Annotated in this window: 58 protein-coding genes, 2 tRNA genes, 1 other RNA gene and 1 pseudogene (2 of these 62 only partly in view); 41 read left to right on the top strand and 21 right to left on the bottom strand. The window is 63.9% G+C overall.

Features of this window, described 5'->3' with window-relative positions:
• Positions 1-144: the end of a PDZ domain-containing protein gene (locus CH294_RS24955; protein ID WP_094739289.1), read on the top strand. The gene continues 882 nt to the left of window position 1, outside the view; only the last 144 of its 1,026 coding nucleotides appear in the window; its start codon lies beyond the left edge, outside the window; its stop codon occupies positions 142-144.
• Between the two features lie 6 nt (positions 145-150).
• Here the strand turns inward: CH294_RS24955 and CH294_RS24950 are convergent, their stop codons facing one another.
• Positions 151-729 (bottom strand): PPA1309 family protein, encoded by a 579-nt coding sequence (locus CH294_RS24950; RefSeq protein ID WP_094610664.1) that lies wholly within the window; start codon positions 727-729, stop codon positions 151-153.
• Positions 730-1,005: 276 nt separating this feature from the next.
• On the opposite strand from CH294_RS24950, the gene CH294_RS24945 reads away from it, so the two are divergent.
• Positions 1,006-3,966: a UPF0182 family protein gene (locus CH294_RS24945; RefSeq protein WP_170944846.1), complete on the top strand. Its 2,961-nt coding sequence runs from the start codon at positions 1,006-1,008 to the stop codon at positions 3,964-3,966.
• Between the two features lie 104 nt (positions 3,967-4,070).
• Here the strand turns inward: CH294_RS24945 and CH294_RS24940 are convergent, their stop codons facing one another.
• On the bottom strand, positions 4,071-4,628 hold the full coding sequence (locus CH294_RS24940; RefSeq protein ID WP_032376935.1) for a transglycosylase family protein: 558 nt from the start codon (positions 4,626-4,628) through the stop codon (positions 4,071-4,073).
• A 502-nt stretch (positions 4,629-5,130) separates the two neighbouring features.
• Here CH294_RS24940 and CH294_RS24935 point away from each other — a divergent pair.
• Together CH294_RS24935 and CH294_RS24930 are read left to right on the top strand one after the other, a co-directional pair.
• Positions 5,131-5,207 (top strand) — tRNA-Met (locus CH294_RS24935).
• Positions 5,208-5,263: 56 nt separating this feature from the next.
• On the top strand, positions 5,264-5,779 hold the full coding sequence (locus CH294_RS24930; RefSeq protein WP_094610593.1) for a putative immunity protein: 516 nt from the start codon (positions 5,264-5,266) through the stop codon (positions 5,777-5,779).
• 8 nt (positions 5,780-5,787) lie between these two features.
• Here CH294_RS24930 and CH294_RS24925 read toward each other — a convergent pair whose 3' ends face one another.
• Positions 5,788-6,393 carry a hypothetical protein gene (locus CH294_RS24925; RefSeq protein ID WP_212709830.1) on the bottom strand — a complete coding sequence of 202 codons (606 nt, stop codon included), beginning with the start codon at positions 6,391-6,393 and terminating at the stop codon, positions 5,788-5,790.
• Between the two features lie 7 nt (positions 6,394-6,400).
• Positions 6,401-6,571: a hypothetical protein gene (locus CH294_RS27600; protein ID WP_165430209.1), complete on the bottom strand. Its 171-nt coding sequence runs from the start codon at positions 6,569-6,571 to the stop codon at positions 6,401-6,403.
• 69 nt (positions 6,572-6,640) lie between these two features.
• On the opposite strand from CH294_RS27600, the gene CH294_RS24915 reads away from it, so the two are divergent.
• Positions 6,641-7,186 carry a GNAT family N-acetyltransferase gene (locus CH294_RS24915; protein WP_037155710.1) on the top strand — a complete coding sequence of 182 codons (546 nt, stop codon included), beginning with the start codon at positions 6,641-6,643 and terminating at the stop codon, positions 7,184-7,186.
• Here the strand turns inward: CH294_RS24915 and CH294_RS24910 are convergent.
• From CH294_RS24910 to CH294_RS24895, 4 genes are all read right to left on the bottom strand, one after another.
• Positions 7,159-8,436 (bottom strand): DUF6596 domain-containing protein, encoded by a 1,278-nt coding sequence (locus CH294_RS24910; protein ID WP_283164522.1) that lies wholly within the window; start codon positions 8,434-8,436, stop codon positions 7,159-7,161. The genes CH294_RS24915 and CH294_RS24910 overlap by 28 nt on opposite strands.
• Positions 8,437-8,452: 16 nt before the next feature.
• Positions 8,453-8,797: a YciI family protein gene (locus CH294_RS24905; protein ID WP_032376940.1), complete on the bottom strand. Its 345-nt coding sequence runs from the start codon at positions 8,795-8,797 to the stop codon at positions 8,453-8,455.
• Positions 8,798-8,982: 185 nt separating this feature from the next.
• The gene (locus CH294_RS24900; RefSeq protein WP_032403106.1) at positions 8,983-10,206 is read right to left on the bottom strand and encodes an acyl-CoA dehydrogenase family protein; all 1,224 of its coding nucleotides are present in this window, start codon (positions 10,204-10,206) and stop codon (positions 8,983-8,985) included.
• A 44-nt stretch (positions 10,207-10,250) separates the two neighbouring features.
• Positions 10,251-11,660, bottom strand: a complete 1,410-nt coding sequence (locus tag CH294_RS24895; RefSeq protein WP_094739337.1) for an acyl-CoA dehydrogenase family protein — start codon at positions 11,658-11,660, stop codon at positions 10,251-10,253.
• 142 nt (positions 11,661-11,802) lie between these two features.
• Between CH294_RS24895 and CH294_RS24890 the strand changes: the two genes are divergently transcribed.
• Complete coding sequence (locus CH294_RS24890; protein WP_037155706.1) at positions 11,803-12,171, top strand: DUF1304 domain-containing protein; 369 nt, start codon at positions 11,803-11,805, stop codon at positions 12,169-12,171.
• A 7-nt stretch (positions 12,172-12,178) separates the two neighbouring features.
• On the opposite strand, the gene CH294_RS24885 is transcribed toward CH294_RS24890, so the two are convergent.
• Positions 12,179-12,970, bottom strand: coding sequence for an inositol monophosphatase family protein (locus CH294_RS24885; RefSeq protein ID WP_094739287.1), 792 nt, complete (start codon positions 12,968-12,970; stop codon positions 12,179-12,181).
• Between the two features lie 59 nt (positions 12,971-13,029).
• Positions 13,030-13,521, bottom strand: a complete 492-nt coding sequence (locus CH294_RS24880; protein WP_037155704.1) for a carbonic anhydrase — start codon at positions 13,519-13,521, stop codon at positions 13,030-13,032.
• Between the two features lie 226 nt (positions 13,522-13,747).
• Between CH294_RS24880 and prfB the strand changes: the two genes are divergently transcribed.
• From prfB to CH294_RS24785, 19 genes are all read left to right on the top strand, one after another.
• Entirely contained in the window at positions 13,748-14,860 is a 1,113-nt protein-coding gene (gene prfB, locus CH294_RS24875) for a peptide chain release factor 2 (protein WP_027496571.1), read from the top strand.
• Positions 14,861-14,898: 38 nt separating this feature from the next.
• Positions 14,899-15,798 carry a mechanosensitive ion channel family protein gene (locus tag CH294_RS24870; RefSeq protein ID WP_094739286.1) on the top strand — a complete coding sequence of 300 codons (900 nt, stop codon included), beginning with the start codon at positions 14,899-14,901 and terminating at the stop codon, positions 15,796-15,798.
• Positions 15,795-16,241 (top strand): hypothetical protein, encoded by a 447-nt coding sequence (locus CH294_RS24865; RefSeq protein WP_037155700.1) that lies wholly within the window; start codon positions 15,795-15,797, stop codon positions 16,239-16,241. The genes CH294_RS24870 and CH294_RS24865 overlap by 4 nt, the downstream gene beginning before the upstream one ends.
• An 86-nt stretch (positions 16,242-16,327) precedes the next feature.
• Positions 16,328-17,017, top strand: a complete 690-nt coding sequence (gene ftsE, locus CH294_RS24860; RefSeq protein WP_027496574.1) for a cell division ATP-binding protein FtsE — start codon at positions 16,328-16,330, stop codon at positions 17,015-17,017.
• Between the two features lie 63 nt (positions 17,018-17,080).
• Entirely contained in the window at positions 17,081-17,986 is a 906-nt protein-coding gene (gene ftsX, locus CH294_RS24855) for a permease-like cell division protein FtsX (RefSeq protein ID WP_094739285.1), read from the top strand.
• 83 nt (positions 17,987-18,069) lie between these two features.
• Positions 18,070-18,543 carry an SsrA-binding protein SmpB gene (gene smpB / locus CH294_RS24850; RefSeq protein WP_032397704.1) on the top strand — a complete coding sequence of 158 codons (474 nt, stop codon included), beginning with the start codon at positions 18,070-18,072 and terminating at the stop codon, positions 18,541-18,543.
• An 8-nt stretch (positions 18,544-18,551) separates the two neighbouring features.
• Complete coding sequence (locus CH294_RS24845; RefSeq protein ID WP_080730458.1) at positions 18,552-19,406, top strand: DMT family transporter; 855 nt, start codon at positions 18,552-18,554, stop codon at positions 19,404-19,406.
• A gap of 31 nt (positions 19,407-19,437) precedes the next feature.
• The gene (locus CH294_RS24840; RefSeq protein WP_094610588.1) at positions 19,438-20,898 is read left to right on the top strand and encodes an SDR family NAD(P)-dependent oxidoreductase; all 1,461 of its coding nucleotides are present in this window, start codon (positions 19,438-19,440) and stop codon (positions 20,896-20,898) included.
• A 65-nt stretch (positions 20,899-20,963) separates the two neighbouring features.
• Positions 20,964-21,334, top strand: a transfer-messenger RNA (tmRNA) gene (ssrA, locus tag CH294_RS24835).
• 119 nt (positions 21,335-21,453) lie between these two features.
• Positions 21,454-22,113, top strand: a complete 660-nt coding sequence (locus CH294_RS24830; RefSeq protein ID WP_094610587.1) for an alpha/beta fold hydrolase — start codon at positions 21,454-21,456, stop codon at positions 22,111-22,113.
• Positions 22,110-23,381 carry an FAD-dependent oxidoreductase gene (locus CH294_RS24825; RefSeq protein ID WP_170944845.1) on the top strand — a complete coding sequence of 424 codons (1,272 nt, stop codon included), beginning with the start codon at positions 22,110-22,112 and terminating at the stop codon, positions 23,379-23,381. Before CH294_RS24830 ends, CH294_RS24825 begins: the two co-directional genes overlap by 4 nt.
• Positions 23,372-24,151 carry a DUF1365 domain-containing protein gene (locus CH294_RS24820; RefSeq protein WP_094705128.1) on the top strand — a complete coding sequence of 260 codons (780 nt, stop codon included), beginning with the start codon at positions 23,372-23,374 and terminating at the stop codon, positions 24,149-24,151. The genes CH294_RS24825 and CH294_RS24820 overlap by 10 nt, the downstream gene beginning before the upstream one ends.
• Complete coding sequence (locus CH294_RS24815) at positions 24,148-25,461, top strand: cyclopropane-fatty-acyl-phospholipid synthase family protein (RefSeq protein WP_249305488.1); 1,314 nt, start codon at positions 24,148-24,150, stop codon at positions 25,459-25,461. The genes CH294_RS24820 and CH294_RS24815 overlap by 4 nt, the downstream gene beginning before the upstream one ends.
• Complete coding sequence (locus CH294_RS24810) at positions 25,458-26,783, top strand: cyclopropane-fatty-acyl-phospholipid synthase family protein (RefSeq protein WP_052077617.1); 1,326 nt, start codon at positions 25,458-25,460, stop codon at positions 26,781-26,783. The genes CH294_RS24815 and CH294_RS24810 overlap by 4 nt, the downstream gene beginning before the upstream one ends.
• Positions 26,780-27,571 carry a DUF1295 domain-containing protein gene (locus tag CH294_RS24805; protein WP_094739284.1) on the top strand — a complete coding sequence of 264 codons (792 nt, stop codon included), beginning with the start codon at positions 26,780-26,782 and terminating at the stop codon, positions 27,569-27,571. The genes CH294_RS24810 and CH294_RS24805 overlap by 4 nt, the downstream gene beginning before the upstream one ends.
• An 86-nt stretch (positions 27,572-27,657) precedes the next feature.
• Positions 27,658-29,298 carry a phosphoglucomutase (alpha-D-glucose-1,6-bisphosphate-dependent) gene (gene pgm / locus CH294_RS24800; RefSeq protein WP_094610586.1) on the top strand — a complete coding sequence of 547 codons (1,641 nt, stop codon included), beginning with the start codon at positions 27,658-27,660 and terminating at the stop codon, positions 29,296-29,298.
• 77 nt (positions 29,299-29,375) lie between these two features.
• Complete coding sequence (locus tag CH294_RS24795; protein ID WP_141216542.1) at positions 29,376-30,533, top strand: MFS transporter; 1,158 nt, start codon at positions 29,376-29,378, stop codon at positions 30,531-30,533.
• A gap of 25 nt (positions 30,534-30,558) precedes the next feature.
• Positions 30,559-31,305 carry a DsbA family protein gene (locus tag CH294_RS24790; RefSeq protein ID WP_094739282.1) on the top strand — a complete coding sequence of 249 codons (747 nt, stop codon included), beginning with the start codon at positions 30,559-30,561 and terminating at the stop codon, positions 31,303-31,305.
• Between the two features lie 127 nt (positions 31,306-31,432).
• A tRNA-Ala gene (locus CH294_RS24785) sits at positions 31,433-31,505 on the top strand.
• Positions 31,506-31,589: 84 nt separating this feature from the next.
• Here CH294_RS24785 and CH294_RS24780 read toward each other — a convergent pair.
• Positions 31,590-31,934, bottom strand: a complete 345-nt coding sequence (locus CH294_RS24780) for an Lsr2 family protein (RefSeq protein WP_032378160.1) — start codon at positions 31,932-31,934, stop codon at positions 31,590-31,592.
• Positions 31,935-32,453: 519 nt separating this feature from the next.
• Between CH294_RS24780 and CH294_RS24775 the strand changes: the two genes are divergently transcribed.
• Both CH294_RS24775 and CH294_RS24770 read left to right on the top strand, forming a co-directional pair.
• Complete coding sequence (locus CH294_RS24775) at positions 32,454-33,551, top strand: N-acetylmuramoyl-L-alanine amidase (RefSeq protein WP_094739281.1); 1,098 nt, start codon at positions 32,454-32,456, stop codon at positions 33,549-33,551.
• Positions 33,552-33,562: 11 nt separating this feature from the next.
• A complete protein-coding gene (locus CH294_RS24770) occupies positions 33,563-34,624 on the top strand; it encodes a CobW family GTP-binding protein (protein ID WP_094739280.1) in 1,062 nt (353 codons plus the stop codon).
• A gap of 5 nt (positions 34,625-34,629) precedes the next feature.
• Here CH294_RS24770 and CH294_RS24765 read toward each other — a convergent pair whose 3' ends face one another.
• The 3 genes from CH294_RS24765 to glp are packed head-to-tail and all read right to left on the bottom strand — an operon-like array spanning position 34,630 to position 37,233.
• The gene (locus tag CH294_RS24765; protein WP_032376956.1) at positions 34,630-35,043 is read right to left on the bottom strand and encodes a molybdenum cofactor biosynthesis protein MoaE; all 414 of its coding nucleotides are present in this window, start codon (positions 35,041-35,043) and stop codon (positions 34,630-34,632) included.
• A complete protein-coding gene (gene moaCB, locus CH294_RS24760) occupies positions 35,036-36,055 on the bottom strand; it encodes a bifunctional molybdenum cofactor biosynthesis protein MoaC/MoaB (RefSeq protein WP_094739279.1) in 1,020 nt (339 codons plus the stop codon). The genes CH294_RS24765 and moaCB overlap by 8 nt, the downstream gene beginning before the upstream one ends.
• Positions 36,043-37,233, bottom strand: a complete 1,191-nt coding sequence (gene glp / locus CH294_RS24755; RefSeq protein WP_094739278.1) for a gephyrin-like molybdotransferase Glp — start codon at positions 37,231-37,233, stop codon at positions 36,043-36,045. The genes moaCB and glp overlap by 13 nt, the downstream gene beginning before the upstream one ends.
• A gap of 186 nt (positions 37,234-37,419) precedes the next feature.
• Between glp and moaA the strand changes: the two genes are divergently transcribed.
• Positions 37,420-38,475, top strand: coding sequence for a GTP 3',8-cyclase MoaA (gene moaA, locus CH294_RS24750; RefSeq protein ID WP_094610657.1), 1,056 nt, complete (start codon positions 37,420-37,422; stop codon positions 38,473-38,475).
• Positions 38,468-38,752 carry a MoaD/ThiS family protein gene (locus CH294_RS24745; protein ID WP_094739277.1) on the top strand — a complete coding sequence of 95 codons (285 nt, stop codon included), beginning with the start codon at positions 38,468-38,470 and terminating at the stop codon, positions 38,750-38,752. Before moaA ends, CH294_RS24745 begins: the two co-directional genes overlap by 8 nt.
• Before the next feature lie 34 nt (positions 38,753-38,786).
• Here the strand turns inward: CH294_RS24745 and nadE are convergent, their stop codons facing one another.
• Complete coding sequence (gene nadE, locus CH294_RS24740; protein ID WP_032403119.1) at positions 38,787-39,632, bottom strand: ammonia-dependent NAD(+) synthetase; 846 nt, start codon at positions 39,630-39,632, stop codon at positions 38,787-38,789.
• Positions 39,633-39,693: 61 nt separating this feature from the next.
• Between nadE and CH294_RS24735 the strand changes: the two genes are divergently transcribed.
• Complete coding sequence (locus CH294_RS24735; protein WP_037155682.1) at positions 39,694-40,482, top strand: fructosamine kinase family protein; 789 nt, start codon at positions 39,694-39,696, stop codon at positions 40,480-40,482.
• Between the two features lie 10 nt (positions 40,483-40,492).
• Here CH294_RS24735 and CH294_RS24730 read toward each other — a convergent pair whose 3' ends face one another.
• A complete protein-coding gene (locus tag CH294_RS24730; protein ID WP_032376961.1) occupies positions 40,493-41,092 on the bottom strand; it encodes a TetR/AcrR family transcriptional regulator in 600 nt (199 codons plus the stop codon).
• 105 nt (positions 41,093-41,197) lie between these two features.
• On the opposite strand from CH294_RS24730, the gene CH294_RS24725 reads away from it, so the two are divergent.
• From CH294_RS24725 to nrdF, 7 genes are all read left to right on the top strand, one after another.
• Positions 41,198-41,764, top strand: coding sequence for an NAD(P)H-dependent oxidoreductase (locus CH294_RS24725; RefSeq protein WP_032378164.1), 567 nt, complete (start codon positions 41,198-41,200; stop codon positions 41,762-41,764).
• 43 nt (positions 41,765-41,807) lie between these two features.
• Positions 41,808-41,930 carry a type B 50S ribosomal protein L36 gene (ykgO, locus tag CH294_RS24720; protein ID WP_027496600.1) on the top strand — a complete coding sequence of 41 codons (123 nt, stop codon included), beginning with the start codon at positions 41,808-41,810 and terminating at the stop codon, positions 41,928-41,930.
• Between the two features lie 413 nt (positions 41,931-42,343).
• Positions 42,344-42,577, top strand: coding sequence for a redoxin NrdH (locus CH294_RS24715; RefSeq protein ID WP_032403121.1), 234 nt, complete (start codon positions 42,344-42,346; stop codon positions 42,575-42,577).
• Positions 42,578-42,601: 24 nt separating this feature from the next.
• Entirely contained in the window at positions 42,602-43,063 is a 462-nt protein-coding gene (gene nrdI / locus CH294_RS24710) for a class Ib ribonucleoside-diphosphate reductase assembly flavoprotein NrdI (RefSeq protein ID WP_032376963.1), read from the top strand.
• A gap of 95 nt (positions 43,064-43,158) precedes the next feature.
• On the top strand, positions 43,159-45,264 hold the full coding sequence (gene nrdE / locus CH294_RS24705; protein ID WP_230592505.1) for a class 1b ribonucleoside-diphosphate reductase subunit alpha: 2,106 nt from the start codon (positions 43,159-43,161) through the stop codon (positions 45,262-45,264).
• Between the two features lie 66 nt (positions 45,265-45,330).
• Positions 45,331-46,755, top strand: a complete 1,425-nt coding sequence (locus tag CH294_RS24700) for a DUF2252 domain-containing protein (protein ID WP_349290440.1) — start codon at positions 45,331-45,333, stop codon at positions 46,753-46,755.
• Between the two features lie 159 nt (positions 46,756-46,914).
• Positions 46,915-47,880: a class 1b ribonucleoside-diphosphate reductase subunit beta gene (gene nrdF, locus CH294_RS24695; RefSeq protein ID WP_008717549.1), complete on the top strand. Its 966-nt coding sequence runs from the start codon at positions 46,915-46,917 to the stop codon at positions 47,878-47,880.
• Between the two features lie 24 nt (positions 47,881-47,904).
• Here nrdF and CH294_RS24690 read toward each other — a convergent pair whose 3' ends face one another.
• From CH294_RS24690 to CH294_RS24675, 4 genes are all read right to left on the bottom strand, one after another.
• Complete coding sequence (locus CH294_RS24690; protein WP_032376966.1) at positions 47,905-48,102, bottom strand: hypothetical protein; 198 nt, start codon at positions 48,100-48,102, stop codon at positions 47,905-47,907.
• 3 nt (positions 48,103-48,105) lie between these two features.
• A complete protein-coding gene (locus CH294_RS24685) occupies positions 48,106-49,023 on the bottom strand; it encodes an SPFH domain-containing protein (protein WP_170944844.1) in 918 nt (305 codons plus the stop codon).
• Between the two features lie 111 nt (positions 49,024-49,134).
• Positions 49,135-49,608, bottom strand: coding sequence for an NUDIX domain-containing protein (locus CH294_RS24680; RefSeq protein ID WP_032403124.1), 474 nt, complete (start codon positions 49,606-49,608; stop codon positions 49,135-49,137).
• 4 nt (positions 49,609-49,612) lie between these two features.
• Entirely contained in the window at positions 49,613-50,686 is a 1,074-nt protein-coding gene (locus CH294_RS24675; protein WP_094739333.1) for an iron-siderophore ABC transporter substrate-binding protein, read from the bottom strand.
• Positions 50,687-50,999: 313 nt separating this feature from the next.
• Between CH294_RS24675 and ctaD the strand changes: the two genes are divergently transcribed.
• From ctaD to CH294_RS24655, 4 genes and pseudogenes are all read left to right on the top strand, one after another.
• Complete coding sequence (gene ctaD, locus CH294_RS24670) at positions 51,000-52,790, top strand: cytochrome c oxidase subunit I (protein ID WP_032403125.1); 1,791 nt, start codon at positions 51,000-51,002, stop codon at positions 52,788-52,790.
• A gap of 142 nt (positions 52,791-52,932) precedes the next feature.
• A complete protein-coding gene (gene serB / locus CH294_RS24665) occupies positions 52,933-54,159 on the top strand; it encodes a phosphoserine phosphatase SerB (RefSeq protein ID WP_032403126.1) in 1,227 nt (408 codons plus the stop codon).
• Positions 54,156-54,977 carry a peptidyl-tRNA hydrolase gene (locus CH294_RS24660; protein ID WP_094739276.1) on the top strand — a complete coding sequence of 274 codons (822 nt, stop codon included), beginning with the start codon at positions 54,156-54,158 and terminating at the stop codon, positions 54,975-54,977. The genes serB and CH294_RS24660 overlap by 4 nt, the downstream gene beginning before the upstream one ends.
• Before the next feature lie 80 nt (positions 54,978-55,057).
• Positions 55,058-55,708 (top strand): annotated as a pseudogene (locus CH294_RS24655) (membrane protein); the annotation flags it as partial.
• On the opposite strand, the gene glgX reads toward CH294_RS24655, so the two are convergent.
• Positions 55,651-57,671, bottom strand: partial view of a glycogen debranching protein GlgX gene (glgX, locus tag CH294_RS24650; RefSeq protein WP_094739332.1) — the 3' portion only. The gene runs 127 nt beyond the window's last position; the window shows 2,021 of its 2,148 coding nt (coding positions 128-2,148); its start codon lies off the right edge, out of view; it ends in the stop codon at positions 55,651-55,653. The pseudogene CH294_RS24655 and the gene glgX overlap by 58 nt on opposite strands.

The raw sequence follows: 57,671 nt of genomic DNA, 5'->3' as shown, positions 1-57,671 counted from the left end.
TTCCTGGTTCCGGACGCGAACTGCGGTGAGGCGCTACAGAACGTTCCCGACGGACTCCGCCTGGTGCGCGTCGAATCACTGGACAGTGCTGTCGAGGCGCTGCAGGCGATCGGCTCAGGTGCCGACGCGCCGTACTGCAGCTGACCCGGCTCAGTCGTCTTCGACGGTGTCGAAGGTGGCGTAGAGCCCGTGTACGACGTTCGGTGCCAGATTTTCTGCGACGCGAAGGTCGATCGGCGCGAAGGGGTCTGCGTCCTCGTCCGGGTGCAACTGCAGCAGTGTCAGCGATGGGCCGTCCTTGAGGACCGCGACGATCAACCGGGCATCCCGCTTCTCGGGATGGTTCTCGGCGGCCGAGCGCGCCGCTCGGTCCGCTGCGTCGGGATCGGCGAGCAACGGCATCAAGGCATCGTCGAGGGTCGACTCGGCGGCCGGGGGAAGTACGACGATCTCTTGCACCAGAGCGCATCCGACGACACCCTCGGGCCACGTCGAGGTGGCGAGGAATTCGTCCAGGGCCGGGGAGCCGCCGGTGATGTCCTCGGGGAGTGAGTGCTGCTGAATCGGAGTCAGAGCTGCGCCGTCGGCCAAGTCGTCGAGCAGACCGGGTTCCGCTGCTGCAAGAGTCGCTGTGGGTACCAAGGCGAACATCTGAGGCGCCTGGTGCCATCCGCCTGCGTCGACGAAGTCCGCCACTTCACGCGCGCACCGGGCCAAAGCCTGCGCCACATCCTGTCCACCCGACTCGGGGTCGAACTCGTCACCGAAATCGTCTCGGCCGGGCAGTCCGTCGCTGTCGTTGCTCACGGCACTATCCTCGCATCCGGATGGTTCTATGGATGCCGACCCTCCTGACCTGCGGTCGACAGTGGCCGCAGTACGGGCGTCGCAGCCGTAGGATCAACGTACGTACAGTAGGGCGAAACGGACATGCGGTGCACGGAATGTGCACCGCCTAAGTCATCTGCGGCGCCGTCGGCGCCGCCCGAAGTTGGAGTGTGGCTCGTGGGCATGAGGCCCCCCACCGGTATGCCGTCGTTGTCGCGGCGAAGCCGGATCTTGCTCGTACTGGCCTTGATAGCAGCAGGTCTGCTACTCATCGGTCCCCGTCTGATCGACATGTACACCAATTGGCTGTGGTTCGGCGAAGTCGACTTCCGTGGCGTGTACACCACTACGCTGCTGACGCGCTTGGTGATCTTCCTCGTCGTCGCTCTGGTCGTCGGACTCATCGTGTTCGCCGCATTGTTGTTGGCGTACCGCAACCGTCCGGTGTTCGTTCCGGTGGCCGGTCCCAACGATCCGATCGCGCGGTACCGCACCACGGTGATGAGCCGGTTGCGCCTGTTCGGCATAGGAATTCCGGTCGTGTTCGGATTCCTGTCCGGCATGATCGCTCAGACCAACTGGGTGACCGTGCAGCTGTTCCTGCACGGCGGAGACTTCGGCCAGACCGATCCGCAGTTCGGCCTCGACGTCGGGTTCTACTCGTTCGACCTGCCCTTCTACCGATTCATCCTCAACTGGCTGTTCGTTGCCATCTTGGTTGCCTTCTTCGCGAACCTGGTGACGCAGTACGTATTCGGCGGGATCCGGCTCGCCGGGCGCGAAGGTGCACTCACCCGCTCGGCGCGAATTCAACTTGCGGTCATCGCCGGCAGCTTCGTTCTGCTCAAGGCCGTTGCCTACTGGTTCGACCGGTACACGTTGCTGTCGAGCGGTCGCAAGGAGCCGACATTCACCGGAGCCGGATTCACCGACATCAATGCCGTGTTGCCGGCAAAACTCATTCTGTTGGCCATCGCAGTGATCTGTGCGATCGCGTTCTTCTCGGCAATTTTCTTGCGCGACCTCAGAATTCCGGCGTTGGCCACGGCATTGCTGGTGCTCTCGTCGATCCTGATCGGTGCAGTCTGGCCGTTGGTGATGGAGCAGTTCTCGGTGCGTCCGAACGCGGCCGACAAGGAGAGCACGTACATCGAGCGCAACATCGCGGCCACCCGAGCCGCGTACGGGTTGACCGATGACGTGGTCACTTATCGGAACTACTCCGGCGAAGCGGCGTTGAGCCCCGGTGAGGTGGCGTCGGAGTCGGCGACCATGTCCAACATCCGTCTGCTCGACCCGAACATCCTGGCACCGACCTTCACCCAGCAGCGTCAGATCCGAAACTTCTACGGGTTCCCCGACACGCTGGCCGTGGACCGGTATCCGGATGCAGACGGCAACCTACGCGACTACGTCGTTGCCGCGCGCGAGATCTCACCGCAGACGCTCGACGCGAACCAGCGCGACTGGATCAACCGCCATACGGTGTTCACCCACGGAAACGGCTTCGTGGCAGCACCTGCCAACTCCGTCGACGAAGCCGTCGCCGACGAATCCAGCGGCGGACGGGGCGGTTACCCCAACTACCAGGTGAACTGGATCGAGAACGATGCCGAGGGCTCGATTCGCAAGGACGGCCCCGGCGACCTCGATCAGCCGCGCATCTATTTCGGACCGGTCATCGCCAACTCCGATGCCGACTACTCGATCGTCGGTTCCACCGGCGAGCCTCGCGAGTACGACACCGACAGCAAGAGCTACACCTACGACGGTGCGGCCGGGGTGAACATCGGCAATTTCTTCAACCGTCTGGTGTTCGCCAGCAAGTACGCCGAGCGCAACATTCTCTTCTCGAGTGTGATCGGTGACGAGTCGAAGATTCTGTTCAATCGCGATCCCCGTGACAGGGTCCAGAAGGTTGCACCCTGGTTGACCACCGACGGATCGACCTACCCGGCGATCGTCGAGGGCAAGCTCGTCTGGATCATCGACGGCTACACCACATTGGACAACTTCCCGTATGCCCAGCGGATGTCGCTCGAAGACGCCACCGCCGACAGCATCGAGTCCACTACGACGCGTGCGCTGCCGAGCCGGGAAGTGTCGTACATCCGGAACTCGGTGAAGGCCACTGTCGATGCCTACGACGGCACCGTCAAGCTCTACGAACAGGATGAGAACGATCCTGTGCTCAAGGCATGGGAAGGCGTGTTCCCCGGAACCGTCATCCCGAAGGATCAGGTGTCGGACGAACTTCGCGATCACTTCCGTTACCCGGAGGACCTGTTCAAGGTCCAGCGTGAGCTGCTCACCAAGTACCACGTCAACGATCCGCGAGAGTTCTTCACCAACAACGCCTTCTGGGAAGTTCCGACGGACCCGACGGCGGAGAACACCTCGGCCAAGCAGCCGCCGTACTACGTCGTCGCGTCCGATGTCTCCAACGAGGAGAACCAGGCGTCGTTCCAGCTGACCAGTGCGTTGGTCGGTTACCGGCGTGAAGTTCTCGGCGCGTACGTCAGTGCAGATTCCGATCCGGAAAACTACGGCAAGATCACCGTGCTGAGATTGCCGACGGATACATCCACTCAGGGTCCGAATCAGGTGCAGAACCAGATGACGACGACGACGGACGTGTCCGAGAGCTTGGGCATCGTGCGCCGTGAGAACACCGTCGAGTTCGGCAACCTGCTGACCCTTCCGGTCGGCAACGGTGGGTTGATCTACGTCGAGCCCGTGTACGCCTCGCGTACCAACGAGGCATCGGCGTACCCGCAGTTGATTCGAGTGCTGGTTTCGTACGAGGGTCGAGTCGGTTATGCCGCGACCCTGCCCGAAGCCATCGAGCAGGTGTTCGGAGCAGGCGCCGGACGGACCGTCACCGCACCCGGTGAGACCGACGGCACCACCCAGCCGGGTGCCGTGCCCGAGACGACGCCGTCCGACGGCGGCACGCCTTCGGCAACTCCGGCGCCGGCCACCGGTTCTTCGACGACCCGGGATGCGGCTGTCTCCGGTCTGAATTCTGCTCTCTCCGCTGTGCGCACCGCGCAGCAGAGCGGAAACCTGGCGGATCTCGGCACTGCACTCGAGAATCTGCAGACCGCCGTCGACGCCTACAACCGAGCAGGTAGCTGATCTGTTCGGTCGGGTCTCGCTGACATGAGCGAAAGAGCCGCCTCACCGTATCGGTGAGGCGGCTCTTTCGTTGTGAAGCTGCAGCTCGTGTGAACTGCTCGGGATCAGCGTCCGATGGGCGCGAGCACGGGGGAGTTCGCAGCGACGAGGTGCTGGAACTGAGTGCTCAGGCCGTACTGGTCGGCCAATTTGGATGCTGCATCGAATGCGCCCTGTGCAGCCTGTGTGGCGGCTGCAGCCTCCGGTGCGACGGCCGGTGCGGGTGCCGGAGCCGGAGCGGCCTTCGGCGCGGGAGCGGCCTCGGGTGCGGGCGTCGAGGTGCCGGTGGTCAGCTGCTGCCCGCATACGGGCCATGCGCCCGGTCCCTGGCTCTGCAGGGTGTTCTCCGCTACGCGGATCTGTTCTGCCTTGGATGCGTTGGCCGGCGATCCGGATCCACCGTTGGCCGTCCAGGTGCTCTGCGAGAACTGCAGGCCACCGTAGTAGCCGTTTCCGGTGTTGATGCTCCAGTTGCCACCACTTTCGCACTGTGCGACGCCGTCCCAGTTGTGGGTGGCTGCGCTGGCGGTTCCGGCAGAGAGGCCGAGGGGGATTGCTACGGCGGCACCTGCGATGGCGGCCAATCCGAGTGCACGCTTGCCGAAATTGTTCTGTGTGGTCATTCGGGGTGAATCCTCTCCGCGCTCGACTGGCGCGACTGGCCTGCAATCGTTTCGCCGGCGTTATGGCGAGAATGACCAGGCACTTCGTATCGTCGCGGCTCTGCCCCCGTACGTCATGGGGACCACACCCGCGGGGCAGAGCGAAGGGAGCGGCGGGGTGGTGCAGGCCCAGCGGTTTAGGGCCGTCCGTGAAGGTAGTCGAGGATTCACTCATCGTCACGGAGCGAAAATGGGACGACGCATGACCACATGGTGGGACGGTTGGGGGTCTTTTGCCAGCTCAGCCGGGCTCGTGGCGCTAATGTTTCCCCTTCGTAACCCGACTGTTATGTGACGTGAAACACGCATGAAAAGAGACGCGGAGCACTATTTTCTGTGTGCTTCGACGTGATAAACGCGGAGAAGGACTGCCTCGAATACATGCGTTCGGCGGGCGTGGAGGCACGCGATTGTCACGTGATTTGCATTGGCCGTACGCGCGGGAGTAACTTCGTAGATGCATCGCGGGGTGGAGCAGCTCGGTAGCTCGCTGGGCTCATAACCCAGAGGTCGCAGGTTCAAATCCTGTCCCCGCTACCACTACGAGAGAGGCCCGAGACTGTTGTCTCGGGCCTCTTTCGTGTTCTCATCGAGGCATGATTCTCCCGGCCGTCAGAGACCCACGGCTGATCACGGTGCACCGCGGCGGCTTGTTGTCCGACGCCGACCATCGAAGTCTCGCGCTGTGGGCCGCCGAGTGTGCGGAACACGTGCTCGGATTGTTCGAGGGGGCCGAGCCGTCCGATTCGCGGCCGCGTGAGGCAATCGAGGGCATTCGGGCGTGGATACGCGGTGAACTCGCGATGATGGCGACCCGCGCCCTCGGCGGCCACAGCATGGGTGCGGCACGGCCCCAGAGCGGCGCTGCACGCTTCGCCGCCTACGCCGCCGGCCAGGCCGCGTGTGTGGCACACGTACCCGAACACGACCTCGGAGCGGCTGCGTACGCGATCAAGGCGGCCAGGGCCGCCGCACCTACCGGCAGAGAGAAAGTTGCCGGGCGAGAGGAACTCCGGTGGCAGCGGGATCGACTGCCGGACAGTGTGCGTGAGTTGGTGCTGGAAGACCAGAAGAAGAGGAGCAGTATCTGCTGGTCCGTATTCGACGATTGACCGGTCGACTATCTCACCGACACCGTCAGGAACTTGTTCGGTGCGATCGTGGCGCGTACATCGTCAGCGGTCAGCGGTGACGCGGGAATCAGTGACGTGTCGGGTCGAAACCGGATGGTTGTGCCGGTGTGGTCGGTCGGTGCCGTGGACAGCAGCTCGGTGACGGGAACCCCGTGCTCGTATCGTCCGGTCCACGAATGATCGGTTCGTCGGTTGGTGTGTTCGAGTGCCTCGGACAGTGCCGCGACGGTCGACATCCCGCGGCGGGCATATCCGTCGGCCAGCAGGACGGGATGCGGACGGTCGAAGAAGCGGACGTCCTTCGTGCTCACAACAGGCTTGCGCACCGTGACTCCGTGGTCGTATCGCGTGTCGGTGCCTCGACCGAAATCCGTCACCTCGATCGTCCCGTCCGAGCCGAACGTGACGGTCGCGTGGCCGCCTCCCTGATCCTCGGCCTCGTCTACCGCGTACGCGAGGACCTCGAGTATCAGATGCAGCACTCCACCCGGCGCGTACTCGCCGGGCCGAGCTCTGATGTTCGCGAGATGGTCTCGGTCGACGTCCACCGACCAGTCGTGGGTTGTCGTGGACCACGTGTGTCGACTGGACATCGACGGTTCAGTCCGAAACCTGCTCGCGCCCATCGTCACTGGTGACCGTCTCGGACTCGTCGGCATCATCGGCGGTGAGGTCTACCGTGTCCACACCCTCGAGTGCCGTCAGTTCTTGCTCTGCCTCTGCGATGAGGCCCTTCGCGTTCTCTTCGATTTTCTTGACCCACTCGGCCATGACGGTCACACCCTTCGCTCGATCGTGTACCACCGGTCTACCAGACTTCGCTCCCTTAGGATCCACGGTGTGCGAACACGAACCTCGCGTCTCGATCTCGACGAGCCGGTCGTCACGGATCTCGATGCGCTGTACGCGATCTGCAGCGATCCGCAGTCGTGGACCCACTTTCCCAGCCTGCGGCACACCGATCCCAGCGCGACCGAACGAATGTTGCTGGGCTGGGTGGAGCAGTGGCGGCGGGATGGATTGGCCACGTGGATCATTCGTGAGCGCGGCAGCTGGACGATCAGTGGCTACGGCGGGTGCTCGAAGCGGCAGAACGCGTTCTGGAATCTCGGCTATCGCCTCCATCCCGACGCGCAAGGAAACGGGTACGCCGCGGAGATGTGTGAGATCGCAGTCGAGCGCGCGCACCGAACCGAGCCCGAATTGCCGATCGTGGCGTACCTCCTCGAACACAACGTCGCGTCGGCCCGAGTGGCCCAGCGCGCGGGCCTGGAGTTGATCACCCGTGGACCCGACGTCGGCAATCCCGACGCCGACGCAGTTCGCCTGGTGTACGCCGATCGGCCGTTGAGCTCGACTCAGGTCGACTCCGTTCTGTCTGCCTGAGCGATGCCGCTCACGTCGGCCAAGCGACGCTGTAGCAGTCGCTTCTCCGGTGCGGTTCGTGCACGGTCCAGAGCCTGTCGATACTGCTCTGCCGCCTCGTCGAGCCGGCCGAGTCGGTGCAGCAGATCGGCTTTCGCCATCGGGTACGGGTGGTAGCGGTGCAGCGACGGCTCGTCGGCAAGTAGGTCCAGCTCGTGCAGGCCGGCTGCGGGACCGTCGCGCATGGCAAGAGCAACTGCTCTGTTCAATGCGACGATCGCATTCGGGCCCCGATCCATCAATATGTCGTACAGGGCAACGATTTGGTGCCAGTCGGTACTGTCGGTGTTCGGCGACTCGTCGTGCAGCGCGGCGATCGCTGCCTGCACCGCATAGGGTCCGCTCGGGCCGCCGCGGAGGGCGTCGACCACGAGTTCGGTCCCTTCGGTGACGAACTCGGCGTTCCACGATCGCCGGTCCTGATCGGCCAGCAGCACAATGTCGCCGTGCACGTCGATCCGTGCGCGGCGTCTGGCGTCGGTCAGCAACATCAACGCCAGTAGGCCGGTCACCTCGGACTCTGTCGGCAGTGCTGCGTGCAACAGTCGTCCCATGCCGATCGCCTCGGTGGTGAGGTCGATGCGCCCCACTCGGTCGCCCGACGTCGCCGAGTACCCCTCGGTGAAGATCGAATAGACGACTTCGAGCACCATCGGCACTCTGCCGGCCAACTCGTCCGAGCCCGGAACGCGAAAGGGTATGCGCGCGACGCGAATCTTGTTCTTGGCTCGCACTATTCGTTGTGCTGCCGTGGCCGGAGGGATGAGTAGTGCACGCGCGACCTCTGCGGTGGTGAGACCGGCCAGACACCGAAGGGTCAACGCGAGGCGGTCGCCGGCCGCAAGCGCCGGATGCGCGCAGGTGAAGAACAACTGCAGTCGGTCGTCGGGTAGATCGTCGTCGAGCGAACTCGGCGGGTGTGGTTCGCTGCGATCCGAATCGGCCTGCAGCACTCCGATCTTCGCGGCGAGCGTCTGATCGCGTCGCAGGCGATCGACCGCCTTTCGGCGGGCAGTAGTGAGCAACCAGGCTCCGGGCTTGGACGGTATGCCATCGATCGGCCAATGCTTCAGAGCCGCCTCGATGGCATCCGACGTCACCTCCTCGGCGAGATCGAGATCACGGTAGCGCTGAACCAACGACGCGAGCAGCATCGAGCGCTCGGCACGGAAGACCGAGTCGAGCGCCCGATGAACCTCGGACTCGCTCACCGAACGACCCCGTGGGTCAGAATTCTGCGAGCGGACGAACGATCACGGTGCCGCCGTCTTTCGATCCGGGGCATCGCGTCGCCCATTCGAGCGCGGAATCGAGGTCAGGAACGTCGATGACGTCGTAGCCGCCCAGTACTTCGTGTGACTCGGCGTACGGCCCGTCGGTGACGGTGCGTTCTCCGGTGGTGGCATCGACGCGCACCGCCGTGGCGGTGGTGAGGTCCGCCATCGCATGACCGGAGACGTAGACGCCCGCCTCCTTCATTTCCTTCTCGTAGGTCATCCAGTCCTCCACGCTGCTGCAACCCGGAGCTGCTCCCGGTGCGGTGTTTGCGTTGATCAAGAGGATGTACTTCATGGTGCGCTCCTGGGTTCGATACCTCGGTGTCGCGGCGTGAGTCGCCGTTCACGAAGACGACGCCCGAGAAGACACGATATCGACACCGGCGTCCGAAATTTTCCGCAGTGCACGAAAAAGCGGCATCGGACCGATGGTCCGATGCCGCTTTCGTCACCCTGTGGCTCGACTAAGAGCCGGATGTGTCACTTCAGTTCTGCCGACGACTTTCCGAGTACGCGTCGCGCAACGATGAGTTGCTGGATCTGCTGCGTGCCCTCGAAGATGTCGAGAATCTTGGAGTCGCGGCTCCACTTCTCGAGCAGCGGGCGTTCGGAGTAGCCGTAGGTACCGGCCAGCTCGACCGCCTTCAGAGTGATGTCGACTGCCGAGCGGCCGGCCTTGGCCTTGGACATCGAGGCCTGCAAGGAGTTGGGCTCCTTGTTGTCGGCCATCCACGCTGCGCGCAGTGCGAGCAGGTGGGCAGCTTCCCAGTCCGCTTCGAGCCGCAGGAATTCCGCGGCAGCCGCGTGCTGGTTGTAGGCGGGGGTCTCGTACGAGATCTCCACTCCGGCGTCGACGAGGATGGACCGCAGCTCTTCGAGTGCCGCGCGTGCGACGCCGATTGCCATACCCGCGACCAGGGGACGCGTGTTGTCGAACGTCTGCATGACGCCGGCGAAGCCCTTTTCGACGTTCACCTCGGCGGTACCGAGCAGGTTGTCCTTCGGAATGCGGCAGTCCTCGAGCAGGAGCGCCGCTGTGTCGGACGCCTTGATGCCCAGCTTGTGCTCGAGGCGGGCGACCGACAGGCCCGGAGCGTCACGCGGGACGACGAACGATTTGATCGCTGCACGACCGAGCGACTTGTCGACCGTTGCCCACACCACGATGTGGGTGGATCGTTCACCGGCGGTCACGTAGATCTTCTCGCCGTTGAGTACCCATTCGTCGCCGTCGAGGACAGCGGTGGTGGTGACTGCTGCGGAGTCCGAACCGAAGCCGGGCTCGGTGATGGCCATCGAGGCCCATACCTTGCCGAAGCGCTCGAGCTGCTCGTCGGTGGACACCGCGGCGATCGCCGAGTTGCCGAGTCCCTGGTAGGGGATCGACAGGGTGAGGCCGACGTCGCCCCAGCACGTCTCGATCACATTGACCAGGGCAGACATGTTGCCGCCGTTGGAGTTCGCGGTCTTGCTCGGCTTGGGAGCGGACTCGCTGTCCTTCTCGCGGCCACCGGCTGCGCCGCCGATTTCGCCACCGGCGTCGGACATGCCTTCGACCATCGACGCCATCGTGTCGAGTTCCACCGGGTACTCGTGCTCGGCGAGGTCGTATTTGCGGGAAATCGGGCGGAAGATCTCGGCAGCGACCTGGTGAGCCTGATTCGCCTGCGCCCGAAGCTTCTTGGGAAGTTCAAGATTGATCATCGTGTATGTCCTTGGGTGAGTGCCATGGAATTCGGGGCGGCGAGCTAGATGAGAACGATGCCCTCGGCGACGCCGACGGACCGCAGATCGCGGTACCAGCGCTCAACCGGGTGCTCCTTGGTGAAGCCGTGACCGCCGAGCAGCTGCACGCCGTCGGAACCGATCTGCATGCCCTTCTCGGAGGCGAGTCGACGAGCCAGCGCAGACTCACGAGTGAACGACAGTCCCTGCTCGGCGCGAGACGCACCACGCAGCGTGACCAACCGCATGCCGTCGAGCTCGATGGCGATGTTGGCGACCATGAAGGCCACGGCCTGACGGTTGCTGATCGGCTCACCGAAGGCGACACGGTCGTTGACGTACGGAACGACGTAGTCGAGTACGGCCTGGCTGGTACCGACGGCAAGGGATGCCCAGCCGAGTCGTGCGAGGCCGATGGCTGCGCTGTACTCGGCGGCCCGCTGATCTGCATCACCGTCGCCGAGAAGAGCCGATTCGGGCACTGCGACGTCGGTCAGGATCAGACGGCCCAGACCTGCTGCGCGCAGACCCATGCTCGGGTCGGCTTCGACGACCAGGCCCTTGGAGTCGGACTCGACGATGAAGAATGCCGGGCGGCCCTCGAGCTCTGCGGCGATGACGAACAGCTCGGAGCTTCCGGCAGCAGGCACGAGACTCTTGACGCCGTTGAGCTTGTAGCCGCTGGGGGAGCGGACGGCCTTGGTCTGCAGCGCGTACGGGTCGAACAGGGCGCGGGGTTCGTTGACGACCACCGCGGCGTTCGGCACCTTCTCGCCGACGAATGCGGGAAGGTACGTCTTCTGCTGTGCGTCGGTGCCCCACTGGGTGAGAGCGACGGCGACACCGCTGGGCGCGAGGATGGGCAGTGCCAAGCCCATGTCGCCGTGGGCGAGCGCCTCGGCAACGAGGGAGTTGGTAACCGCGCCGCGCTCGGTGGCGGCGCCGTCGAGCTCCTCGGGAACGTTGATCAGCGTGATGCCGAGCTCGGCGGATCGGCGAACCAGATCCTCCGGTGAGGAGGCGTTGTGATCTGCGTCGAAGGCGGCCGGCCGGAGGATTTCCTCGGCGAACTCCTTGACCGTCTCGACGATCATGCGCTGTTCGTCGTCGGGCGTCAGGTCGAAGTAGCTCAGGTTCTTGGCGGCACCGTCGTCGAGACGCTTGGGCTTGCCGCCACCGGTGACCTTGGCGAAGGTGCGATTGGCCGCACCGAGTGTCTTGAACCCGGTCTTGGTGCTCTCGTACGTCACCCGGTCGATCGTCTGGCGGAGGTTGTACTTCTCCGCCAGTTCCGATCCGGTGATGGCGGTCAGAACGCGCATCGCGGTTCCGATCGCATCTCTCTTGAACGGGTTGAGGCCAACCGCAGAAGTATCGCGGGGCACCTTCGGGCGCTTCGCGTCGACCACACTGTCTTGCTTGCTCATGATCACCAGTTCCTCGGCGTCGGTCACGGACTTCACAGATCTTACTCCCGAGTAAGTTAGCTGTCTACTGTCGAGTAAGTACCGGTGGTCCACGACACCCCAACAGCAGTTCGTATCCTGCGTCGTATCGATGTGACAGGCTGTTTCCGTGCATCTCACAGCTCAGATCTTCGCCGCCCTCGCCGCAGCCCTTCACGTCGTCATCTTCGTGATGGAGAGTGTGGTGTGGACCAAGCCTGCTGTGTGGTCCCGCTTCGGAGTCGCGAGCCAGCACGACGCCGACGTCGTGAAACCGATGGCCTTCAATCAGGGCTTCTACAACCTGTTTCTCGCCGTCGGAATCGTGGTCGGCCTCCTCGTCGGTGGATCCGCGGGCGACGCGATCGTCTACTTCGCGTGCGCGAGCATCGTCGGAGCGGCTCTGGTTCTGGCCACCGGTGGTGCCAAGTACTTCCGGGCCGCATTCGTTCAGGGCGTCACGCCGCTGATTGCGCTGGTTCTCGCTGCGGTTCTGTAGTCGTAATTCAGGCGTCGGGGGACAGTCGCTCGAGTACCTCGCTCTGCAGTAGGCCATTGGTGGCCACCGCGCTGCCGCCGTGCGGGCCTTCGGTGCCGTTCAGTGCGGTGAAGTCGCCGCCGGCCTCGCGCACGAGGACATCGAGCGCAGCCAGGTCCCACAGCGAGACCTCGGGTTCGGCCGCGACATCGACAGCGCCCTCTGCGACCAGGCAGTACGAGAAGAAGTCGCCGTAGCCGCGCACCCGCCAGACGGCATCGGTGAGATCGAGGAATCGGTCTCTGATACCGAGATCGGACCAGCCGGAGAGGCTGGAGAAGCTCAGACTCGACGACGCCAACGAATCGACCTTCGAGACCGTGATGCGGCGCGGAGTGCCCCCGTCCGAGGCCGTCCAGGCACCCTCATCGTGTGCGGCCCACCATCGCCGGTTCAATGCAGGGGCGCTGACGACTCCTACTCGCGGTACGCCGTCGTCCAGCAGAGCGATCAATGTTGCCCAGACGGGCACGCCGCGCACGAAGTTCTTGGTGCCGTCGATGGGATCCACCACCCACTGGCGACCGCTGAAGGTCGCGGTGCCGCCGAACTCCTCGCCCAGCAAGGCATCGCCGGAACGCTCCGAACCGAGCTCGCTGCGAATAATCGTCTCGACGGCCAGGTCTGCGTCGCTCACCGGTGTGAGATCCGGCTTCGAGTCCACCGAGAGATCCATGGCCAGAAATCGTCGACGAGTGATGGCGTCGGCCTCGTCGGCGAGCCTGAGGGCAAGGGCAAGATCGGCGGAGTAGTCGGTCACCGGAGAAGACTATCGCCGCGCACGGGCTTGCTCGTACGCGGCGATATGGGTGGCGGGGTCTATCCGGTGACTTCGTTCAGCTTCCCGGTTGCGACATCGAATACGAAGCCTCGAATGGATTCGTGCTTCGTGACGAACGGGCTCTGCTCGATGCGGGCGAGCGACTGGCGAACATCGCGGTCCAGGTCGGTGAACGACTCGGCAGCCCAGTTCGGCTTGATGCCCGTCTCGTCCTGCAGATCTTTCTTGAACTCGTCATCGGTGAAGGTGAGCATGCCGCAGTCGGTGTGATGGATCAGGATGATCTCCTTGGTGCCGAGCAGGCGCTGACTGATGGCCAGCGACCTGATCTCGTCGTCGGTGATCACACCGCCGGCATTGCGAATCACGTGGGCTTCGCCGTCGGCGAGACCGAGAATGCGGTAGACGTCGAGTCGGGCGTCCATGCACGCGACCACTGCCACGTGCTTCGACGGCGGCAGAGGCAGGGGACCGTCGAATTGGGCGGCGTAGGCCTTGTTGTTGTCGAGGTACTGATCGGTGACGGTCATACGACGCTCCTGTGTACTGCAGGTGTGGCCGACACCGGGCGGTGACAGGCATGTCGACATGCGAATATGTCGATGAGCCGAAAACTAGCAGTCGCCCGGTGGCCTGACGAGAGTTGAAATCAGCACGGTTCGAACCCTCGACGACGGTGTCGATTCGTCCAGGGCGGTCCCGTCCGGGTTCGGGGGCGGTCGGGCGAGGGTTCGGGTGCCGGTAACCTTGACTCTCGTGCATCCCGACGTTTCTGCAGACCTGGCCGAGCTCGACACCACTCTGTCCACTGTCGAGTCGGTTCTCGACGTCGAGGAACTGCGGCGACGCATCGACGAGCTGGAACACCAGGCCGCATCACCGGACCTGTGGAACGACCAGGAACACGCGCAGCAGGTGACCAGTCAGCTATCCCACGCGCAGGCTGAACTGCGCCGCGTGGAGGAGCTTCGGCAGCGACTGGAGGACATGCCTGTTCTGTACGAGCTCGCCGAGGGCGAAGAAGGTGAAGCGGCCGCGTCGGCCACCGCCGATGCCGACGCCGAACGGGCATCCCTGCGTGAGGACATCGCAGCCATGGAAGTGCGGACCCTGTTGTCCGGGGAGTACGACGCGCGTGACGCGTTGGTCAACATCCGTTCGGGAGCCGGCGGAATCGATGCCGCCGACTGGGCGGAGATGCTCATGCGTATGTACATCCGCTGGGCCGAGAAGCACGGCTACGGCGTCGAGGTCTACGACACGTCCTACGCCGAAGAGGCCGGAATCAAGAGTGCGACCTTCGCCGTCAAGGCTCCGTACACGTACGGGACGTTGTCGGTGGAGCAAGGTACGCACCGGCTCGTGCGGATCAGCCCGTTCGACAACCAGGGTCGACGCCAGACCTCGTTCGCCGAGGTCGAGGTTCTCCCGGTCGTCGAGACCACCGACCACATCGAGATCCCCGAGAACGACATTCGCGTGGACGTCTACCGCTCGTCCGGACCGGGCGGACAGTCGGTCAACACCACCGACTCCGCCGTTCGATTGACGCACATCCCGACGGGCATCGTGGTGACCTGTCAGAACGAGAAGTCGCAGTTGCAGAACAAGGTCTCTGCCATGCGAGTGCTGCAGGCCAAGCTCCTCGAGGTCAAGCGCAAGGAAGAGCGCGCCGAGATGGACGCGCTCAAGGGCGACGGTGGTAGCTCGTGGGGTAATCAGATGCGCTCGTACGTGCTGCATCCGTATCAGATGGTCAAAGATTTGCGTACCGAGTACGAGGTCAACAATCCGTCTACTGTTCTCGACGGGGACATCGACGGATTTCTGGAATCCGGAATTCGATGGCGAATGCGAGGGGAGCAGTAGATGACCGGTCATTGCGCAGGCTCCACCCCAGCGATCCGATGACAAGCTGGTTGAACCCGACGCTCGACCTGAAGCTGAACGCCCTCGGGATCGTTCTGTACATCCTCGGCGGAATTCTGGCCGCGCGGTTCGTCACCTGGACCGGGTCTCGCATCACTGCCCGCATCGATCAGAACTACCAGCACAGCGATGCACTCGTGCGATCCGAGGCCGCCAAGCACCGGCACGCCCTTGCCCAGGTCATCACCTGGGTCGTGGTCACGCTCATCTACATCCTGGTCACCATCGAAGTGCTGCGTCGCTTCGGATTCGGCGTCGGCGGGCTCGTGGCACCCGCGACGGTCATCGGTGCCGCACTCGGCTTCGGAGCTCAGCGCGTAGTGCAGGACATTCTGGCCGGGTTCTTCATCATCACCGAACGTCAGTACGGATTCGGTGACGTCGTGCAGATCGCCGTCAACGGGTCAGCCGAGGACGCCGAGGGCACCGTCGAGGACGTGACGCTCCGCGTCACACGGGTCCGCAGCGTCGACGGTGAGGTCATCACCGTCCCGAACGGGCAGATCGTCAAGGCGATCAACCTGTCGAAGGATTGGGCGCGCGCCGTCGTCGATGTTCCTGTCCCCAGCACCGCCGATCTCACCCAGGTCAATGCGCTGCTCCGCACAGTCGGCCGCGATGCGTTCGCGGACACCCGGCTGCGTCCGCTGTTGCTCGACGAACCGACCGTGATGGGCGTGGAGAGCATCGAGGTGGGGCAGGTCAACGTTCGCCTCGTTGCGCGAACACTGCCCGGCAAGCAGTTCCAGGTGGGACGAGAACTTCGAGTCCGGGTGGCTGCCGCGCTGCGTCCCGAGGGCATCAGCGTTGCTCCCGACGTCAGTACGGCCGGGGTCGCACCGGAATCGTCGGGTCGAGATCGGACGGAAGACCAGTGAGTTCACCTGATACCGGAACCGAACGCCCGCAGCGCAACTGGCGACAGTGGCGCATTCCGGCCAAGATCTACGGCCGCGTCCGCACGTCCACCGTGGCCTTCGGTATCTGCTTTGTGCTCACGGGCCTGCTCTACGGGCAGGTCAGCGCAGATATCGCCGAGAGGGACAAGCAACAGATCGAGGGCCCGGTCGCTGTCGATCCGTCCGAGCTCACCCCCTACAACCAGCCCCAGACCTCCGAGCCGCGATACTCGACAACCACGGTCTCGCCGACTCCATCGGCCACCGTCGATCCGGAGCAGTCGGGAACCGTCGAGGAATCCGGACAGCAGGCCACCACGACGACAGTTCCGCCGACGACGACCGCGCCGTTCGGCGTGCCGATTCCGCCGGCGATTCAGTCGCTGATACCCACCCAGCCTGCACCGACTTCATCGCGCTGACGCTGCCTTTACCGTCTCTCGGGACTCGCCGTGGTACCCGCACGGTTCCGACGGTTACCGGCGGGTAAGGACTACACTGGCGACCCGTGATCAGCACCTCGAATGTGTCCAAGTCCTACAAGACCTCCACCAGGCCCGCCCTGGACAAGGTGACGGTCTCCATCGACAAGGGTGAGTTCGTGTTCCTGATCGGCCCGTCCGGTTCGGGCAAATCGACGTTCATGCGATTGTTGCTCAAGGAGGAGACGCCCACCTCCGGTGACATTCACGTTGCCGACTTCCACGTGAACCGATTGGCGGCCCGTCGCGTCCCGCGGCTGCGGCAGAGCATGGGCTGCGTCTTTCAGGACTTTCGCCTCTTGCAGCAGAAGACCGTGGTGGAGAACGTGGCATTTGCGCTCGAGGTGATCGGCAAGCCTCGTTCGATGATCAAGCGCACCGTCCCCGAGGTTCTCGACCTGGTAGGACTCGGTGGCAAGTCCGATCGTCTGCCGAACGAGCTGTCCGGTGGTGAGCAGCAGCGTGTGGCGATTGCCCGAGCTTTCGTCAATCGCCCGCTGGTCCTGCTCGCGGACGAGCCGACCGGAAACCTGGATCCGGACACCAGCCAGGACATCATGTTGCTGCTCGAGCGCATCAACCGCACCGGAACCACTGTGCTGATGGCGACCCACGACAACCACATCGTCGACTCGATGCGCCGCCGCGTCGTCGAACTCGACAACGGACGAGTCGTTCGTGACGAGGCCCGCGGGGTCTACGGCGTCGGGCGCTGACGACACCCGACCAGGACCTATCGGACTTCTCGACCGAACGAATCGAAGGGCTCGGATTCCGCGATGCGCGCAAGTTTCATCTTCAGTGAGGTCCTCACCGGACTTCGCCGCAACATCACCATGACGATCGCCATGATCTTGACGACCGCCATTTCCCTCGGCCTGTTCGGCGGCGGGTTGCTCGTGGTGCAGATGGCGGGAAAGACCCAACAGATCTTCCTCGACAGGGTGGAAGTCCAGATCTTTCTCACGGACGACATCTCCGCAACCGATGCCGACTGCGCACAGGAGACCTGCGCCACCCTGCGGTCGGATCTGGAGAACACTCCTTCGGTGGTCTCGGTGCAGTACCTCAATCGTGAGGATGCGGTGAAGGACGCAACCGAGCGAGTGTTCAAGGATCAGCCCGAACTGGCCGAACTGGTCAGTGCCGACAGCTTTCCCGCGTCGTTCAAGGTTCGCCTGAGTGATCCCGAGCGGTTCGGGGTGATCAACGACAACTTCCAGAATCGACCGGGCGTGCAGAGCGTGCTCAACCAACGCGATCTGGTCGAGCGATTGTTCAGCGTGCTCAACGGTGTACGGAACGCTGCCTTCGCGATTGCCACGGTGCAGGCGATCGCCGCAATTCTTCTGATAGCCAACATGGTTCAGATCGCTGCGTTCACCAGACGAACCGAGGTCGGCATCATGCGGTTGGTCGGTGCCACTCGCTGGTACACCCAGCTGCCGTTCCTGCTCGAGGCGGTGGTGGCCGCACTGATCGGATCTGCGGTCGCCATCGCCGGACTGTTCACAGCGAAGAACATGTTCATCGACGATGTTCTCGCGGACGTGTATCAGGCCAACATTCTGGCCCGGATATCGAACAGCGACGTGCTCCTCGTCTCGCCGTTCCTCGCGCTGGTGGGAGTCGGCATGGCAGCAGTGACGGCGTACATCACGCTGCGCCTGTACGTGCGCGAATAAATTCGCTTGCCGTTCGGTTCTATGCTGGAGCGGTTGCCCGTGGAACCGCTCCACGCGGCGAACGCTCGAGAAAGGGCCCTGCAGTGAGAGAGAAGGGCCGCAAGGCCATCGCGACCAATCGCAAGGCGCGGCACAACTACTCCATACTCGACGTCCTCGAGGCTGGAGTTGCCCTCGTCGGGACCGAGGTCAAGAGCCTGCGCGACGGCAAGGCCTCCCTGGTCGACGCCTTCGCGACCGTCGACGACGGTGAAATCTGGCTGCGCGGGCTGCACATCGCGGAATACACGCTCGGCAGCTGGACCAACCACGCACCACGTCGAAACCGCAAACTCCTCCTTCACCGTCGCGAGATCGACCGCCTTGCAAGCAAGGTCAAAGAGGGAAACCTGACGCTGGTGCCGTTGTCGATGTATTTCTCCGACGGCAAGGTCAAGGTCGAACTTGCCTTGGCCAAGGGCAAGCAGGACTACGACAAGAGACAGTCGTTGGCCAAACGCACCGCCGAACGCGAAGTGACTCGTGAGCTGGGGCGTCGTGTGAAGGGCATGCGCTGACCGCTGTCCTGCTCGCTCTGGTAGCCGCTGTGGGCTACGGGGTGAGCGATTTCGTCGGCGGTGTCGCATCCCGCCGGGTAGCGGCACTGCGCGTGGTCATCGTCTCGTACCCACTGTCGCTGGTGATCGTCCTGCTCGTGGCTCCATTCGTCGGCGGCACGATCGAACTGTCGGCGATGTTGTGGGGGTTGGCCTCGGGTGTTGCCGGCGGCGTCGCCGTGTGGTGGTTCTACCTTGCCCTCGCCGCCGGTCCGATGGCCGTGGTCTCACCTGTCACCGCCGTCTTGGTCGCCGGCATCCCGGTACTGGTCGGGCTGTCGATGGGCGAGCGTCCCGGCATCATCGCGTTCGTCGGCATCGCAGTCGCCCTGGTGGCCGTGGTGCTGGTCAGCAAGGAATCCCCGGACGAGGTGACCGGTGAAGTGGCAGGCGGTCGGGAGATGAAGTTCACCCGAACCGTGGCCTGGTTGACGGTCGGTTCGGGCGTGACGTTCGCTTTTGCGTTCATTTTTCTGCACCGGATCGGCGACGGCAGTGGACTGTGGCCGCTTGCCGCGTCGCGTGCGTCGGCAACCGCGGTGGTCTGGGTGGTAGCTCTAGCGTCCGGGCACTTCTCGCCCCCGCACGGCAGCGTGCTCAAACTTGCGGCGTTCGTCAGTGTGCTCGACGTGGTTGCCAATGCCGCCTTGATCTACGCCTATCAGGACGGTCTTCTCTCCTTGGTGAGCGTCATTGCCTCGCTCTATCCGGCAGCAACGGTGTTGTTGGCCATGGTGATGCTCGGCGAAAGAGTCGGCACCCTGCAGAAGATCGGAATGGCGTTGGCGCTCGGCGCGATCGCGATGATCGCCCTCGCAGGTTGAACTGGCCCGCTCGGGGGTAATGACCTCGTTTATGACAGCTTCCGATTCGCCGTCCGACATCCCCGTGGCTCAGGACGACGGACGCCCTCCCCGCGTTCTGGTGACCGGTGCCACGGGATACCTGGGCGGGCGTCTGGCACCGCGTCTGCTCGACGAGGGGTACCGGGTCCGGGTGCTGGCTCGCACCCCCGGCAAGCTCGACAACGTGCCGTGGGCGGCGGACGTCGAGGTCGTCAAGGGTGATCTGAGCGATCGGGAGTCGCTGAAGGAGGCGCTGACCGGAGTCGACGTCATGTACTACCTGGTGCACTCGATGGGCACCGCAGGCCATTCCGATTTCGCCGATACCGAACGCGACAGCGCCGAGAACGTCGCGGCCGTTGCTGCCGAGTGCGGCGTCGGCCGGATCGTCTACCTGGGTGGCCTGCATCCGCCCACTGGAGAGCTGTCGCCACACCTGAAATCCCGCGCCGAGGTGGGTCGCATTCTGATCGAGTCGGGGGTACCTACGGTCGTGCTGCAAGCAGGCGTCGTGATCGGATCGGGTTCGGCGTCGTTCGAGATGATTCGCCACCTGACCAACCGGCTTCCGGTGATGACCACGCCGCGGTGGGTACACAATCGAATCCAGCCGATCGCTGTCCGCGACGTGCTGCACTACCTGATCGGGGCCGCGAGCGCACCGATCGCCGAATCCCGGACCTTCGACATCGGTGGTCCGGACGTCATGCAGTACGGCGAGATGATGAACATCTACGCCGACGTCGCGGGACTGCGCCAGCGTCGCATCATCGTTCTTCCGGTGTTGACACCGCGATTGGCCGGCCATTGGATCGGGTTGGTCACACCCATTCCGCGCGGCTTGGCGATGCCGCTCATCGAATCGCTGCAGTACGACGCCGTCGGTCACGAGATGGACATCGACGCCGTCGTGCCCCGCCCGGACAACGGACTGACGGGCTACCGCGATTCGGTTCGGCTGGCGCTGCGCAAGATCGACGACGGCGAGGTCGAGACGAGGTGGACCGACGCCACCGGTACCGCGGCACCGTCGGATCCACTTCCGTCGGACCCGGATTGGGCCGGGGAAGTGGTGTACACCGACACTCGGGTCGCCAGAAGTACGGCGGAGTCGAGTGCGATCAGGCCTGCGTTGGAACGATTGGCCGACGCAGACGTGCTCACCGGCTGGCATCGCGACGCCACCGGACCCGACGCGTCGGCGTCGGGCACCGAACACACCACCCGGCTCAAGTCCTCGACCCGGCTGCCCGGCGAGGCGTGGCTGGACCTCACGGTCGGGGGAACCGCGAAGCAGCCGACGATCGAGCAGCGGTTGGTGTTCTTCCCGCGTGGACTGGCCGGTCGCGCAGTCTGGTACGCCTCGCTGCCGGCACGGTTGGTCGTGGCGCGCCGAATGCTGCGCACAGTGGTGCAGCGGGTGGACGCGGATGCCGCATCGCACGCCACGGATCGCGGTGCGAGAAGTTAATGGGATGAATGTGTCCATGCGAGGCGTTACACTGAACAGCCCGGGCACAGTGTTCGGGAACATACGGGGCTGAACGGTTTCGACTTTGTATGTTGAGTCAGGGGAAGCGTGTCGGTGCAGGCGAGAGACCACCGTAAGCGTCATCGCAACCTTATAAGCGCCGATTCCAATCAGCGCGACTACGCACTCGCTGCCTAAGTAGCGACTGCGTGTCTGTCAGTCCGGGTTTGCCCTCGGCCCGGGTACTGGCATCAGCTAGAGGGCTCACCGATTCATCCGGCCGCGGGATGATGAGGAACATCAAACAGTGGCTGGGATCGTCATCCTGACTTGTTCGCGAGATCGGGAGATCCAAGTAGAGACATAGCGGACTGCACACGGAGAAGCCCTGGCAATGCAGCAGAGGACCCGGGTTCGATTCCCGGCAGCTCCACCGCAGAAGACCGGGCCGAGAGACACACTCTCGGCCCGGTCTTCTTCTCTGTGTCGGACAGGTCACAATCGCCCCGTCCGGACCGATCCCACCCGAAGCGGCCTCGGTGCCGAATAACCGGCATGAGCAACGAGCCGACTCCAGTACTGCGCACCGGCAGGCGGGTGTCCGACCCTGCACTGGTCGTGTTGGTCCTCGGCGGCGGCAAGGACGTGAGCCGGGCGCGCAGTCGGCCGTGGCATCTGGCCGGCCTGCGAATGTGGCCGTTCACCTGGATGCTTCGGCGCGTGGGACGCGAACGCGGCATTTCGGTGCAGCAATTGCAGTACCGGTTCCGCGGCTGGAACGCCCCCGAACGGTCTCCGGTCGAGGACGCCCGGTGGGCGCTGAACCGAATCCGCGCGGAGCATCCTGACGTTCATGTTGTGGTCGTCGGCCATTCGATGGGTGGCCGCACCGCCGCTGCCCTGATCGAAGACCCTTCTGTCGTGGGTGTCGTCGCCTTGGCCCCGTGGTGGCCGGAGGGTGTGGAAGCCGACGCATTCGGCGCGCATCATGCGTTACTCGTCGTACACGGCACTGCCGACAAGTGGACCGATCCGAGAACCTCGCGCCGTGCGACCGAGAGAGCAGCATCCAGAGGGGCGACTGCTCGCTACCTTTCCGTTCCGGGTGGGCATTTCATGCTCCGCAATCCGCGGGTCTGGTCGAGGGCCACGCGTGACTTCGTCCTCGGCATTGCCGCCGATACCAAGGCCGACTGCATGGGCAGGCAGTCGTGACGCGCCGTCGTATTGCGGTGGTCGGGAGCGGCATCGCCGGCCTGACGGCCGCATACGCACTGTCGAAGGACTCGTCGGTGACGTTGTACGAGGCGGATTCTCGGCTCGGCGGTCACGCGGACACGCACTATGTCCCCGGCCCCAACGGTCCGGTAGGCGTCGACACAGGGTTCATCGTGCACAACGACCGCACGTATCCGACGCTGCTTCGGCTGTTCGCCGAACTCGACGTACCCACCCAGGATTCGGACATGAGTATGTCCGTGCGCTGCGACGGGTGCGGGCTCGAGTACTCGGGCGGCCAGGGCATGCGCGGAATCCTGGCGCAACGTACGGCGGTGTTCAAACCACGATTCGTGTCGATGTTGCTCGATGTCAAACGTTTTCATCGGCTGGCAACCGAACTTCTGGACAGCCCGGACTCGGCGGATTCCGAGATCACACTCGGTACATTTCTCGAAGACCATTCTTTCTCGGCATATTTCGAATCCCACTTCATGACGCCGTTGGTGTCGGCGGTGTGGTCGTGTGATCCGGACACTGCGCTCGCTTACCCGGCTCGCTACCTGTTCTCTTTTCTTCAGCACCACGGAATGCTCACCGTCACAGGATCTCCCACCTGGCGCACCGTCACGGGCGGGTCCATCGAATACGTTCGCCGGGTTGCTTCGCACATCGACGAGGTGTTGCTCGATACCCCCGTGCGCGCGGTCTACAGGTCCGAGGGCTCCGTGCAGATCCGGGACGCCCACGACAACCTGCGCACGTTCGACGCCGCCGTGATCGCGGTCCATCCCGGTGCCGCGCTGAAGATGCTCGCGGAACCCACTGCGCTCGAGCACAGCATCCTCGGAGCGATGCCGTACTCGGTCAATCACACTGCTCTGCACACCGACTCGTCCGTGTTGCCGAAGAACACCAGGGCGCGGGCCTCGTGGAACTACCACCTCCCGTCCTGTAGCGCCAGGCCCGATCGAGTTCTGGTCAGCTACGACCTGACGAGGTTGCAGCGGTTGGACGACACCGATCGAAGGATGCTGGTCACCCTCGGTGGAGCGGATCGCATCGACCCGAACACGGTGCTCGACGACATGACCTACGAGCACCCGCAGTACACTCCCGAATCCGTGGCAGCGCAGCGTCGTCTGCCCGAATTGGACACCGATACGGTTGTGTTCGCCGGGGCGTACCACGGCTGGGGATTCCACGAGGACGGCGCGTTGTCCGGAGCGCGCGCTGCGCAACGGGTGGGGGCCACGTGGCTCTGACGTCCGTTCTGCCGACCACCCGCGCACACGGAGCGGCGCTGTATCTCACTCGGATCGATCACGTGCGACGCGCGCCGATTCGAAACGCGTTCTCGTACAAGAGCTACAGCTGGTTCGTCGACCTCGACGCGCTCCCCGAGTTGCCGCGGATGTTGCGACCGCTGGCATCGTTCGACTCACGTGATCACCTGGGCGACCCCGACGCCACCATTCGTCAGAACGTCGATGCGTTCCTGGCGGAGAGCGGTATCGATCTGGGCGGCGGACGGATCACGATGTTGGCCAGCGCGCGGGTGTTCGGACACACGTTCAACCCATTGAGTGTGTACTGGTGTCACGACCGCGCGGGAGACCTCCGCTGCGTGGTGGCCGAGGTGCACAACACCTACGGCGAGCGATACCGGTATTTGCTGCACACCGATCGGCGCGGCGCAGTACGGACGACCAAGGAGTTCTACGTCTCGCCGTTCAACGACGTCGACGGCGAATACTCCATGCAGCTGCCCGAGCCGGACGCCGCGCTCCGCCTGTCGATCGTCCTCGAACGTCCCGGTCAGCCTCCGTTCGTGGCGACCGTCGACGGCCGTCGACGCGAGGTGACGACGCGGTCGATTCTCCGCACCGCACTCGAGATCCCGATTGCGCCCGTGCGAGTGGTGGTTCAGATCCGCTGGCAAGGCATTCGGCTCTGGGCGCGGGGTCTGAAGATCGTGCAGAAACCTGCCCCTCCGGGGGAACGAAGAATTCAGAAGGAAGGGGCCCACAGATGACAACTGTGTCGAAAGCCAATTCTGTGTCGAACCCGTACGGTGGTTCCGCTGTCGGTCCGCTCCCGTCGGTCGATGCGCGGGTCTGGCCTCAGATCGCCCGTGTTCCCGGTGGCATGAAGGTTGCAGCCGCCGCGCCCGTCGCCGACTTCCTCTTCCGTCGTGCGGTTGAGGGATTGCAGGTCCGGGTCGCGATGCCCGACGGCGAAGTGATCGGGGCCGGCTCGGCCGATGCCCCGTTGATGACCGTCTATCGGCCACACGACTTCGCCGCACGGGTCGGCGACAGTGGACTCATCGGATTCGGTGAGGCATACATGGCCGGAGACTGGGATGCCGAGGACCTCACTGCAGTGCTCGAGGTCTTCGCCCGGCGAATGGCGTCGCTGATTCCGAAGTCCCTGCAGCGCCTCCGAGGGCTTTATGTTCCCAAACCTCCACGGAGCGAGCGGAATACGACCAAGAACACGCGATCCAACATCTCACGGCACTACGATCTGTCGAACGACCTCTTCGAACTCTTCCTCGACGAGACGATGACCTACTCGAGTGCGTTGTTCGCCGGAGCGGGAAGCGACAACGACAGTGAGGAGCTCGCCGACGCTCAGCGCCGAAAGATCGACCGGCTTCTCGACCGCGCGGGCGTCGGCGATGGAAGCCGGGTTCTCGAGATCGGCACCGGATGGGGTGAGCTTGCCATCCGTGCGGCCGCTCGTGGTGCAACGGTACGGTCGGTGACATTGTCGACCGAACAGCAGGAACTGGCGCGGAAGCGTTGTGCCGCTGCGGGTTACGGAGATCGAATTCAGATCGATCTCCTCGACTATCGTCTGGTCGACGGCGAGTACGACGCGATCGTGTCGGTCGAGATGATCGAGGCCGTCGGTCATCAGTACTGGGGAACCTACTTCGAGACGATCGACTCGTTGCTTGCGCCGGGTGGGCGGGTTGCCCTCCAGGCCATCACGATGCCGCACGATCGAATGCTGGCTACCCGAAACACGTACACCTGGGTACACAAGTACATCTTTCCCGGCGGGTTCCTACCGTCGGTGCGGGCCATCGAGGAGGTGACCGAGCAGCACACCTCGCTCAGGGTTCGCGAGCGCTTGTCCATGGGCGACCACTACGCGCGAACCCTCGCTCTGTGGGACAGTCGATTCCGTGAATACCGCAGCGAGGCATCCGATCTCGGTTTCGACGAGGTGTTCGCGCGAATGTGGCACTTCTACCTGTGCTACTCGGAGGCCGGATTTCGATCCGGGTACCTCGATGTTCAGCAGATCGTGCTCGACCGAAGGGACAACCGATGACCACCTCGACACTTTCCGTGGACCGGACCCATCGCAGTGGCGGTGTCGCGCATCGGATTGCCGAGTTGATAGAACCCCTGGTGGGTGGCCCGCTTCCCGTCCGGCTGCAGGCGTGGGACGGATCCGTCGCAGGCGATGACTCGGCACCGAGAGTGCTGTTGCGGAGCCCGAGCGCCCTTCGTCGATTGCTCTGGAGCCCAGGCGAACTCGGTGCTGCGCAGGCGTACGTCACCGGGGAGTTGGACGTCGACGGGGATCTTGCCGCGGCTCTCGATCACGTCTGGGGTGTGGTGCGTGAGCGCCGACTCTCGGCCGTCCGACCGGGGCCGGCGTCGCTGCTGCGGTTGGCAAGACTGGCGAAGGATCTCGGAGTGTTCGGCCGCCCACTACCGCCGCCCGTGTCGCAGGCCGCGGTGAAGGGGCGGCTGCACTCGATGCTCCGTGACCGCGCTGCGATCAGCCACCATTACGACCTGTCCAACGACTTCTACGAGCTGGTCCTCGATTCGCACATGGCGTACTCGTCGGCGTACTGGACCTCGGATGCGCCGGACTACACCCTCGATGACGCCCAGCGCGACAAACTCGACCTCGTGTGTCGAAAGATCGGGCTCGACAAGCGCGCAGGGCAACGCTTTCTCGACGTCGGCTGCGGCTGGGGGTCCCTGAGCCTGCATGCGGCTCAGGAGTACGGAGCGCAGGTCGTCGGAGTGACCATCTCGCGCGAACAGAAAGCCTTCATCGACAAGCGAATCGCCGACCGGGGACTGCAGGGCAACGTCGAAATCCGAATCCAGGACTACCGGGAGATTCCGGACGGTCCGTTCGACGCGGTGGCGTCGATCGAGATGGGCGAGCATGTGGGGGAGGCCAACTACCCGACCTACACCGCCGCACTGCATGCCAATGTCAAGCCCGGCGGCCGCGTGCTGATCCAGCAGATGTCGCGGAGGGAAGGCGACAACCCCGGCGGCGGAGCATTCATCGAATCGTTCATCGCGCCGGACATGTACATGCGCCCGGTCGGGCGGACCGTCGCAATGATCGAGGAGGCCGGTCTCGAGGTTCGCGACGTCCACGCGCTTCGGGAGCATTACGTGCGAACCGTCGACGTCTGGACCGAGCGCTTCGAGGCGCGCTTCGACGACGTGGTGGGGATGGTCGGGGAAGAGGTCGCCCGCGTGTGGCGGCTGTATCTCATCGGCGGCGGAATGGCATTCCGCGACAACAGGATGGGCGTCGACCAGATCCTTGCGGTCAGGTCCGAGAACGGGCCGTCCGACATGGAACCGGTGCGGCCGACCTGGACGACCACCGGATGAACTGGTCGGACTTCCTGGCCGTATCGCTGGCGAGCCTCGGCGGTACCGCTGTCCTGATGATCGTCACCGCCCTCATCGGCGCGCGTATCGGACGGCACAACGTCGTGGACGTGACGTGGGGCGGCGGCTTCGTTCTGATCGCGCTGATCTCGGCTGCGACCGGAACAGGTGAACTATGGCGTCGAGTGCTTCTGCTCGCGCTCGTCGGCGTATGGGGACTTCGTCTTGCACTGCATGTCTTTCAGCGCTCACGCGGGCAGGGTGAGGATCCGCGCTACACCGAACTGCTCTCCAAGGCCACCGGAAACGAAACCTTGTATGCCCTGCGCAAAATCTATCTGACGCAGGCAATTGCATTGTGGTTCGTGTCCCTGCCGTTGCAGGTATCCGCTGTCGCACACGGATCGGTCCCCACCGTCGTCGTACTCGGCGTACTGGTCTGGATGCTCGGATGGACGTTCGAGGCAGTGGGCGATGCGCAGTTGAAAGCATTCAAGGCCGACGCGTCGAACAAGGGCAAGATCATGGATCGTGGTCTCTGGTCCTGGACGCGGCACCCCAACTACTTCGGGGACTCGGCAGTCTGGTGGGGGCTGTTCCTCGTTTCGGCGTCGGCGTGGCCGGGAGTGTTCACACTTCTGTCTCCTATCGCGATGACGTACTTCCTGGTGTTCGCCACAGGTGCACGGTTGCTGGAGCGCAGCATGGAGAAACGTCCGGGGTATCGCGAATACCAGCAGCGGACCAGCTATTTCCTCCCACGGCCGCCGAAAGGATCCAGCAAGTAGCTCGCGGGTGGGGCAGCGGCGCTAGGGTTGTCGAGGAGTTCGATTCATCGATCGAGTTCGGTTCGACCACAACGAGGAGGCGCATCGTGGCGCACGAGAGAGCTGGAACCACTGCACTGCCGGAGGATCTGGTGGATCTTTCGCAACTCGTGACGGCGTACTACTCGCGGGTTCCGGATGTGTCGGACCCGAGTCAGCAGGTGGTCTTCGGTACGTCCGGACACCGAGGGTCGAGCCTGGATTCGGCGTTCAACGAGGCCCACATCGTGGCGACGACGCAGGCGATCGTGGAGTACCGCGCTGCGCAAGGCATCACCGGGCCCCTGTTCATCGGCCGGGACACCCACGCGTTGTCCGAACCGGCCTGGACGACTGCTCTGGAAGTGTTGGCCGCCAACGACGTCGACGTACTGGTCGATTCGGGGGACCGGTACACGCCCACCCCTGCCGTCAGTCATGCCATCCTTCGCTACAACGAGTCGGGCCCGGCGGCGAAGGCCGACGGCATCGTGGTGACTCCGTCCCACAATCCGCCTCGGGACGGCGGCTTCAAATACAACCCTCCGCACGGCGGACCGGCCGACAGCGACGCGACGTCGGTCATCGCTGCCCGAGCGAACGATCTTCTGCGGGAGGGTATCTCGGGCATCAAGCGTGTGACGCTGGCGCAGGCCTTCGCGGGCAGCGTCTCGCGGTACGACTTCCTCGGCACCTACGTGGACGACCTGCCCAACGTCGTCGATCTCGATGCGATCCGCGCGGCCGGTGTTCGGATCGGTGCCGATCCGCTCGGTGGAGCCAGTGTCGACTACTGGGACGCCATCGCCGAGCGACACAACCTCGATCTGACGGTCGTCAATCCGTTGGTGGACGGCACGTTCCGCTTCATGACGCTCGACACCGACGGCAAGATCAGGATGGACTGCTCGTCGCCGAACGCGATGGCGTCGCTGATCGCTGCACGCGATCGATTCGACATCTCCACCGGCAACGATGCCGATTCCGATCGGCACGGCATCGTCACTCCCGACGGTGGCCTGATGAATCCCAATCACTACCTCGCAGTTGCCATCGACTACTTGTTCACTCATCGGCCGGGGTGGTCGCCTACGGCGGCGGTGGGCAAGACCCTCGTGAGTTCGTCGATGATCGACCGCGTGGTGGCCGGCCTCGGCCGTCGCCTGCTCGAGGTGCCGGTGGGATTCAAATGGTTCGTACCCGGACTACTCGCCGGCGATCTCGGATTCGGCGGGGAAGAAAGCGCCGGTGCGTCGTTCCTCCGACACGACGGTCGCGTCTGGACCACCGACAAGGACGGCATCATCCTCGCGCTGCTGGCGTCGGAGATCACTGCAGTCACCGGGTCTACACCGTCTCAGCGGTACGGGGAATTCACCGCGAAGTTCGGCGATCCCTCGTACGCCCGCGTCGACGCACCGGCCACGCGCGAGCAGAAGGCCGTTCTCGCCAAGCTCTCGCCCGACCAGATCACCGCCACCGAATTGGCAGGCGAACCGATCACGGCAACGCTGACCGAGGCTCCGGGCAACGGAGCTGCCCTCGGTGGCCTGAAAGTGACGACGGAGAGCGCCTGGTTCGCTGCGCGCCCGTCCGGAACCGAGGACGTGTACAAGATCTACGCGGAGTCGTTCCATGGCAAGGAGCACCTCGCCGAGGTCCAAGATGCAGCACGTGCATTGGTGTCGTCCGCTCTCGAGAGCTCGTGACCGACTCGTCCCAACCCGACCACGACAGCTCGGCCTCCGAGCCGGCATTCCAACCCGGAAGCAAACTCCCACCGGAGATCTGGGTACTGGTATCGGCGGCGTTCGTCATCGCCCTCGGATTCGGCATCGTTGCGCCTGCCCTGCCACAGTTCGCCCGAGAATTCGGTGTCGGGTATACGGCCGCGTCGGCAGTGATCAGTGCTTTCGCTCTCATGCGGTTGCTGTTCGCACCGGCCAGTGGCGCTCTGGTTCAGCGGCTCGGCGAACGACCCGTGTACCTGATCGGACTGCTGATCGTCGCGGTGTCCACCGGCGCGTGCGCTCTGGCCCAGACGTACTGGCAGCTGCTGGTGTTTCGCGGACTCGGCGGAATCGGGTCGACGATGTTCTCGGTGTCGGCTCTCGGACTGCTGATCAGAATCAGTCCACCGACCAGTAGGGGCCGCATCTCCGGGCTGTACGCGACCGCATTCTTGTTGGGAACCATCGGTGGTCCACTCGTCGGCGGTGCGCTCGTCGGTTTCGGTCTGCGGGTGCCGTTCGTCATCTATGCCGTGGCTCTCGTGATCGCTGCCGGCGTCGTGTATTTCACCCTCGGCAACTCCGAGCTCGTCAAACCGGAGAAGGGCTCCGCACCGCCGACGATGTCGCTGCTCGCTGCTCTCCGAATCCCGTCTTATCGGGCCGCGTTGGCTTCGAATTTCGCCAACGGTTGGGCAGTGTTCGGTGTTCGGGTGGCGTTGGTGCCGTTGTTCGTCGTCGAGGCGATGCAGCGATCCGAGGTGTTCGTCGGTATTGCTCTGACCGTGTTCGCAGTGGGAAATGCTCTGGTTCTCACCAGTGCCGGTCGCCTGTCCGACGTACGCGGACGCAAACCGTTCATGCTGGGCGGGTTGGCGGTGTGCGGCCTGGGCACCGTCGTGATGGGTTATGTGCACGATCCGGTGTTGTTCCTCGTGGTGTCGTTGATCGCCGGAATCGGATCGGGCCTGATGAGCCCTGCCCAGCAGGCATCGGTCGCCGACGTGATCGGCTCGAAGGCGCGCGGAGGACCCGTACTGGCTGCCTTCCAGATGGCGTCCGACGTGGGTGCGGTGATCGGCCCGATCGTGGCCGGGATGATCGTGGAGCGGGTCTCGTTCGGCCCGGCTTTCGCCGTGACCGGTGCGCTCCTTCTGGTGGCCGGACTCTGGTGGTCTCGCGTACCCGACACCCTCGAGCGCGAGCGCACCTGACACGCACATCCGTAGTATTCGCTCTGTGAGCCAGAAGAAGACAACGAGCACGAAACACACGCCACAGGCGACGTCCAACACAGTGACCTACGTATTGGGCGGTATCGCATTCTTGGTGGTGGTGATAGTCGTCGTGGTCGCGATCATGTGGCAGAGCGGAAGCGACGCCCCACGCAACGACGGCTACGGAACCGTGAAGAATCCCGAGGTCGAATTGTCGTTGCCAGGTGACGGCGTGGTGCAGCTGGCGCGTCCGGGAGCGCAGCGCGTGATCGATGTCTACGAAGATCCGATGTGCCCGTTCTGCGGCGATCTCGAAGCAAAGCACGGCCAGGAGTTGGCTCAGAAAATCGACGATGGCGTTGTCTCGGTGAATTACCACCTGGTCAATTTTCTCGATCCGTCGTCGGCCTCGGGTGACTATTCGACGCGTGCCGTCGCGGCGTCCCACTGTGTGGCAGCGACGGAGAACGCCCGGGTCTACTCCGCTTTTCACGGCGGGTTGTTCGACTCCGAATTCCGCCCGGTCGAAGGCGCAGACTCGGACAGAACCGATGCGGAACTAGCGGAGCTCGCTCGTTCCTCCGGAGCGAGCGAGCTGGCAACGGAGTGCATTGCCAGCGGAACCGAACGAGATGCCGCGGTGGCGGACGCGAACACCGGACGCGACGCTCTGGCGGCGTCGGGAGCGCGCGGGACGCCGGGGGTACTGGTCGACGGACAGGTGGTCGACGCGCTCGGTGACTCGGAATGGCTGGCCTCGATCAACTGATCCACTCCCGTGGGTGCGGCCGGTGGTCGAGTTCTCGGTATCGGCCGGACCAGGTGATTTGTTGCTGTTGCGACCGATGGTGTAACTTCGTTCGAGCAACCGCATGAACGGTCGCACGCAGTAACTCGGGGCTATGGCGCAGCTGGTAGCGCACCACACTGGCAGTGTGGGGGTCAGGGGTTCGAGTCCCCTTAGCTCCACCGACGTGATCTGTTTCAGGAAACGAAAAAGCGCCGCTCTCGAGCGGCGCTTTTTCTTGTTTCGGTGCTGAAGGTCAGCGGTGGCTAGTGGGCTGCGTCGAAGGCCTGCTCGACCTCGGCGGGAATTCTGCCTCGCGCGGAGATATTGTGGCCGTTCGCCTTGGCCCATTCTCGGATGGCTTTGGTTTGATTGGCGTCGCGCTTCGCACCGGTTGCAGAGGTACTCGACTTCTTCGTCCGCTTTCCACCGACCTTGGTGGAGTGTTCGATGTAATAGTCGAGCTTGCGATGAAATTCCTTGGCGTTCTTGTCGCTCAGGTCGATTTCGTAGCTGACCCCGTTGACCGAATAGGTTATGTGTTCGCCACCGGATTCGATCGGTTTTTCGTCGATGTCGTCGACCAATTGCACATAGACTTTTCTGGCCATGCTGAAGCTCTCCAATGGTGCAGGGGATGATGCGGGGATGTCCAGATCGAACTGAGACGACTATACGGCCGAACAATGTGCTTATCCACGCGGGCCGGGGAATTGTTACGCGATTCGCAGAATTGTCGGGAATCGGATCGGGCGGTCGCCGAAACGCAGAGGTGTAGGCGAGAACATTGTCCCGATACGATCTCGGTCCTTATCGAAATCAAAGACAGACTGGCCGGTTCGTAGGCGCTTTTCCATCCCCGAGTCGGTTCGCGGTGGTTCGAGTGGGGGAGCCGGCGTATCGATGTACGACGTGGCGGCGCATTCGCAACGGATCGATTACGGAACGCACTCATTTCACTAACGAAAGATCATCCAAGGCGCGTCGATGACGACATCTGGTTCACTTGAGGCGCAAGTGTCTGCTGTTTCGTGTGTGTCCCGTGGTGTCGGCGACTCGCTCCGATCAGCGCAACCGAGGGGCCGAGAGGGGAGTAGCGCCACCAGTCACTCCGGTGCGCTCGAGAGCATATGAAATCTGCACGAATCACCAGGTCGGCAACAGCGGCTCTGATATGCGCGGGAATGCTCGGTGCGGGTGTGATCGTCGCCGCTCCTGCCATGGCTGCCCCGTCCACCCCGTCACCGTCGACTACCGGTAGCGAGTTGTCGGGTAAGACGGTTTTCCTCGACCCGGGTCACCAGGGCACCGCACATTCGGAGAACCTGCAGCGTCAGGTGGACGACGGACGCGGCGGGACGAAGGATTGCCAGACCACCGGAATGACCACCGTGGACGGCGTGCCCGAACACACGATCAATTGGAAGGTCAGCGAACTCGTTCGGTCCAGTCTGGAGAGCCTGGGTGCCACGGTGAAGACGAGCCGTGCCGACGACTCTGGGTGGGGCGGATGCGTCGACGACAGGGCGCGTGCAGCGAGCGAGTCCGGAGCCGACGTCGCGGTGAGCATTCACGCGGACTCCACGAGCACGGCAACCGATACCGGTAAGCACGGATTTCATCTGATCGTGCCCACGTTGCCGATTCCGAACGCAGCGGCCGACACAGCCCAGTCCGAAGGAGGACGTTCGGCGTCGAAGCTGATGCGAGACTCGTACGTTCGGGCCGGCTTCGCCCCGGCGAACTACGCAGGCGTGGACGAGGGAATCCAGGAGCGCTCGGATGTGGCCGGGCCGGCATTGACCACAGTCCCTCTGGTGTTCGTCGAAATGGGCAACGGATCCAACCCCGACGACGCGGCCCTTCTCGAGAGCTCCGACGGTCAGTTGAAGCACGCGATCGCAATTTCGACCGGAGTGATCGACTATTTGCTCGGTGCAGAGGCTCAGTCCACCCCGGCCGCGGAGAATGCGACCGCCCCGACGACGACTGCAGCCGCCCCTGCTGTGAAGGCGACCGACACCGCTGCGCCCAGCACGTCTTCGACCACCGGAACGAAGACCGCTGTGGAGGGCCGTAGCGCGCTCTCGCGATTGCTCGAAAGCGTCTCTCCGTACATCGAGACGTTCGGAGTGGACGGTTTGAAGGGGCTCGCGACCCCGGAGAACGTCAGCAGTGTGTCCACTTTCGCGCAAGGCCTGCTGAAACAGATTCTCGCTGCCCGGTAGTCTCGGACGCCGTGACGCGTCGAAGAATTCCGGTGGTGATAGTCGCGGGCTTCCTCGGCGCGGGCAAGACGACTCTGCTCAATCACCTGTTGCGTAACGATGCGGGGATTCGAATCGGCGTCGTGGTCAACGATTTCGGAGCGATCAATGTCGACTCCATACTCGTGGCGGGACAGGTCGACTCGATGGTCTCCCTCGGTAACGGATGCATCTGTTGCGCGGTCGACATCAGCGACATGGACGCGATGTTCGACGCCCTCGCGCATCGCCGTTCGGCGATCGATGTCATCGTGGTGGAAGCCAGTGGCCTCGCCGAACCTCGCAATCTGATCCGAATGGTCCGAGGCAGCGAGAACGAGTTCATCGTCTACGGCGGGCTCGTAGGGGTGGTCGACGCGGTGGAATTTCCGCAGACCCGCGTACTGCATCCCGAGATCGACCAGCATCTGCAGTTGGCAGATCTGGTGGTGTTGAACAAGTCGGATGTGGTCTCGGAGTCCGGCCGCTCCGCGGTCGTGTCCACCGTGCGGTCCATCGTGGGGGACGTCCCCGTCGTCCCTGTCGCGTTCGGTCGAGTGGATCCGCTGCTGCTGTTCGACCGTCGGGACGACCTGTCTGTCGAATCGGCGATCCCCGTTCAGTTGTCGTTCGACGAGCTCCTACGGGAGAACCACAGCGACGACAACCACAGCGTCGACGACGACCATGAGCGTCACCTGCATGCCCAGTACTCGCACACCGAGTTCGTCAGCACCGAGCCCATCGAAGCGCGACGAATGATCGAGTTTCTGGAGAATCCCACCGGAAACCTCTACCGCATCAAAGGTGTCGTGCATTTCGCCGTACCGGGCTATTCGCAGAAGTTCATCGTGCACACCGTTGGTCGACACATTCGGTTCGAAGCGACGTCGTGGGCGCGCGGTGAGGCCGAACAGACATCACTGGTGCTGATCGGTACCGACCTCGATGCAGCGGCCGTCGAGAAACGACTACGCGCGTGTGTGCGTGCGCCCAACGAGCACTGCGATGCGTCGTCGATGCTCCCCGTCCACCGCTACCTGGACGCCGGGTAGAACTCCTACAGTCCGACCCACTCGGTGCGTCCGCCCTCGAATCCCTGCCGCTTCCAGATCGGGACCTCGGCCTTGATGCGTTCGACCAATCGCGCGCAGGCCTCGAACGCTTCCGCGCGATGGGCCGATCCGACGGCTGCCACGAGCGCGAGGTCTCCGACGCGCAAGTCTCCGACGCGATGTACCGCAGCGACCTCGAGGCCGGTCTCGGCGGAGACCTCGGAGCAGCATCGGTTCAAGAAACGTTCGGCATCGGGATGGGCGCGGTATTCGAGAGTTTCCACCGCCTGGCCACCGTCGTGGTCGCGGACTATCCCGCTGAACAGAACGACTGCACCGTGGCGTGAATCCTGAACGGCTGCCTCCACTTCGGCGGTGCTCAACGGTTCACTGGAAATGCGTGCAACGAGTTCACTCATCGTGGGGTCCTCCTCCGGCGATCTGGGCCAACACATGGTCGAGTAGTGGATCGAGAACCGCGAGACCGTCCTTGACACCACCCGGCGAGCCCGGCAGATTGACTGTCAGCGTGCGGCCGATGAGCCCCGAAACGCCTCGGCTGAGCACCGCGTGTGGCGTCGCGGACGTTCCGCGGGTGCGGATCGCGTCGGCGATCCCCGGCATGTCGATGTCCAGGAGAGCGGCAGTTGCCTCGGGAGTCGCATCGGTGGGGGATACACCGGTGCCACCGGTGCTGACGATCAACGACGGTTCGCCGCGCAACGCGTCCTGCAGGCCCACTGCTATGTCGGCGTCGGCGTACACCAGCGGACCGCGCACGGTGAAGCCTCGATCGGTCAACCAGGACGCGATGGTGGGGCCGGTGGTGTCCGGTCGGGTTCCGTTCGCGCCGCCGGTGGAGGCCACCAGCACCACTGCGGATCGCGTCGTGTCGAGCGTCGGGGCAGCGTCGGTGGCGGGAGTGACCGGTTCCCCGTCTCGCTGCCAATGGCCATGCTTGCCACCGTCTTTGGTGATCAGTCGGACGCCGTTCATCGTGGCACCCGGGTCGACGGCCTTGACCATGTCGTGCAGCGTCAGTCCGGCGACCGCGACCGCAGTCAGGGCCTCCATCTCCACCCCGGTTCGTCCGGTGGTGCGCGCCGTGGCCTCGACCGTGATGGACGAGTCGGTGAAACCGAACGAGATCTTCACCGACGAGAGTGCGAGCTGATGGCACAGCGGGATCAACTCCGACGTCCGCTTCGCCGCCGAGATGCCCGCGATGCGGGCAGTGGCGAGTACATCGGCCTTGGGCATGTCGTCCGCGCGCACGAGCGCGATGACCTCGGCAGTGGTGACGAACTCACCGGCGGCGACGGCCGTACGCGAGGTCTCCTTCTTGTGTGCCACATCGACCATGCGAGCGCGGCCCTGATCGTCTAGATGAGACAGATGGGTGTGCGGGGCGTCGGTGGTCACAGCGGCCATACCTCCACGTGGGATCCTTCGGCGAGTTCGGTTGTCTCGGAGTCGATGTCGATCAGAACGTCGGCCCATGCCAGCGCCGCGACCAGATGGGAGCCCGGGCCTGCCACGAGCTGTACCCGGCCGTCGTCACGCAATCGGCCACGGAGAAGCTGTCGACGGCCCGGCGGTGACACGATGGATTCGTGCAAGATCGCTGTGCTCGGAAGCACCGGTGTAAGACCGGCTGCTCGCCGAACTATGTTGCGCGCGAACATGATGTACGAAACAACGGTGCTGACGGGGTTGCCGGGGAAGCTGAGCACAGGAATACCGTCGAACAAGGTCATGCCCTGCGGCCCGCCCGGCTGCATGCGGACCGACCCGAAGGTGCCGCCGAGCGGCCGGAGTACGTCCTTGACCACCTCGAAGTCGCCCATCGAGACGCCGCCGGACGTGATGATCAGTTCCGCCGATCGTGTTGCCTCGTCGAGGACCTCGCGAAATCGCCTCGGGTCGTCGGAGCTACGCGTAACCGCAATCACTTCCGCGCCACTGGCCCGCAGATGCGCCGCGAGAGTGATGCCGTTCGAGTCGTAGATCTGGCCGGGAGTGAGAGTCGATCCGGCATCGACCAGTTCGGCACCGGTGGTCACGACGGCGACGCGAGGGCGCGAACGCACGGCGACCTCGGCAAAACCGACAGCCGCGAGAACGGAGATGTGTCGGGGTTCGAGTACTCGCCCGGCCTCGACCAGAACTGTTCCGACGCGTACGTCGCTTCCCTGTTCACGAACGAATTCACCTGCGCCGCGGCCTCGTTCGATCGTCACCGAACCTTGCGCCGGTATCGTGGTGTCCTCGACGGGGACGATGGTGTCGGCCCCGTCGGGAATGGGCGCGCCGGTCATGATCTTCGCCGCGCTACCTGCAGCGAGAACTGCCGATTCAGTAGGTCCTGCGGCGATGATCGTCGAGACCTCCAGCGTCACCGGGGTCGTGGCGACGGAACGAGAATCGACTGCGTAGCCGTCCATCTGCGAATTTCGGAACAGCGGTAGGTCGACCGGCGACCGCACATCCTCGAACGAGACTCGTCCCAGGGCCTCGGCCAGGGGGATTCGCTGCGCAGTTCTGGTGCCCAGCGCCGCGAGAAGAGTCTCGACCGCGGCGGCGTGCTCCTCGACGGATACGGCGCTCACTGCGCTGGTCCGGTGATCGCGCGCTTGTGCTCAGCAGTCATGGGTGCCAATCCTAAGCACGCCGACAACGCCGGCGAGTGTGGGCTGCGGCATACTGGGTAGACACGTCTGCGACAGGCGTGATCGAGATCGACGAAGGTGAGGTTCGAGGTGACGGTGGACAGTGTCACCTCGCTGGGCATTCCGGTGTTCGGCGGTGCTGCTCCGACCGATCGGTCGCCGCAGGTGAATTCCGTGGCGGATCGGCCGGATGTACCCCATCTGATCGACCGCTTCGGCCGAGTCGCGCGCGACTTGCGTATATCCATCACCGAGAAGTGCTCGTTGCGGTGCACCTACTGCATGCCGGAGGAAGGGCTTCCGGCCATTCCTGCCGCGAACCTGCTCACGCCGGCCGAGATCGCGCGAGTGGTGTCGGTGTCCGTGCGGCTGCTGGGTATACGCGACGTGCGGTTCACCGGTGGCGAGCCCCTCATGCGCCGCGACCTCGACGAGATTCTGCGACTGTGCTCCGATGCCGCAGCAGGTGTACCGCTGTCGATGACCACCAACGCTGTGGGTCTGGAGCATCGGGCCGCGGCATTGGCCGATGCCGGGCTCACCCGGGTCAACGTCTCCCTGGATTCGGTCGACCGCGAAGATTTCGCGCGACTGACCCGACGCGACCGACTGCCCTCGGTGCTGGCCGGCATCCGAGCGGCGAAGCGAGCGGGCATCGGTCCGGTGAAGATCAATGCGGTTCTGATGCGTGACACGCTGTCCGGCGCGGTCGATCTACTGCGCTGGTGTCTCGACGAAGGGGTGGCCCTCCGCTTCATCGAGCAGATGCCTCTCGATGCCGACCACGAGTGGGCTCGCGCGAACATGATCGACGCCCAGACCTTGCTCGACGAGCTGTCCACCGAGTTCGACCTGCGTGAGGTGGGGCGCGCCGATCCGTCGGCACCGGCCGAGGAATGGAGCGTCGACGGCACCGACGCCACCGTCGGAATCATCGCGTCGGTGACGCGCTCGTTCTGCGGGGATTGCGACCGCACGAGAGTGACCGCCGAAGGAACCATTCGGTCCTGCCTGTTCAGCGACGACGAGACCGATCTGCGCGCGGCGCTGCGGGGCGGTGCCACCGACGACGAGTTGGCCGCCGTGTGGCGCGGGGCGATGTGGAACAAATGGGCCGGACACGGTATCGACGCCGAGGGGTTCGTGCCACCGACCCGCAGTATGGGAGCGATCGGTGGTTGACGTGCAGTCGAACGGGGACACGGGGTCCTCGACCGAGGTCGAAGTGCGGTACTTCGCCGCCGCGGTCGACGCGTCGGGGTGCGACTCGGAGTACGTCACCGTGCCCGTCGGAGCCACTCTCGCAGACCTGCGAGAGGTGATTCGGTCCCTGCACGGCGCGCCGATGGACCCGATCCTGCGAGTGTCGGCCTATCTCGTCGGAGACGATCTCACGCGCGATCTGGGCCGTGCGATCGGCAGCAGGGTCGACGTGCTGCCGCCGTTCGCGGGCGGCTGATCGTCGGGTTCGGCTCGGCGTCCGATCGCCCGGCTCAGTGGGAGCTCCTCCACCAGTCGTCGAACGGGGTCACCGGCACCGCACGCTTGTGGCGGGTCGCCATGAACATCTTCTCCAGCTTGTCGGCGACGTCGTCGGATACGTCCTTGCCCTCTAGATAGTCGTCGATCTGCTCGTACGTCAGGCCGAGTGCTTCCTCGTCCGGCAGTGCAGGACGATCGTCCTCGAGGTCTGCAGTGGGGACTTTTCGCCACGTGCTTTCCGGCGCACCGAGTTCACGGAGCAGAGCGGCACCCTGACGCTTGCTCAGGCCTGTGAGCGGAGTCAGGTCGACACCGCCGTCACCGAATTTGGTGAAGAACCCGGTGACGGCCTCGGCAGCGTGGTCGGTACCGACCACGACGTAGCCGAGTTCTCCGGCGATGGCGTACTGCGCGACCATGCGCTGGCGAGCTTTGATGTTGCCTCGAACGAAATCGCGGACCTCGGTGGTGCCCAATGCTTCTGCCGTGGCGGCCGCCGACGCGTCGGCAGCAGCCTTGATGTTGACCGTCACGGTTCGATCGGGGTCGATGAACCGCAGCGCGATCGACGCATCGTCCTCGTCGGCCTGTACGCCGTAGGGGAGTCGAACGGCGACGAACTCGGCCTCGTGGCCGTCGGCTCGCAGCTCCGTCACGGCTTGCTGGGCGAGCTTGCCGGTGAGTGTGCTGTCCTGTCCGCCACTGATACCGAGCACGAAGCCCGTTGCAGGGGTCGACGACAGGTAATCCTTGAGGAAATCCACCCTCCGGCGAACCTCCGTGACCGGATCGATGGTCGATTGCACTGCCAGCTCACGCGTGATGCTCGTGCGCACTTCCGAGTTGATGAATCCCATCAGCTCATACTAACGACGTCGGCAGGTCTGCGGCCGTGCGCACACGCCGTGCGTAGGGTCGATCTTCGTGAGTGGACCCTCCGATACGTTCGTCAAACGAAACCCCCAGGCGCATCCCGACTTCTTTGCCGCCGAGGCAACCGGGCTCCACTGGCTCGGCGAGGCGGGCGCGCCCGTTGTCCGAGTCCTCGGGCACGGGCCGACGCACATCGAACTCGAGCGCCTGATCGCGGCGCATCCGACGCTGCCTGCGGCAAGAAGATTCGGTCGAGTGTTGGCGCGAATGCACAACGGTGGAGCTGCCGGATTCGGGGCACCGCCCGTCGGCTCCGACGGTGCGCCGTTCCCCGGCCGATTGTTCATCGGGGCTCGGCCCATGAGCAATTCGGTGCACCGGACGTGGGGTGAGTTCTACGCAGCCGAACGGGTACTGCCGTTTCTGCGAATCGCCGTCGACGCGGGCACCGTGACGCCTACGGAGGCTGCCACCGTCGAATCTGCATGCCGACGCGTCGCGGGCGGGGACTTCGACGATGCGGAGCCGCCGAGCCGAATTCACGGAGATCTCTGGAGCGGCAACGTGTTCTGGACCGAGGCAGGCGTGGTGATGATCGACCCGGCTGCGCACGGCGGGCACCGTGAGACCGATCTGGCGATGTTGGCGCTTTTCGGGTGCCCGTTCATGGATGGCATCGTCGACGGGTACGAGACGGTACATCCGCTGCGAGCAGGGTGGCGAGAGCGGATTCCACTACACCAATTGCACCCACTCGCCGTCCATGCAGCGGGGCACGGGCGCTCCTACGGTGTGGCGTTGCACACCGCGGCCGTGGCGGTCGAGAACATCTGAGTCGGGCGAGCTACCGAGGGCGAGTTGCTCTGCGTACCAAGTCTTCCCAGCCGTCGGCCAACCGGTCCATCGGCATTCCGAGATCGCGGTACTGGTGTAGCACCAGGGTGGCTTCGAGTGGTGTGAGCAGCCAGTGCGTCAGCAGTGGGAGATCCCCGTCCACACCGGCTGCGCGGAGCAGCGAGAGGACGTGAGTGAAGTTGACCATGTGCGCCGGAGCGGAGTAGCGCGCGTCGGCCGATGTCTCGGCAGCGCGCAACACCTCGCCCTGAACGTTGACGAACTCGAGCCGAGCCCGGCCGAAGGCGACGAGTCGGTCGATCGGATCGGCCCCCGGACCGAGTGGTGGATCGCCGAACATGAACGAGCGTTGCAACTTCTGCTCGGTGTGATCGAGAAGCGCTCGCATCAGCCCGGCGCGGTTGCCGAAACGGCGGAACACGGTGCCTTTGCCCACTCCGGCCTTGGTCGCCACCGCGTCCATGGTGATGGCGTCGGCTCCGATGGTCGCCACCAGATCCGCCGCGGCGTCGAGCAACAGCCGACGGTTGCGTGCTGCATCGCATCGTTCGGAGTCCTCACCCGCAATGGGCAGCATCGGGCCGGTCACGGGATTCAGCCTACCCTGCCGGGGAACATAAGTGGACCATGGTCCGTTTGAATGGTATGAATTGACGTGACGATCACGTCATCCGAACTTTCGAAGGAAGATCTCATGTCAGACGCTCACGTACTCGTTCTCGTCGGAAGCCTGCGCGCCGAATCGGTGAACAAGCAGATTGCCGAGACTGCTGTCACCGTGGCACCCGCCGGTGCCGAGATCGTGGTCTACGACGGACTCGGAGATGTCCCCTTCTACAACGAGGATATCGACGTCGAAGGTTCCGTGCCGGCTGCCGCGCTCGCTCTGCGGGCTGCTGCCGAGAAGGCGTCGGCCCTGCTGCTGGTCACGCCCGAATACAACGGCACCATTCCTGCCGTGCTGAAGAACGCCATCGACTGGCTCTCGCGTCCCTACGGTGCAGGTGCCATGGTCGGCAAGCCTGTCGTCGTGATCAGCGCATCGCCCAGTGGCAACGGTGCCAAATGGGCGCACGAGGACACGAGCAAGGCCGTTCGCATCGCCGGTGGGTCGGTGCTCGAGGACGTCCAGCTCTCCATCGGCGGCACCATGGACAAGTTCGGCTCGGCTCACCCGAGCGAGAACGCCGAGGTGTCCGGAGAGATCGGACACGTGGTGGCCGAGTTGGTCAAGGCTTCGAACGACCTCGTGAGCGCCTGATCCCTATATGGTATCGGTAATCGTTTTCATGTAGAGTGGGTTCATGAAGGTGAGAAACTCTCTGAAATCGCTCAAGAACAAGCCAGGTGCGCAGGTGGTCCGCCGCCACGGGGTGGTGTTCGTGATCAACAAGAAAGAGCCGCGATTCAAGGCGCGTCAACGCTGACGATCGCGCATCCGACGACAACGGCCCCCCGGAGCCATTCCGAGGGGCCGTTCTCGTGCGTGAGGGGAGCGGTCGTCGTAGGGGGACGTCACGGTCGGTACGACGGCGGGTAGTGACCGATGACACCCGCAACGTGTGATCTGCGACACGCCGGGGTGACGCGCCGATCATCCGCCGGCAACGCCGTGACCAGCGAATACCAAGCATGTTGTTCGCAACATCTCGTGTTGTAGTCAGATGTCGGACACTAGGTGTAGTGTTTGTCCGACCGAGAGGCCACAACTCGAAGAACCAGCGAAAGCGGGTTCGAGCAGGTCGAAGTCGCCCTGAGCGGGAGATGTTCTCGGTGCCATACGCAGAGCACATCGGTCGCCCTCGGTGCACCCGATGGCGACAACGGAAAGAGGGACACCATGAGCATCACCGTTTACACCAAGCCCGCCTGCGTTCAGTGCAATGCCACCTACCGCGCTCTCGACAAAGCCGGCATCGAGTACTCGGTCGTCGACATCTCGCAGGACCCGGAGGCGCGTGATTACGTCATGGCTCTCGGCTACCTGCAGGCTCCTGTCGTCGTCGCCGGTGACGATCACTGGTCCGGCTTTCGTCCGGATCGCATCAAGACCCTCGCAGCGAACGCTGCTTGAACAGAACGAGAAAGTGAGTGAGCGGTGAGTTCGCAACCGCAGTCTTCCCACTCACTGGTGTATTTCTCCAGCGCATCCGAGAACACGCATCGCTTCGTCTCGAAGCTGGACATCCCCGCAACGCGCATTCCGCTCCGTGATCCCGACGGGACGTTTCGAGTCCATTCCCCCTACGTTCTCGTCGTTCCGACGTACGGGGGAGGGACCACCTACGCCGGGCGAGATACCAACTATGTCCCCAAGCGTGTGATCAAGTTCCTCAACGACGAGCACAACCGATCGTTGATACGAGCGGTCATCGCTGCCGGAAACACCAATTTCGGTGATTCGTTCTGCTTTGCCGGAGATGTCATTTCGCAGAAATGTGCGGTTCCGTATCTGTACCGATTCGAGTTGATGGGCACCCCCGAGGACGTAGTGCGAGTCCGCGAGGGACTGGAGGACTTCTGGGAACGTGAAGTCCGACGCGCCGCCCACACGCACTAGAGCACCACCCACCACATACCAGTAGGAGCATCGCCGTGGCACCGACCATCACCGACGCAGCACCCGCGCCCGCAACCATTCGCGGCGACGGCGACATGGACTACCACGCCCTCAACGCGATGCTCAATCTCTACGGCCCCAATGGCGAGATCCAGTTCGAGAAGGACCGCGAGGCTGCCAATCAGTACTTCCTGCAGCACGTCAACCAGAACACGGTGTTCTTCCACGACCTGGACGAGAAGCTGGACTACCTGGTCGAGGAGAACTACTACGAGCCCGAGGTTCTCGATCAGTACTCACGTGAGTTCGTCAAGTTCCTGATCAACCACGCGTACTCGAAGAAGTTCCGATTCCCCACGTTCCTCGGTGCATTCAAGTACTACACCTCGTACACGCTCAAGACGTTCGACGGCAAGCGCTACCTCGAACGCTTCGAGGACCGCGTGTGCATGGTGGCGTTGACACTCGCAGCCGGTGACGAAGCCCTGGCCACCGATCTCGTGGACGAGATCATCGCCGGCCGTTTCCAGCCCGCGACGCCCACCTTCCTCAACTCCGGCAAGAAGCAGCGCGGTGAGCCCGTGTCCTGCTTCCTGCTACGCATCGAAGACAACATGGAGTCCATCGGCCGCTCCATCAACTCTGCTCTGCAGCTGTCCAAGCGCGGCGGCGGAGTTGCCTTGCTGCTGAGCAACATTCGCGAGGCCGGCGCGCCCATCAAGCGCATCGAGAACCAGTCCTCGGGTGTCATCCCGATCATGAAGCTGCTCGAGGACTCGTTCTCGTACGCCAACCAGCTCGGTGCTCGCCAGGGCGCGGGCGCGGTGTACTTGCACGCACATCACCCCGACGTCTACAAGTTCCTCGACACCAAGCGTGAGAACGCGGACGAAAAGATCCGCATCAAGACGTTGTCCCTCGGAATCGTCATCCCCGACATCACGTTCGAGCTGGCGAAGAAGAACGAGGACATGTACCTGTTCTCGCCGTACGACGTGGAGCGCATCTACGGAGTGCCGTTCGCCGATATCGACGTCTCCGATAAGTACTACGAGATGGTCGACGACAAGAGGATTCGTAAGACCAAGATCAAGTCGCGTGAGTTCTTCCAGACTCTCGCCGAGCTGCAGTTCGAGTCCGGCTACCCGTACATCATGTACGAGGACACCGTCAATCGCGCGAACCCGGTCAAGGGCAAGATCACTCACTCCAACCTGTGCTCGGAGATTCTCCAGGTCTCGACGCCGTCGACGTTCAACGACGACCTCTCGTACAGCCATGTCGGCAAGGACATCTCGTGCAACCTGGGCTCGCTGAACATCGCGAAGACGATGGATTCACCCGATTTCGGTAAGACCATCGCCGTGGCCATCCGCGGTCTGACCGCGGTCTCGGACCAGACGCACATCTTCTCCGTGCCGTCGATCGAGCAGGGCAACAACGATTCTCACGCGATCGGCCTCGGGCAGATGAATCTGCACGGCTACCTCGCCCGTGAGCGCATCCACTACGGCTCCACCGAGGGAATCGATTTCACCAACATCTACTTCTACACCGTGCTGTTCCACGCGATTCAGGCGTCGAACCAGCTGGCGAAGGCGCGCGGCCAGTACTTCAAGGGCTTCCCGGATTCCAAGTACGCGTCGGGCGAGTTCTTCGACAAGTACACCGACCAGGTCTGGGAACCCGCTACGCCCAAGGTCGCGAAGTTGTTCGCCGACTCCGATGTCACCATTCCGACGCAGGCCGACTGGTCCGCGCTGAAGGCGTCGGTGCAGGAGTACGGAATCTACAACCAGAACCTGCAGGCCGTTCCGCCGACCGGATCCATCTCGTACATCAACAACTCCACCTCGTCGATTCACCCGGTGGCTTCGAAGATCGAGATTCGCAAGGAAGGCAAAATCGGCCGCGTCTACTACCCGGCACCGTACCTCGACAACGACAACCTGGATTACTACCAGGATGCGTACGAGATCGGCTACGAGAAGATCATCGACACCTATGCTGCCGCAACACAACACGTCGATCAGGGCCTGTCGTTGACGCTGTTCTTCAAGGACACCGCCACCACTCGCGACATCAACCGCGCGCAGATCTACGCATGGCGCAAGGGCATCAAGACGCTGTACTACATTCGTCTGCGTCAGATGGCCCTCGAGGGCACAGAGGTCGAGGGTTGCGTCTCCTGCATGCTGTAGGCGATTCGGTCGGTCGACCTGTGGCGATACCGTGATGTCAGGGCGCGATGCGGACCATAATCAGGTATGGGCATCGAAGCGGACGGCGAGGTCGAATCCGACGTCGACGTGACGATGGCTCGGAAGGACTCGGTTCCTTCCGGGCCATCGCCACGTGGTCGACATGCTCGCCGTCGGGTACCTCGACGCGGATTGGCGGCATGGGATCCCGACACGCGCGGCCACGATGCGCTCGAGACCGTTCTTGCGCAGAACGCGATACGAGTTCAGGAGTTGCTGCCGATCCGGTACGCCCGGATGTCCGCATCGCCGTGGACATATTTTCGCGGTGCCGCCGCCGTGATGGCCGCGGACCTCGCGTCGACTCCGCACACCGGCATCGAGGTGCAGTTGTGCGGTGACGCTCACGTGTTGAACTTCGGATTGTGGGCGACGCCGGAACGAAACCTCTATTTCGACCTCCGCGATTTCGACGAAACTCTGCCCGGCCCGTTCGAGTGGGACCTCAAACGACTTGCCACTTCCCTTGTGGTTCTCGGACGCGAGAACGGTGTGGCCTTGCCGCGTTCCGATCGTGCGGTCGCCGCGATGACGGCGTCGTACTGCCGAAAGATGCGGGCGTACGCGAACATTCCCGAGATCGACATCTGGTACGACCGGATCGACGTGGCAGGTTTGCTCGGGCATTTCTCCTCGGGCATCGCTCGACACGCCGAGAAGCTCATCGAAACGAAGGCCGAGCGTCGCACCAGTCGTGGGGCGTCCCGCAAATTCACCGAGACGAGGGACGGCCGTCGGCGAATTCGCGAGGACTCCCCGTTTCGCACTCATGTGGGAGATTCTCAGATCGATCTGGTGCAGGCGGTGATCGCCGGCTACAGCGAATCGGTCGACGATCACATCTGGAGTCTGCTGTCCAGATTTCGAGTTCTCGACGTGGTTCGCCAGGTGGTCGGCGTCGGGAGTGTCGGAATGCGGGTCTATCTGGCCCTGTTGGAGGAACGGCGGACTCGCGATCCGTTCTTCCTGCAGATCAAGCAGGCAGGGCCGTCGGTGTTCGAGAAGTTTCTCGAGCCGAGCGCGTACGACAATCACGGTGCCCGGGTGGTCAACGGGCAGCGAATGCTGCAGAGCGCCACCGACATGTTCGTAGGGTGGACGTCGGTGCCGGGAAGGCCGGAGGCCGGTCGGGGGGAGCAGTCGATGAATTTCTACGTTCGGCAGTTCCGGGACATGAAGGTCATTCCCGACGGCGAGATCATCGGGCCGTACCTCACCGAGTTCGCCACGGCATGCGGTGAGGTCCTCGCGCGGGCGCACGCTCGAAGTGGTGACGCAGAGGCGATAGCCGACTACCTCGGCCGCGGAGACAACGTCGATCGGGCGATGGTGGAGTTCGCCCACGCCTACGCCGATCAGAACGAGCGCGATCACGCGCAACTGGTCGGTGCCATCGAGGCCGGAACGGTCCCGTGCTCGGTGGGGTGGTGACCGTTGACCGGTGAGATCACCGTCGTTCTCGGGCAACACTCCGAGCACACTTTGTAGTGCCTCCCTTAACTGTCGGACACAACGGGTAGTGTTCGTGTCAGCGACTTTTCACGTAGCTTCGTCCCCACTTCTCGCTCATCGACCTGTAGGTAGGCACCCATGGTAAAGCTCATCGATCGTGTCTCCGCGATCAACTGGAATCGGGTCCAGGACGACAAGGACTCCGAAGTCTGGGAGCGTCTCACCAGTAATTTCTGGCTGCCCGAGAAGGTGCCGGTGTCCAACGACATCCCGTCGTGGGCAACTCTGACCGCCGTCGAGAAGCAGTTGACGATGCGCGTGTTCACCGGATTGACGCTGCTGGACACCATCCAGGGCACCGTCGGTGCCGTCAGTCTCATTCCCGACGCGATCACTCCCCATGAGGAAGCGGTGTACACCAACATCGCGTTCATGGAGTCGGTGCACGCGAAGAGCTACAGCTCCATCTTCTCGACCCTCAGCTCCACCCGCGACATCGACGATGCGTTCCGCTGGTCCGAGGAGAACGTCAACCTTCAGCGCAAAGCCGAGATCGTGCTGAACTTCTACCACGGTGACGATCCGCTCAAGCGGAAAGTTGCTTCGACACTGCTCGAGTCGTTCCTGTTCTACTCCGGGTTCTACCTGCCGATGTACTGGTCCTCGCGAGCCAAGCTCACCAACACCGCGGACCTGATCCGGCTGATCATCCGTGACGAGGCCGTGCACGGGTACTACATCGGATACAAGTACCAGAAGGGCCTCGAGAAAGTCAGCGAGGCTCAGCGCGAAGAGCTCAAGAACTACACGTTCGAGTTGCTGTTCGAGTTGTACGACAACGAGGTCGAGTACACCCAGGACCTCTACGACGAGATCGGTCTGACCGAGGACGTCAAGAAGTTCCTGCGATACAACGCCAACAAGGCGCTGAACAACCTCGGCTACGAGGGTCTGTTCCCCAAGGACGAGACGGATGTGAACCCGGCGATTCTGTCGGCACTGTCACCGAACGCAGACGAAAACCACGACTTCTTCTCGGGTTCGGGTTCCTCGTACGTCATCGGCAAGGCCGTCAACACCGAAGACGAAGACTGGGACTTCTAGAGGCCCCTTCGCGCGCCGCGCCGCTCACTCTTTCGGTGGGCGGCCCGGCGCGCGAATATCTTTGGCTTCCTTGGGCATTCGACCCTGATCGCTCAGTGCCCTTCGCAGTAGGAACTCGATCTGAGCGTTGGTGCTCCGGAGTTCGTCGGAAGCCCAGCGGGCGAGGGCGTCGTGTACCGCCGGGTCCAGCCGAAGCAGTATCTTCTTACGCTCGACGGTCATGGCTCACTGGTACAGCGATCCGGTATTGACGACGGGTTGCGTGTCGCGGTCGCTGCACAGCACGACGAGCAGATTCGACACCATGGTCGCCTTCCGCTCCTCGTCGAGTTCGACCACATGCTTCTCCTCGAGCTTCGACAGCGCCATCTCCACCATGCCGACCGCGCCCTCGACGATCTGCTGACGCGCCGCGATGACCGCTCCCGCCTGCTGTCGCCGCAGCATGGCTTGCGCGATCTCCGGGGCGTAGGCAAGACGGTTGATTCGGGTCTCGATCACCTCGACGCCTGCCGACCGCACCCGCGCATGCACCTCCTCCGACATCGCAGCGGTGATTTCGTCGGCGTTCTCTCGCAACGACATTCGGCCTTCGGCGTCGTACGGGTAGCTGCCGGCGATATGACGGACGGCCGATTCGGTCTGGACGGCGACGAACTCCTCGTAGTCGTCGACCTGGAAGGACGCGAGGGCCGTATCGGCAACCTGCCAGACCACGATGGCGGAGATCTCGATCGGATTGCCGTCGGCGTCGTTGACCTTCGACTGGCCCGTCTCGTGGTTGCGGATTCGCGTCGAGATGGCCCTGCGGTACGTCAACGGATTGGTCCAGCGTAGCCCCGGTGTACGCAGCGTCCCGCTGTACGAACTGCCGAGTAGCTGCAGAACGCGAGCTTGATTGGGTTGCACCAGAGTCAATCCCATGAGTGCCGGCAGTGAGAGCACGAACAGCACCACTCCGCCGACCGTGAGCACCACCACGGAGAAGACGAGTCCGAGAGCGAACGCGGCGATTCCGCCGAGAAACAGCGCGAGACCGACGCCGAGCATCGACCAACCGGGCAGATCCCAACCGGTGCGCTCGGCGATGGTCGTGGTCGGTGTACCCGTCGGCTTCTCGGCGACGGTAGCGGGTGCGGACATGAGAACCTCCCTCTCGATGTTGATACTAAAGTGATATCACATTATTGATCGAAAAGGGGCGGTTCGGTGGAGCGGTGTCCTCGGTGCGGTGTCCTCGGTGCGGTGGGGGAGTCAGCGCCTGAACCACGCCGACGGGTCGTCGGCGATGGCTTTCTCGATTCGCAATCGTGAAGTGGCCGTGAGGTTGTCGGGTAGCCCGTCGAGCGCGAACCAGGCTACGTCGAGATTCTCGTCGTCGGCGACATGTGGGGTGCCTCCGATGTAGCGGGCGAGGAACGTGATGTCCAGGTACTGCGCGACGTCGCCGTTGGGGTACGTGATCGGCTCCGTCACGTCGACACTCGTCAGCCGCTCGATCGTGGCCTCCACGCCGGTCTCCTCGCGGATCTCTCGAAGCGCGGCCGGTGCAGGTTCTTCGCCGGGCTCGAGGATTCCGGAGACCACGGCCCAGGTGTTGTTGTCTGCTCGCAGAGTAAGCAGCACTCGACGGTCGTCGTCGAGAACGACCGCACTGACACCGGACAACCACAGCGGTGACGTACCGACGACGCTGCGGAGAGCTTGCACGAATTCTGGAATGGGCATTGCGTCAGGACACGTAGGCGTTCAGGGAAGCCGACAGATCGGCAAGGATGGCGCGCGCCGCGACAACTCCACTGCCGGACCAGACCGTGTCGTTCACCGCGAACACTCGCCCGTCGGTGACCGAGCCGAGAGCGTGCCATGCGTCGCTGTCCATCACCTCGCGGCCGAAGGTCTCGCCATCGGGGCCTGCGAATCGCACGTACACGATGTCGCCTTCGACCGAATCGAGGTCGTCCGACGCTACGGAGAAATCGGCATCGCGCTGGCTTTGGGGTCGCGCGACACCCACCTCGGCGAGGACCTGGCCGGCAAAGGAGGTCGGACCGTCCACCTCGATGGTGTCCGCGCCGAACCGGATGACCGACGCCTGTGTCTGAGTGGAGTCGATCTCACGACCGACCCGCTCAGCATCCGCAGAGAACGATGCGAGCTGTTCGAAACCGGCTTGCCCTCGACCCAACGCTGCCGCGGACTGCAGAAAGGTGTCCTTCCAGCCCTGACCGGTCCCGGTGAACACGGTCGGCGCAATGGCGTTCAGGGAGTCGTAGGTCTCGGTGCCGAGAGAATCGGCACCGAGGATGAGGTCGGGGTCGAGCGCGGCGATCGCTCCGAGGTCGGGAGCTCCGACCGGGCCGACCGACGGAACGGACGCCAAGCCCGTACCCAGGTACAACGGTTGGTCTCCGTCTCCACGGAAATCGGGGTCGAGCGTCGCCGCGCCGACGACGCGTTCCCAGATCCCGACCGCGCAGCTGGCGTCGAGGCCTGCAGCGTCGAGAACGACGATGCGCTGTGGATCGGCAGGGATGGCGCTGATTCCCTCGGCGTGCCCGACGGGGCGGGTATCGCCTTCGACTCCGGTCCGGTCCAGTGGAGCCAGTGCCGGACACAGTCCTACGGTGTCCCGGTTGTTACCGACCACTCCTGCTCCGGCGATGTTCGTGGTGCTCCGAACGATGGTGGATGCGTCGTCCTGTGCCTCGGAATCGGAACAGCCGACCAACGTCACAGCAACGGCAAGGCACGCCGCAACGACAGCGCCGCTCCTGCGCGGTGCATACGAACGGGGGACTCGCAGATGGAGTGGCAACGCGGGACTTCCTTCGACGGGTCGGGTGGTCTCACACAGTATCGGAAGGCCGTTCTCGCAGAACACTCGAACGGGCACCGGCGAGGCCGCGGAATCGACCGCGTTCGCACCGTGCCCGCTGCGGCGGAAAGGCCCACAGCGCAGGAAGATCGCCCGATCCGGGCGGTGTCGAATCTGCCCAATACGACACACGGTAGGACCGGTTCGGCAAGTGTCGGTCCGACGGTCTACGATTCGAGGAGCGCACGACTAGATGACGTCGCCTCGTGGTTCGGGGTCGGACGCGCAATCAGGAGGATCTGTGACTGCCCTAGCGCCTAGGCCCGCTCCCGCGGTGGATGCCGCTCGGCCGTTCCCGCCGAGGATGGGACCGAAGGGTTCGTTCCTGCACAAAGCGGTGACGACGACCGATCCCAAGGTCTTGGGGATCATGTACATCGCGACCTCGTTCGCGTTCTTCCTCGTCGGTGGACTGATGGCGCTGCTGATGCGCGCCGAGTTGGCCGTGCCGGGAATGCAGTTCCTGTCCAACGAGCAGTACAACCAGCTGTTCACCATGCACGGCACCATCATGCTGCTGCTGTACGCGACGCCCATCGTGTTCGGGTTCGCCAACTACATCCTCCCGCTGCAGATCGGTGCACCCGACGTCGCGTTCCCACGGTTGAACGCGTTCTCGTACTGGCTGTACCTGTTCGGTGCCTTGATCACCACAGCTGGCTTCATCACTCCCGGTGGCGCAGCCGACTTCGGTTGGACCGCGTACACCCCACTCACCTCGGCTCTGCATTCGCCGGGTGTCGGCGCCGACCTGTGGATCATGGGTCTGGCCGTCGCCGGTCTCGGCACCATCCTCGGTGGCGTCAACATGATCACCACGGTGATCTGCCTGCGTGCCCCCGGTATGACGATGTTCCGCATGCCGATCTTCACCTGGAACATCCTGGTGACGTCGATCCTGATCCTGCTGGCCTTCCCGCTGCTGACGGCGGCGCTGCTCGGCCTGGCGGCCGACCGCCACCTGGGTGCGCACCTGTTCGATCCGGCAACCGGAGGCGTGCTGCTGTGGCAGCACCTGTTCTGGTTCTTCGGTCACCCCGAGGTGTACATCATCGCGTTGCCGTTCTTCGGAATCGTCTCCGAGATCTTCCCGGTCTTCTCCCGTAAGCCGATCTTCGGCTACTCGGGACTGATCTACGCGACGATCGCGATCGCAGCCCTCTCCATTGCGGTGTGGGCGCACCACATGTACGCCACCGGTGCAGTGTTGCTGCCGTTCTTCTCGTTCATGACGTTCCTGATCGCGGTGCCCACAGGTGTGAAGATCTTCAACTGGGTCGGCACCATGTGGCGCGGTCAAGTGACGCTCGAAACACCGATGCTGTTCGCGATCGGGTTCCTGATCACGTTCGTCTTCGGCGGATTGACGGGAGTTCTGCTGGCGTCGCCGCCGATCGACTTCCAGGTCACCGACACCTACTTCGTCGTCGCGCACTTCCACTACGTGGTGTTCGGCACGGTGGTGTTCGCAACGTACGCCGGCATCTACTTCTGGTTCCCCAAGATGACGGGCCGGATGATGGACGAGGCCCTCGGCAAGTGGCACTTCTGGCTGACGTTCTTCGGCTTCCACGCCACGTTCCTCGTCCAGCACTGGCTCGGAAACGAGGGAATGCCGCGTCGCTACGCTGACTACCTGCCTTCCGACGGATTCACCGAGCTGAACATCATCTCCACCATCGGTGCCTTCGTCCTCGGTGCGTCGACCTTGCCGTTCGTCTGGAACGTCTTCAAGTCCTACCGCTACGGCGAGGTCGTCACGGTCGACGATCCGTGGGGCTACGGCAATTCGCTGGAATGGGCTACCTCGTGCCCGCCGCCGCGGCACAACTTCACCGAGCTGCCTCGTATCCGGTCCGAGCGTCCGGCATTCGAGTTGCACTACCCGCACATGGTCGAGCGGATGCGCGCGGAAGCTCACGTGGGGCCGGGTGCGCACGGCGGTAAAACGACTGCTGTCCTCGAGCAGGCCCGCAGGGCTCCGATCGCCACCAGCGATCACGAAGGGTCCGGAGACCCCGACCCCAGGTAGTCACAGCACAGCGAGAGCCCCTCCCGGCTACCGGGTGGGGCTCTTCGCTTGCGACAATCTCGTGGCGCGTTCGGGTTCGCCCGTCCATCGCGAGGTGACAACAAGACGTATTCGGCCATGGGCCGAGTGAAAGGGAGATCCGGTGAAGTCGAACGACACCGCAGTGCTGGTGACGGTGACGGGACCCGACAAGCCGGGCGTCACCTCGGTGCTCTTCGCGGCATTGTCTCGGCACGAGGTGAGCCTTCTCGACGTCGAGCAGGTGGTCATTCGCGGCAGGTTGACCCTCGGTGTCCTGTTGACCTGTCCGCGCGATCCCGAAGCGCTGCAGGAGGAGCTCGAGGACGCCATGGCCACGGTCGGGGTCCATGTGGACGTCGAGATCGGCGCTGCGCAGAGTGGTGGTCGGAGTTTGGGAACGCACGTCGTCGTCGTTCTCGGGCGACCCGTGACCGCGCGAGCGTTCAGCACCATCTCGCGCGAGTTGGCCCGCCAGGGCGCGAACATCGACTCCATTCGCGGAGTTGCCGACTACCCCGTGACGGGGCTCGAACTGCAGGTGACTGCAACCGACACGTCGCCGGACGCCGATGTCGCACTCCGTACCGGTCTTGCGGCGATCGCAGCGGGAATCGGTGTGGACGTCGCGGTGGAGAGGGCCGGCATCGCGCGTCGATCGAAGCGGCTCATCGTGTTCGACGTCGACTCCACGCTGGTCCAGGGCGAGGTCATCGAGATGTTGGCTGCACGAGCCGGCCGCGAGGACGAGGTCAGGGCTGTCACCGAAGCGGCGATGCGCGGCGAGATCGACTTCACGGAGTCGCTCGAACAGCGGGTCGCCGTACTGGCTGGTCTCGACGAATCTGTCATCGACGAGGTGGGAGAGAGCCTGGAGCTGACGGCGGGGGCACGGACCACCATTCGGACTCTTCGTCGACTCGGGTTCGCGTGTGGGGTTGTCTCCGGAGGTTTCCGGCAGGTCATCGAAGGTCTGGCCCACGAGCTCGAACTGGATTACGTCAAGGCGAACACTCTCGAGATCGTCGACGGCAAACTCACCGGCCGGGTGATCGGCGAAGTGGTCGACCGAGCGGCCAAGGCGACAGCACTCCGCGAATTCGCAGCGCAATCGGGAGTACCGATGGAGCAGACGGTGGCGGTCGGCGACGGAGCCAACGACATCGACATGCTCACTGCGGCCGGCCTCGGCGTCGCCTTCAACGCCAAGCCTGCCTTGCGCGAAATTGCCGACACCGCCATTTCGCATCCGTACCTGGACGCGGTGCTGTTCATCCTCGGCGTCACTCGCAACGAGATCGAAGCTGCGGATGCTGTCGACGGGGGAGTCCGTCGCGTCCCGATCCCATGATCGGCGAGCACCCGGCGGGCAATCCCGAAGTCGGCAATCCCGAAGTCGAGGGCGCAACAGGTGAGGTGACCGGCGAGAACGATGCCGAAGTGTTCTCGGCCGAGAACACGTTCGACTTGCGTCACGCCGAACTCGCCCGTGGGTACGGGGGAGCCGAGGATCCATCGGACCCGGCGGATGTACTGGCCATGCCGTTGGTCCTGCACATCCCGAAGACGGATCCGCCGTTGCGCAGCGAGTTGCTCGAGGCAGCCGCCCGGGCCACGGTGATGCTGTGCCTCGACCCGCGTGTGGGTTCGGGTGCCTCGTGGCACGATGCCTTCACAGAATGGACGTCGGCTCGAATTCGCAAAGTTGCCCGTCGGGCACGGGGTGCGCAATGGACTGCCGCACAGGACGTCCCGGGGGTCACGGTCGATGTGGGCGGTGCATCGGCACGGGCATTGGTTCCCGGTCGCGTCGGTGATCTCGATCCGAGGATCAAACGCCTGCAGATCGGTGGCACCGACGTTCCATCCGACGAAGCACCGTCGCCCGCGGCGGGTCCGGTGCTGTGGGTCGATGCTTCGTTGTCCATGACGGTGGGCAAGGCTGCCGCTCAGGTGGGGCATGCCTCGATGTTGCTGGCCGGCGCGATGAGCGTGGAGGAGTGCCGAGAGTGGGCGTCGGCAGGCTACCCGTGCTCGGTGCGTCCGGCCGATCCGCAGCAGTGGGCCCGTGCACTGGACCAGGTTCGGGGCGGGCGTGCCGTCGCGGTGCGGGATGCGGGCTTCACCGAAGTGGCCCCGGGCTCGACGACGGTGATCGCCGTTCACTGAGTCGGCGTGTTTCAGTTGGGGGTCCACTGTCGCGGAACTGGCTATCCATAACGTATCCAGTACTGCCGGAGACTGGGAGCATGTTCACCTCACCACTTCGCGCAGTCGTCGGCCGTCGTCTCCCGTCCAGGTTGGCTGCCCTCTACGTCGGGCTGTGGCTGTACGGGGCGTCCATGTCCTTGATGATCGCCGGTGGTCTCGGTGTCAATCCCTGGGATGTGTTTCATCAGGGCCTCGAAAGCCACGTCTCGCTCAGCTTCGGAACCATCACCGCGATCACCGGAGTGGCCGTTTTGCTGATGTGGATTCCGCTGCGGCAACGTCCGGGTCTGGGGACCGTGAGCAACGTCGTGATGATCGCAGTGGCCGTCGATGCGACGTCGGCACTGTTGCCGCATCTCGACGGACTCGTGATTCGATCGCTGGCCATGGTGTCGGGAATCGTGGTGAACGCCTTCGCCACGGCCCTGTACATCGGTGCCGGAATGGGCCCGGGCCCACGTGACGGTTTGATGACCGGTCTGGTGGCCAGAACCGGGTGGTCGATCCGGCTCACCCGTACCGGAATCGAGTTGACCGTCGTGCTCACCGGCTGGCTGCTCGGCGGCACGCTGGGGCTGGGAACGGTGCTCTACGCCCTCGGGGTCGGTCCGCTCGTGCAGCTGTTCATGACCTACCTGCCCGCGCTGCGGAACACCAGCACCGCGGAGCCGGCCACCGATATCGTCGAACCTGCCTCCAGCGCAGCCGTATTCGGCGGCACTCCGTCCGGGAACGAGGAGTCGAGTACCGGGACGAACCGGGACGTCGACCAGCTCGGGCAGGCAAGGGTGATCTCAGCGGGTCCGCCCGAGTGGAGGATCAAGAGCGAACTCGCATCGTCGACCTGCCCGCCGTCCGAGTCGTAGGAGCGGACGTCGGAACCGTCGACCCATGCCGTGATCGTGCGTACCGAGTCGTCGTTCCACCGATCCGTATCGAATTCCCTACCGGCAGAGTCGAACCACACCAGGTCCGGTCGACCGGTCGGAGTGGCGCGGCCGGTGAAGAATTCCTGCTGTCTCAGCGTCGGAGCGCTCGCTCGGACACGGAGCAACCGACCGACGAATCGAATCATGTCCTGATCGGCGCTGTTCCAGTCGATTGCCCACGAGTCCTCGATCGGTGCGTCCTGGGGAACGCAGTACGCGTTGTTGTTGCCGGACTGCGTGTGGCCCAGTTCGTCGCCGGCCAGCAGCATCGGCGTGCCTGTCGAGAGGGTCAACGTGGCCAGGAGAGCGCGCACGTGGCGACCACGCGCGTCGAGTACGGACGGATCGTCGGTCTCGCCCTCGACACCGTGGTTGACCGAGGAGTTGTTGTCGGTTCCGTCTCGGTTCTCTTCGCCGTTGGCTCCGTTGTGCTTTCGTTCGTACGACACCAGATCGCGGGCGGTGAATCCGTCGTGTGCGGTGACGAAGTTGATCGACGCCCACGGCAGTCGGCGGCTACTCGCGAACAGATCCTCGGAACCGGCCAGGCGGGAGGCCAGTTCACGGACGCCGTGCTGGCCCGCCCAGAAGCCTCGAACCGTGTCGCGGTAGCGATCGTTCCATTCCGACCACGCCACTCCGAAGTTTCCGACCTGGTAGCCGGCACCGGTAGCGTCCCACGGCTCGGCAATCAGCTTGACCTGGGCCAGAAGGGGATCCACGGCTATCGCGGTCAGTAGCGGTGCGCGAGGATCGAATCGCCAACCACCGGGCCGGCCGAGAGTACTCGCGAGGTCGAACCGGAACCCGTCGACGCCCATCTCGTCGACCCAGTAGCGCAGGCTGTCGCACACCATGCGCACGACCGCGGGCGACGCCGAGTCGAGAGTGTTGCCGCAGCCGGTCAGGTCGACGTCCGATCCGCGGCCGTCGAGAAGGTAGTAGCCGGGAGCATCGAGGCCGCGCCAACTGATCGACGGCCCGTCGACCGAGGACTCGCACGTGTGGTTGTAGACGACGTCGAGGATCACCTCGATCCCCGCGCCGTGCAACGCGTCGACCATGGTGCGGAACTCGTCGACCTCGTCGCCGGGAACGGCGGCGAACCGTGGATCCGGCGCGAAGTACGCCCCCGTCGAGTAACCCCAGTGGTTCCGCATTCCGCGGGCGCGCACACCGGGCTCGGTGAAGGTGGTGTGGACCGGCAGCAGTTCGACGGACGTGATGCCGATACGCGCGAGATGTTCGAGCACCGCGGGGTGAGCGAGTCCCAGGTAGGTGCCGCGAAGATGTTGGGGGACAGCAGGATTACGAGCAGTGAACGATCCCACGTGCAGCTCGTAGAGAACGGTACGGTCCCAGGGCACGGACGGGCGCGCCGGTCGGCCGGCGTGAGCGAGAGGTGCGCGAACCACGGCGAGGGGGAGGTGCCCGAGCGAATCACGAGTGCTCGGCACCCCGAACGGATCGTCTTCGTAGGCCAACAGAGCCGACGGGTCTCCGAATTCTCCGCTGACCTGACGGGCGGAGGGGTCGAGCAGAATCTTCGCACCGTTGAATCGACGCCCCGCGTGCGGATCCCACCGGCCGTGCGCTCGGAAGCCGTATCGGTCACCGGGTCGAACGCCCGGAACGAAGCCGTGTCGAACTCCGAACGTGCTGGTCGTCAGTTCTACTCGCCGTTCGCCGCCCTCGGGATCGATCAGGCACACCTCGACGCCGT

The organism is Rhodococcus sp. 14-2483-1-1, assembly GCF_002259335.1.
In the GTDB taxonomy this organism is placed as follows: Bacteria; Actinomycetota; Actinomycetes; order Mycobacteriales; family Mycobacteriaceae; genus Rhodococcoides.
This window is presented reverse-complemented; position numbering and strand designations above follow the sequence as displayed.

Bases quoted from the DNA above. Each gene is read 5' to 3' on its own strand.
- CH294_RS24940 (WP_032376935.1), bottom strand. From the start codon at position 4,628: ATGACCACACAGAACAATTTCGGCAAGCGTGCACTCGGATTGGCCGCC.
- CH294_RS24930 (WP_094610593.1), top strand. From the start codon at position 5,264: ATGATTCTCCCGGCCGTCAGAGACCCACGGCTGATCACGGTGCACCGC.
- CH294_RS24925 (WP_212709830.1), bottom strand. From the start codon at position 6,393: ATGTCCAGTCGACACACGTGGTCCACGACAACCCACGACTGGTCGGTG.
- CH294_RS27600 (WP_165430209.1), bottom strand. From the start codon at position 6,571: ATGGCCGAGTGGGTCAAGAAAATCGAAGAGAACGCGAAGGGCCTCATC.
- CH294_RS24905 (WP_032376940.1), bottom strand. From the start codon at position 8,797: ATGAAGTACATCCTCTTGATCAACGCAAACACCGCACCGGGAGCAGCT.
- CH294_RS24900 (WP_032403106.1), bottom strand. From the start codon at position 10,206: ATGATCAATCTTGAACTTCCCAAGAAGCTTCGGGCGCAGGCGAATCAG.
- CH294_RS24880 (WP_037155704.1), bottom strand. From the start codon at position 13,521: ATGACCGTCACCGATCAGTACCTCGACAACAACAAGGCCTACGCCGCC.
- CH294_RS24870 (WP_094739286.1), top strand. From the start codon at position 14,899: ATGACAAGCTGGTTGAACCCGACGCTCGACCTGAAGCTGAACGCCCTC.
- ftsX (WP_094739285.1), top strand. From the start codon at position 17,081: ATGCGCGCAAGTTTCATCTTCAGTGAGGTCCTCACCGGACTTCGCCGC.
- CH294_RS24840 (WP_094610588.1), top strand. From the start codon at position 19,438: ATGACAGCTTCCGATTCGCCGTCCGACATCCCCGTGGCTCAGGACGAC.
- CH294_RS24830 (WP_094610587.1), top strand. From the start codon at position 21,454: ATGAGCAACGAGCCGACTCCAGTACTGCGCACCGGCAGGCGGGTGTCC.
- CH294_RS24815 (WP_249305488.1), top strand. From the start codon at position 24,148: ATGACAACTGTGTCGAAAGCCAATTCTGTGTCGAACCCGTACGGTGGT.
- CH294_RS24810 (WP_052077617.1), top strand. From the start codon at position 25,458: ATGACCACCTCGACACTTTCCGTGGACCGGACCCATCGCAGTGGCGGT.
- CH294_RS24805 (WP_094739284.1), top strand. From the start codon at position 26,780: ATGAACTGGTCGGACTTCCTGGCCGTATCGCTGGCGAGCCTCGGCGGT.
- CH294_RS24780 (WP_032378160.1), bottom strand. From the start codon at position 31,934: ATGGCCAGAAAAGTCTATGTGCAATTGGTCGACGACATCGACGAAAAA.
- CH294_RS24775 (WP_094739281.1), top strand. From the start codon at position 32,454: ATGAAATCTGCACGAATCACCAGGTCGGCAACAGCGGCTCTGATATGC.
- CH294_RS24765 (WP_032376956.1), bottom strand. From the start codon at position 35,043: ATGAGTGAACTCGTTGCACGCATTTCCAGTGAACCGTTGAGCACCGCC.
- moaCB (WP_094739279.1), bottom strand. From the start codon at position 36,055: ATGGCCGCTGTGACCACCGACGCCCCGCACACCCATCTGTCTCATCTA.
- nadE (WP_032403119.1), bottom strand. From the start codon at position 39,632: ATGGGATTCATCAACTCGGAAGTGCGCACGAGCATCACGCGTGAGCTG.
- CH294_RS24725 (WP_032378164.1), top strand. From the start codon at position 41,198: ATGTCAGACGCTCACGTACTCGTTCTCGTCGGAAGCCTGCGCGCCGAA.
- ykgO (WP_027496600.1), top strand. From the start codon at position 41,808: ATGAAGGTGAGAAACTCTCTGAAATCGCTCAAGAACAAGCCAGGTGCG.
- CH294_RS24715 (WP_032403121.1), top strand. From the start codon at position 42,344: ATGAGCATCACCGTTTACACCAAGCCCGCCTGCGTTCAGTGCAATGCC.
- nrdE (WP_230592505.1), top strand. From the start codon at position 43,159: ATGGACTACCACGCCCTCAACGCGATGCTCAATCTCTACGGCCCCAAT.
- CH294_RS24700 (WP_349290440.1), top strand. From the start codon at position 45,331: ATGGGCATCGAAGCGGACGGCGAGGTCGAATCCGACGTCGACGTGACG.
- nrdF (WP_008717549.1), top strand. From the start codon at position 46,915: ATGGTAAAGCTCATCGATCGTGTCTCCGCGATCAACTGGAATCGGGTC.
- CH294_RS24690 (WP_032376966.1), bottom strand. From the start codon at position 48,102: ATGACCGTCGAGCGTAAGAAGATACTGCTTCGGCTGGACCCGGCGGTA.
- CH294_RS24685 (WP_170944844.1), bottom strand. From the start codon at position 49,023: ATGTCCGCACCCGCTACCGTCGCCGAGAAGCCGACGGGTACACCGACC.
- CH294_RS24680 (WP_032403124.1), bottom strand. From the start codon at position 49,608: ATGCCCATTCCAGAATTCGTGCAAGCTCTCCGCAGCGTCGTCGGTACG.
- CH294_RS24660 (WP_094739276.1), top strand. From the start codon at position 54,156: ATGATCGGCGAGCACCCGGCGGGCAATCCCGAAGTCGGCAATCCCGAA.